We start from the raw sequence: 56790 nt of genomic DNA, 5'->3' as shown, positions 1-56790 counted from the left end.
CCAGTCTGTCCCGTAAGACCGCGAATTGTCAGGCCTGAACCGTTCCCAACTGGCGAAGATGCCTCTCCGCCGAAGCGATAAGCCTGCACGCCAGGTACGCGAGTGAGGGTTTCTGCCACGTTCGGGTCAGGAAGCTTGCCGATGTCCTGGGCAGTGATGGAATCCACGATTTCCATCGTGTTCTTCTTCGTTTGCACGCTGCTTTGGAGGCTGGCGCGAATTCCGGTCACGACAATGTCCGAGGTAGCGCTTTCTGCTGTCGCATCGGCCGCCTGCGGTTGCGGTTCTTGGGCCGCAGAAGTCTGCGCGATTGCAGGCAGAGCTGCACCGCTTGCGAGCAAAACGGACATTAAGCGCAACTTGTTCATTTTTTTTCCCCTCCGTGTCGGGCGCATATCGCGCCTCGATTTGTCGTCCAAACCCACAGGTCTGATATCGATACCTAAACTGATATCGATATCAGACCTGTGGGGCAACAAATTTTTTCTTGCAATTCTGTTCGGATCTTTTGCTTTTTTAAATCAGGTGCATGAACCGATGAAGTACGGTGCCAAGTCGGTACGATGACGATTAGCTAGCTCGACCCGCTATCTTGATCGAGGCGGCACGATTCGGTAGGTGCTCGACGGGAGTTTTGCTTTCCACGAACTGAACGACGCCATCGCCCATGTGCATGACGGGCGACCCAAGGGAATGGTCGTCGTCACCGTTCAGCCGGACACGTCCAAGTGAACGTTCACGAGAGCTGGGCGGCTGTTCCGACACGTCGGGTGGAGGTCGGAGACATCTCTCTTGCGTATTGATTGGGGCCAGCACAGCGCGTTCCGATCGTGCTACTTAATCATTGGGGGTTCAGGAAAAGGCTGACCTTGCCGAGGATGAGCTCGCCCATGGCGCCAAGCTGGACATAGGGTCGGCTGCGGGTGCGATAGGGATTGTCGTCCAGCGACTGGTGCCCAGTGTAATAGGCTTCGATCCCAAAACGCCCGCGCCCATGCTTCTCCCATATCGCGACCAGCCCGGCGGTGTCGCGGGGTGTCAGGGGCACTATGCGGCGACCCGCGGCATCGGGGTCAGGCTCTCTCGCCTCGACGTGAACATAGCTGCCGGTCAGTGTCACCGCGTTCCAGCGGTAGCGGAGCAATACCTCGGCGCCTCGCCTCTTCGTCAGGCCGGTGGCGTTGATGAGGGTCACGTGACTGGCATCGACCATCTGGAGTTGCACGGCATTGTCGATGTTAAACGCGAACAGGCTGACATTGACTTCCAACGGACCATGCGCATAGCCGAAATCAATCGAGGCGCTGTCCGCCACCTCGGCCTTCAACCTGGCATAGGGCACGAGGCGCGAAAGGCCGTTGGCCTTAACCTCTTCAACAAATGGCGTCGGCGCGTAGAATCCGCGTCCAAGCGACGCGCGATCGTCCACGGTCCGGCCTTATAGAGAGCCGACAGGCGTGGACTGATGCGTGAAACATAATCGCTGTGACCGTCCCATCGTGCGCTTCCTGAAAGGGTCAAACTGTCACCCAGCTTATGCTCCCCTTAACGAAGAGCGAGGGCACGGTGACGCTAGTCGAAGTCAGAATAGGCCTTTGAGCGATAATCATCCGCCTGGATGGCCGCGCCCGCCAGCCATGTGGTCGCGCCAGGCTCACCGCCGACGATGCCTCGGCCAGACCGGTCCTGTGCCGGTCATTCTCGATGACGTCGCCGAAGCGATGGCGATGGGACTGGGTCACGCCGGATGCGCGCAGGTGAAACGTGCCGATGCCTTTCAGCGGCGTCTCTGCCGTCAGGCCCAGAACATATCGACGGCTGCGTTGTGCCTGCACGAAGGGCACACCATCTGGTGAAGCAGCGCCTCGCATGGTGCCGCCGTCGCGCTGTTCGGCCATCACGCCGAGGGTCAGCAACGCTTTCGATTCGTCAGCGCCATCCCAGAAAAGCCGGCGTCGAACTGTGAAGCGCTCAAAGCCCGGCATATCCGCCCAACCATCATCGTTGAGGTCCTCGCGGCTCTGCCGATCATATCCCGCTGTCAACGCCGGTATAAAATGGGGCCAGGCACCGGTTTAAAAAGGGGCCAGTTGGTTCAGTCAAACAGCCTCGGATTGAGGCTGGGCACTATCGGCAGCGGGGAAGCGGCTGTAGCGGAGCGGAAGCCGATTTCCCGCTGCCGATAGCCGTTTTTGATTAAGGCATCTTGCTGCTCTCCTTGCCCTTCTGGCGCTTGCGGCTGCTGGCGAGCCGGAAGCTCTCGCCGTTCATCTCGAGGATGTGGACGTGATGGGTCAGGCGGTCGAGCAGGGCGCCGGTGAGGCGCTCGGAGCCGAACACTGATGTCCATTCGTCGAACGGCAGGTTGCTGGTTATGAGCGTGCTGCCGCGTTCGTAGCGCTGGCTGAGCACCTCGAACAGCAACTCGCCGCCAACGGCCGTGAACGGCACGTAGCCCAGCTCATCGAGGATCAGCAGCTTTACCGAAGCCAGATGCTTCTGAAGGGTGCGTAATCGGCGTTCGTCCCTGGCTTCCATGAGGTCATGCACCAGCGCTGCCGCTGTAGTGAATGCTACGCTGAGCCCTTTCTGGCAGGCGGCAAGGCCCAGTGCCAGGGCGGCGTGCGTCTTGCCGGTGCCGCTCGGCCCGAGCGCGATGACATTGCGCCGCCGCTCGATCCATTCCCCGCGTGCCAGTTCCAGCACAAGCGCCTTGTTCAGCGAAGGCTGGGCTGCAAAATCGAAGGTGTCGAAGCTCTTGGTGTGCGGGAATCTGGCCATGCGGATGCGGCGCTCGACCATCCGGCGTTCGCGATCGATCCGCTCGAGTTCGCACAGGCGCAGTAGATAGCGCGCATAATCGGCGCGGTCCTGCGCGGCCTCCAGGGCGACTTTCTCGTGCTCACGCACGAAGGTCGGCAGCTTCAGTGCCTTGAGGTGGTTGGCCAGCAGCACCGCTGGCGGCACGCTGGTCGAAGCCTGCTCAATGGCGGGCAGCGGCATCAGGTTCTCGGTCATGCTGCCGCTCCAGGAGCCGAAGCAGTCGTCCCGGACAGCAGGCCCAGATAACTGCGTGGATTGGTTCGCCCAACATGGGCGCGAGGCAGATGCGGATAGAGCTCCAGATCCAGACGCGGGGGGCGCTGCTCAAGGCGTGCCAGCGCAATCATCTTCACTGCATCAAAGCTGATCGCCCCCATCTCCAGCGCCCGCGCCACTGCCCATTCGACAAGGGTTTGCTCGAATTTCTCACATAGGCGCAGCACCTGAATGAACTCACGTCGACCTTCTTTGCCGCTGCGGGCCTCCATCAAACGACGGATACGGTGCATCGGTTCGGCCAGCACCCAGCCATCCAGCGGCGCAGCCTGATCCAGCGCGCGTGGCTTGCGCTCCAGTAGCGCCAGATAATGCAGCGGATTGGGGATGAAGTCTTCGCGTTCATAGCTGCGCGGGTGCACCGCAATCCGTTCCCCGCCGCAGATCACCTCAACCCTCTCGACATAGCCTTTTATCACCACCTCCTGGTGGGCGTAGGCGGTCGGCACCGAGTAATCATTGGTGCGGTAGCGCACGAGCGACATCGACGAGGCACGGCCCGTCACCATATGGCACGGATCGAACGCAGTCGCCGGCAACGCCATGAATGCCGCCAGGTCTGCCTCCATCCTTGTCGCTATGCTCTGCTCATTCCCGCGCAGCACAGCTTGACGGCGTTCCACGCATTGTTCGAGAAAGCGAGCGTTCATCGCATCAAAGCTCTCGGCCACCGGCATCGGCACCATGAAGTGACGCCGAACATAGCCAACCAATCCCTCGACCTTGCCTTTGTCATTGCCCTTGCCAGGGCGACCAAACTTGTCCTCGAACAGGTAATGGCTCTGCAGAGTGGAAAACATCCGGCTACGTTCACGCTTCCCGTCGCCCAGGATCTGCGCCACGGCCAGCTTGGTGTTATCGTACAGGATGGACTGCGGGATGCCGCCGAAGAAGGCGAACGCCGCCACATGGCCTTCACAAAAAGCCTCGGCTACTTCGGCCGGATACGCTTTGACAAACGGCGCATCGCTGTGCGGTAAATCCATGCAGAAATAGTGAAATCGCAGCAACTTGCCGCCGATGATCCCGTCCGCCTCGCCAAAGTCCACCTGGGCGTGACCCGGCTTGTGGCTTAGCGGAATGAACGCCTCGCGGCTGTGGAGCTTTGCGCTCGCCACATAATCGCGGACAATCGTGATGCCGCCAGCATACCCGTGCTCATCGCGAAGCCGCTCGAATATCCGAAACGCCGTATGGCGCTGCTTGAAATGCACCGTGCGATCCTCAACCAGTATCCGGTCAATGATCTCGGTGAACTCCGCAAGCTTGCGGCTGTAGCTCCTACCCGACCGCCCGTGCTGCGGCGGTTCCGGAAAGGTCAGCATCTTGTCCACCGTCTTGCGGTTGACGCCAAAATAACGCGCAGCACCCCGACGGCTCATCCCGTCGATCATCACCGCACGCCGGACCTTCTGATAAAGCTCCACTCTCTTCATCCTTCTCCTCCGCCCAAAAACGGAGGTTAGCAGGACTGGCCCCTTTTTATCCCGGTGCTCTCAGCCGACGGATGGCCCCTTTTATTACCGGTGTTCTCAGCCGGCAGGGTGAAGACCACGTGGAAGTAGCCGACCGGCAGCAGGTCGGCCTCGCGGTCGGCGAGCCAGGTGCGCGCGGCAGCGCCCTGGCACTTGGGACAGTGCCGGTTGCGACAGCTGTTATAGGCGACACGCCAATGGCCGCAGTCCTCGCAGGCCTCGACGTGGCCGCCCATTGCCGCCGTGCGACACTGTTCGATCGCCGACATGATCTTGAGCTGGTGCAGGCTCAGATGCCCGGCATGGGCCAACCGATACGCCGGCCCTGCCGTTCGGAAGATATCGGCGACCTCGATGGAGGTGCGCACCTCGCCTCAACCGTCGGGCGTTCCCCCGCTCGGGATCATCAGCCGGTCGAGCGGACTGGTCACCGCGCGCATCGTCTTGGTCGCTACCTGGGTGTAAAAGGCGGTGGTGTTGAGCTTGGCGTGACCAAGCAGCGCCTGGATGACGCGGATATCGACACCGTCTTCGAGCAAGTGCGTGGCGAAGCTATGCCGCAGGGTATGCGGGCCGACCCGCTTGGCGATATCGGCTGCCTCGGCCGCCTCGACGACGATGCGATACAGCTGCCGCGTGCTGATCGGCACTGTCGCGTTCTGGCCCGGGAAGAGCCAGCCGTTCGGAAGCATGATCCCCTGCTGCCGACCAGCGCGCCACCACTCGCGTAGCAACACGAGCAAGCCTTCGGGCAGCATGGCGTTACGGTACCGCCCGCCTTTGCCGCGCTCGACCCGTAGCAGCATACGCTTGCTGTCGACGTCGCTGACCTTGAGCGCCGAGACCTCGGAAACGCGCAGTCCGGCACCATAGGCGACCGACAGTGCCGCCTGATGCTTGAGGCAGGTCGTGGCATCGAGCAGCCGCTTCACCTCGGCCAAGGTCAGCACCACCGGGATCTTACGGGCATGCGCGGTGCGGACCAGCTTGCGCGCGAGCTCGGGTCGGTCGAGCGTGTGGGTGAAGAAGAACCGCAGCGCCGCGACGATGCTGTTCATGGTCGGCGCCGGAACGCCGGCGTCCTGCTGCTCGATCTGGAACCGCCGGACATCCTCGGCGGTCGCGGTGTGCGGCGAGCGCCCCAGCCAGGTCGCAAACCGCCCGACGTCGCGCAGGTAGTTGCGCTGCGTCTCGCGTGAGAACCGGCGCATCGTCATGTCGTCGATCAGCCGCTGGCGTAGCGGGCTGATCGGGCCAACCGGAACAAGCTCGTTCATCGTTCGACTCCTCATGTTGAAGGAGCCGAAAGGGTCCGCCCATTACGGGCACTGCTCAATCCAGGCGGGACGTTCTCGTTGTCACGGATAGCTCACCACGGGCACCACTCCCGCGCAGCGGGTTCGTGCGTCGCCCCGTTGCGGACATTTGAGGGATGGGGCGGATTCCCTGAAACCCGCCGTTCACCAGCCCCCGGTTTATGACGGTGGCTGGCCGATTGCGGATTGGCAGGTTATGGACGGCAAAAGTAGGAGGCGGACAGTCCGCTGGGCTGTCGGCAAACACCTGTTTTTCGTCGCCTCGCCACCACCGCCTTAACAAAAGCAGTGTGCTGTGGGTACGAAATACCCAGTAAGACCAGGGGAACACGGCATGAGCAGGAAATGGGCGATTGGGGCTATAGGATGCATGGTTGCGACGGCGGCGACTGCCAATACTCCTGAGACTGTTGAGGTCCGCACGTCCGATGTGACAACTTTCTATCGGCTCTACGACGCCGCCAACGGCAAGCCTTCTGCCAGTGCGCTGCAACAGGACTACATAGACACAGGAACGGACGGCGTGCGCCAGTTCGTTCCTTACCGCATTATCTCAGGTGAAGCGCTCGCCAAGGAGGTCGCCAACGAGGAGACCACCTATAGGCAAGCCCGGTCCTGTATGGAGGTCTTGCCTGCCGTTAAGTCGAAGTTGCAAGGGGCTTTTCAACGTCTCGCTGACCTTGATCCTCAAGCTACATTCCCGCCCGTCACCATTCTGATAGGCAGGAATAATAGTGGAGGAACGACTGGTAAGTCCGGCGTTTTGATCGGTCTGGAAGTGGCCTGTCGTTCGGCCTGGCTGCAACCTGACCTGACTGACAGGCTCTATCACCTGATCGCCCATGAATACGGCCACGTTGAGCAGTCACCCGCGCTTGAGGAAGATAGTGACGACACGACTGTTCTTAAGCAGTCACTCATAGAAGGTGTCGCTGAACTTATCGCGGAATTGACGTCAGGACAGGTGAGCAACATTCACCTGCGAAAATGGACGGCGGGGAAATCTAAGGAAATAGGCCAGCGCTTTCTGTCAGACGCTGACAACGCAGATATTTCATCTTGGCTCTACAACGGAGTTGGCACACCTGAAAACCCCGGCGATTTGGGGTATTGGGTAGGATTTAAGATCGCGAAAGCCTATTACGATAAGGCGTCTGATAAACGTGCCGCGATCAGGGCCTTGCTTGATCTTAAAGACCCTAAAGCGATCTTGAGGGATAGCGGATGGCAACCGAGATCGTAAGCTGATCGGAAATCACATGTTTTCCAGCAGGCCTCAGCCCAATCCAAGTCACGCGACCACATGTCCTCGTGACATGCGCGACAAACCCTGTCGGATTGCCCGATTGTGCGGAAAACCAAATTGTGGGGTTTTCCGTCACCGCCATTGTTAGCGCATATTGGGTTCGGTTCTATGCTAAACCCCTTTGAGGTTTCTGCGACGGAAATGCGGACTTATGACCGCTTCTGAGAAATAAAAATCCGTCGTCGAATGGAGGCAATTGACGCGTTGCTGCCTCGGCGGCGTGCTCCACGGACGGCAGCTATAGCCACGCCTCGTACCAGAATGGGAACGGCAGCTTCCCACCATTGGCGGTCACTCACAGGCGAAAATTGCGAAACCTAAAGCCGTCCGACTGCAAGCGCCCCAAGTCGGCCAGTCAACTAGCGAGAAATGAGCGGCCGCTTTCAAGCCGTCCCAGCTTCGAGCGCTATGGCATCAATATCGGGGTGAGCGGACCTAAGCAAATCCGTTGCATTCGGTACGTTCGATCTGCTTTGAGTGCGGATCGAAGATAATTTCAACCTGCATGCAGCCGCCGTCTAAGATAATCGGCAGCTCGCGATAATCATCAAACCAACGAGCCTCATCGGCGGCACCAAACCTCGCCGCAGTGGCCGCGTCCTGCTGCTTACTTTCGGCTATTTCTTCCTCGGTACAAGGCCGGCTCGTAAGGTCTTCAAGCATTACTTCGCAGCCGAAACCTTCGCTATCATTCCACGTTGGCTCGCGAGGAATGACAAAGACCGCGACAACCTTCCCGTCCGGTCTCAAAGCGTAATTCCGCGAATATTGATCGATGGAATTTGCTCCCACGGGCAATTTCACGCTGCTCTCGATCTGTATCATTAGAGCCTGCTGTTCGGATACCGGCACTGTAGTGGCACCGGTTAATGCGATAAATAGCATTGAAGGGACAATGAGTTTCATCCTGCGAGTTTGCAGCCAATAGTGGCTGTCCGCAATGTCGGCGTACCGGAAAGGATGCTTTTGAACCGAAATCTCGCATTGCAGACCTTCGTTCCCGATTGCGGCAATGACTGCAATCCACCCTTGGCGGTCACTCACACGCGAGAATCGCGAAACCTAAAGCCGTCCGACTGCAAGCGCCCCGTTGCAGACATGCAGGACTTCTGAAATGCTGCACTGATGACGATTGTTGATTGTGACTGGAGCCTTTCTAACCCCGGACCGGATGAACTCCTCGTCTGGCTTGAACCATGGGCTGAAGAGTTTTTCATTCCAGTTCAGTCGACTGTCGCCTTGAAGGCATCTAGTGATGTCGGAGAGTGTGGTCTCGGTGACATCGAGTGGGCATCGGATCACGTTGTCGTATGGGCAAATGCGAAAACCATTGAAGTGTTCATCGACGGCCAGCGTCAGGATTCTGCATCGGCAATCGTGGCAATCCCTGATGGCCTAAGCAAAGATATCCTGAGCATCTTATTTGCAGGTCAACCGTCCGCTCGCCTCGCAGGAGTGGAGAGTCGCCTAGTCAATCGAGCGTCTTGGATGGAGCGGCTTCGGCGTCTATTCCGATCAAACCGACGTCCAACTTCCATCCCTTTCGGCCTATCAGGAGGCCGGAGACTGCGCTCCATAGGGGCCTGTCCGCTCCCCGCCGCTCGGGAAGAAAAGAAGCCTGACCGAACACGCCCCTTTGCGGACATAGGTTCATGGCGTATCCTGGTTCAATCTGTTGGAGGAAGCTTGGTGAGCGAGGACGCACGAAACTCGATTTACCTATGGGTTGGCGGGTCCGCATTCTTTGGTCTTTTTTGGGCTGGTCTGCATTTCGACCTGCTTGGAGGCGTGTCCGACACCTGGCTCTGGCCGGTATTGGGCGGCCTCACACTCATCAACTTAGCGCAGACTGCTTGGGGCTTTTGGAATCGCCGCGCGTCTAATTCCGGGAATCCAGATCATGGATGACGACCGCTAGCCACCCATCTCGGTCATAGGGGACGCGCAGCCGCGCTCCCGAAACCGGAATGGCAAGATTGCACGATTTTAACCCGAAAGCTGCCTGTCCGGACCCGCCCCCTTGCGGACATCAGGCACTGATAGATACCATGTCAGAGAATACGTGATATAAGGCGGAATATGAAAAGGGCAGCGACATTTTCCAGACGTTTGGCGCTGATTATATCGCTTCTCTACATGTTGATGATAATTCCACATATGGCGAGCATCACGACTGATCACTTCAGCCACGCGATATTTCTAGGAGCACTGATAACAGCAGTTATTTGGTTGCCTCTTCTGGCTATTGATCGTTTTCTGGACCCGAGGAAAGTTGCGTTGTCTCTAGCGATATCTTTCGGGATCCTGTCGTTTATTATAACCTACTTCATTGCTCTATTTGCTTTAGCGTAGAAGGGCCAGCGGCAGCTATCCACCCATCTCGGTCATAGGCGGCGCGCAGCCGCGCTCCCAAAACCGGAATGGCAAGATTGCACGATTTTAATCCAAAAGCTGCCCGTCCGGACCCGCCAACATGGCGGTCATCGACAGAAAAGTCTCTATATCGTAACGCTTTGAATCTTGCACTTAAAGGGACTTGGAAATGCGCTCTCGGCATTGGGCTTCGTATTTGCAGACAAAAGAAAAAATCAGAGCGATCTTAGGAATTCCCCCAATGTCTAATAAATATGGATCTGACGCTTTGGGCCTGACCCGCGAACTCTTAAGTTCAGTCATCAGTCGGGCGGATTACACTGTGATTGGTAATGCTCCCCTAGATGATGGCGGGATTGATTTTGTCATATCCCCGAAAGATGGGCCGGCAGTCATTGCACTGATAGCTGTCGAACTCGATCATCTAGGTAACGCGCAACTTCGCGAGCACCCGGCATATGGAATGCAGCTTAGCGATCGCTGGATAGCGGCATGTATTGAAGCTCAGCCGCAACAGTCAGCCGTTCGGGTTGCTCTCCGAGATGCAGTTGACAACTTAAAATTGACCAAAGCGATTGGCGGTGTAGATAAGCAAACCCGCAATTTAAAACTAACACCCATAAAGTTTGAATAGAACTCACTTTGGTGATCTAAAAAAACTTAAGAGACAGCGCCCCTAAATTTTCAAAATGCGCGGCTTTGTGACACCATGAAATAGTCTTTTTTTGGGCTATGCTCGCCGAAAGGCTTTAGCCCGCTTTCCCCAACGTTGCTGCCGAAACGGACCGTTCACAGCAAGCCCAATAGCTGCCGCTTGTTCATGCACAAGGAACGGCAGCTTCCCCCGACTTTTCGGCCAAAAGGAGCCGTTCACAGCAAGCCCAATAGCTGCCGCTTGTTCATAGCCCCGAAACGTCCGCCCACCCGCCCACCTCGGTCATTCAAGAATCTGGGCGGACGGGTACCAAGCGTCAGATCTTGACGAATAGGAATGGCAGCGGGGAAACATTGCTCGCTGTTGGGAAAGAACGCCCCGTGAGAACGCGTCACCTTTGATGTCGCTACCCATTTTCGCAACGGTCCTTGCCGAGGCTTTCGCGATCGTTTGCCGCCGCGCCATGCGCGCGGTAGAGTAGTTCTAGTCGTCGCCGAAATCGCCGGCGAGCCAGCGCGAGATTTCCTGGGCGCGGGCCAGCGACGTTTCAAACCTGACATACCTTTCCAGCACGTCCTCGTCGAGGATGGCATCGAGATTGCTGATCCTGACAGCCGTCCCTTGCATGTTGACGGTCGCTGCGTTGTTGGCGGTGGTGCCGTAGTCGACATCGACCCCGATTATGCAGTTTGCGCCCATGGCAATCGCCTTGGTAACAAGGATCGAGCGGGCTGTAGCTTCGCCGCTATTGACTTTGAAGGCCATGCCGGTGGCGGTATTGGTTGCGCCGAACATGTCGGAAAAGCCCTGGCTGAGCTCGCTAAACAATCCCGTGCCGACCGTGACGTTAGCAGTGACCATCGATTTGACCTTGCAGTCGGCGCCGGGCGGCACCTGCGAGATTGTCATCATCGGATAGTCGACGATGTTTGCCGTCATGTAATCCTGGCATTGCTGTCGCTCGGCCTTCAGATTCACAATTGCAATTTCGTACTCGGTCTTGCCGCACTTCTCGCACAAATCTGCGTAGTGCGTACCGGCAACGAAGTTGAGAATGCTGACCTGTTTAGGACCGTAACGACGGTTGGGCCCCTTGATTATGCCGCCACTGGTGATTTCCGCTTCGCAATTTCCGCACGTGTCGCTCATGTAACCCCCTGGTCTTTCGATTTAGGGTCATGTCGCGGGTTGCGGCTGCATGCAAGAGGGCGCGCCTGGTTCTATATGTGTAACCGCTGCACCCGCCCCACGTATTCGGAAAGCTTGCTGATGATTAGGCTCGCCCGAGACGATGAGGAGATCGGGCAATGTCGGTAGAAATTGATGCAGGGTCAAACGGCGGTTTGACTTGTGCGTCGCACAGTGCGGCGTCGCGTTTGATCGAGAGTTTGAGGCCGGCGCGCCGCCGCTATGAACGATGGCCTGATGAAGAACGTGACCGCATTGTCGCGGAGAGTTTTGCTCCTGACGTGACGGTGTCGCAGGTTGCGCGCGCGAACGGCGTCGGCCTGGGCCTACTGCACTACTGGCGGCGACATGCACGCGCGGCGGGCGCGGTTGAGGAAATGCGGTTTGTGCCGGTAACGGTCGCCCAGGAGGAGCGATGCGAAGGCGCCGGGCTGGAACTGATCGTCCGCGATGTGACGGTTCGGATCCGGGGGGCGGTTGAGATGGACCACCTGCGCGCGGTACTGGCGGCGATCCGGGAATGATCCCGATCGACGGAAGCGTACGGATCTTCGTGGCGACACAGCCGGTCGACTTCAGAGCCGGGATTAACCGATTGATGGGACTGGTGACGCACGTGCTGGGGCATGATGCTTGTGCGGGCGATGTGTTCGTGTTCCGCAACAAGGGCGCGGATAAGGTGAAGTTGCTCCGTCATGACGGGTCAGGCGCGGTCCTGGCGACGAAATGGCTCGACCGAGGAAGGTTTTACTGGCCGGCCGTGCAAGGCGGCACGATGGTCCTGAGCGGACCGCAATGCATAGCATTGCTGTCGGGCCTGGACTGGAAGAAGCTGCCCTCGCCCGAGACGCGCAGGCCGCTGATTTTTGGCTGATATCTGCGGTTTTCTGTGGCGGCGAGGAGCCGGTGTGGTATAGTCAGCCATGCCCGCCCAAGCCAACAATCTCCCTGAAGATATGAAGCAAATGGCGGCTCTGGTACGTGAACTCCAGGCAGAAAACTCCCAGCTGCGCTCGCTGCTCAAAGGCATGACCCATCAGGCCTTCGGCAGCCGTTCAGAACGCGCCAGCGCCGTCCTGGGCGACCAGGGAATCCTTGATCACGGCGACTTGGTCGCCACGCCGGCCGCCGCAGCCAACGACGATGGCAACGCCGAAGAAAAGCCTGCAATCAGTCGCCGCCGCCGCAAGCGAGGCCTGATGGCACTGCCGGCCCATATTGAGCGCGTGGAGCGCGTGATCGATCCCGACACGCTGGATTGCCCCTGCTGCGCCGGCAAGCTCCACAGGATCGGTGAAGATGCCAGCGAAGCACTCGACTGGGTGCCGGCCATTGTCCGCGTCATCCGTACGGTGCGTCCTCGCTATGCCTGCCGGGAATGCCGGGAGGGCGTCGTTCAGGCGCCAGCACCACGCCGGGCGATCCCGGGCTCGATGGTCACTACCTCGACGCTAGCCTGGATGGCGACGGCGCGCTTCGCCTGGTCAATCCCGCTCAATCGGCAGCTGCAGATGCTCGCAGGTCAGGGCGTCATCCTCGACCGGGCGCTACCGAGCCGCTGGATGCGAAAGATCGCATGGTGGGTGAAGGCGCTCTACGATCGCCTGCTTGCCTACATCCACAGCCAATCCCGGATATTCTGCGATGAAACTCGCATGCCGGTCCTCGAGAAGGGGCGAAGACGAACCCGAACGACACAATTCTGGGCACACGCTTGTGATGACGGACCCTGGTCGGGCCCGGCCCATCCGGCTGTGGTATATATCCATGCCCGCGGCCGGCGGCATGCCGAGGCGTTCGCACAACTCGCCCGCTACGAGGGCGTTATCCAGGTCGACGGCTACAGTGCCTACAAGGCCCTCGTGCGCAGTGGTCCGGGCCGGGGCAAGATCACACTTGCCTTCTGTCTTGCCCATGCCCGGCGCAAGTTCGTCGATGCGTACCGCAAATCGCCATCGCCGATGGCAGCGGCGATCATCGCCCTGATCGGTGAGGTCTACGCGGTCGAGGCGCGTGTGCGCAAAGGCAGCGCCGGAGAGCGCCTCCAGGCTCGCATGACCGAAACCGCCGACGTCATGGCGAAGATCAAGACGCAGATCGACACCATGCTTCCAGGCCTGTCGCCGAAGTCCGATCTGGCCAAGGCCATGCGCTACACGCTCAACCACTGGAAGGGGCTGACGCTGTTCCTGGAAGACGGCCGGATCGAGGTCGATACCAACACCGTCGAGCGCGGAATGAGAAATGTGGCCCAAGGCCGCCGGTCCAGTCTCTTCGCTGGTAGCGAGGAAGGAGCCCAGACATGGGCTGTCATGGCATCCCTTCTGCAGACGGCTCGCCTGGGCGGCCTGGATCCCTACACCTGGCTGAATGACGTGCTGGAGCGCATCGTCACGGGCGCTGTGAAGATCAACGAATTGGACATCTTGCTACCGTGGAACTGGCGGCCGGCCGCAGAACCGGTAAAGGCTCTGGCGGCATGAACTTCAAAAGTCGCTCATCGCAGGGCCGGACCCTCTCGCTCGAACAGCTCGAGATATGGCTCGACGAGCTTGATCCCCCCGTAGCTGGCGTCTCATCGATCGACGGCTTCCTGGCCGCAGTCGCCGCAGGCCCCAGCGCCATTGACCCCGACCTCTGGATCAAGAGCATCCTGCGCGAGCACACTCAAAGCGCGCGTTCGGCGCCTGCGCGGCGGACGATCCTCAAGCGTTACAACCGCATCTGCATCGAGCTTGCCGAGAAGCCCGAGGCCTACGCGCCGATCTACATGCGCACCGAGGAAGGCGAGGTGCTGCTCGAGGACTTCGCCAACGGGTTCTTCACGGCCATGCACCTGGACATGGAGGCATGGAAGCCCTTCATCGCCGAACCGGAGTTCGGCTACCCACTCACTGCATTGCTGGCACACAGCACCGTAACCGGCGGCCCGTCATGGATCGAGCAACTTGGCGATCCGCTTGCCAATCTGGCACTTGCCGATACCTGGCGCATGGTCCCGCAAATCATCTCCCTGATCCATGACCAGTGCGCCTTCGCGCGCGTGACCTCAGCGGCCTGACAACACCTACCGATCCCATAAATGCGTGGGGTCGGATCAGCGGTTACCTATATGTGATCCATTATCGGTGGATGGAAGGGATACATCATCAGCAGCTATTGGATGCCATCTTGAGCGCGTCTACCCGGCCGCGTGTCGGCATGACCATGCGTGACGAGCAGATGCGATAAAAAGTCGCAGCGGAGTCTGCCCAATCGATCGTCGAGCGGCTTTCCGACTATTCCGCGATTCGGTATCCTGATCAGTGGACGCTCTTCCCCTGTGCGTCTCCGTTTTCGGTGCGGGCGGCGAATGGAAGATATCTACGATACCCTTTGGGATTGCCGATCAGGCGGCGCGCGCGAAAACGATGCGTGTACGTCCAGACCTTTGCGGCGCGGCTTCCAAATTTTCTCGGAACGTATGGGGTATGGAACGAATGATCGCATGATCGCATTTTCATCATCCGCAAAGTGTCGAGGGATGCCCGCTCATCCCATGCTCCTCCCTACCGCCTGAATGACGATACCTGTGAGGTCCTTCTTGTAACCTCGCGGCGCAAGGGGAAATGGATCCTTCCAAATGGCAAGATCGAGCCTGGTGAAGCAGCCTCGCAGCGTGCCGCAATCGAGACCTTCGAGGAACCCGGCGTCCGTGGGACCGTGTCGAACCAGGCGCTCGCGACTTCTGCCCTGATGGATCCCAGCCGCGCCAAGGTCTATCCCTTGATGGTGGAGGATGAGCTGGACAGCTGGCCGGAAATGAAAGTGCGCGAGCGGGCGTGGTTTTCCCTGTCCGAAGCCCCGGCCGTCCTTCGAGACGAAGGACTACAAAGGGCTTTGAAGGTATTCACGGCGCAGCGCAGCTGGGCCACGCCGAGCTAGACAGCCAGCGCACCGCGCCTGTGGTGCAATGCTATTTATTCGAAAACAGGCATGGCCGAAAAACCAATGATCTTGGCGCCTCACGCCTGCGGCATGACCGCGCTCTATGCCAACGCGCTGAAGGGCTGATCGCCCCCGTTTCCGCGCATAGGGCACCGAGCCCCTTTGCAAGCTTGAGGGTCTCGGTAGGGTCGACGCGGAACGCCTCTTTCAAGGACGTTCCAGCGCCTCCCCCCGAACCGTGCTTGCACCTTTCAATGCACACGGCTCTCCATTCCGCTGGTCAACCGGCCGCCGTGGAGATGGACGTGGCATGAGCGACACAGAACGATAGTTCCGCGCCGCCGAGCCGATTGTTTCCACGCCGTCATCGGTCCGCGCCGCTTGTCCTTCAGCCTGTTGGGATGATGCGCTTCGAACGGACCATCAACATCGCCGCAGCTCTCGCATTCGCGTGCGCTGAGGCGTGTGATGATATCGTTTGTGCTCAGCGCAAGGCGTGAGCCGACCGTGGTGTTATCCACGACCGACCGTTGCCAAGGCCGAACGTTCAGGTGCTTCAACCTCCAGAGCATCTGGACCCGCAGTTCGCCCCGAACCATGGTTTTCACGCCATAGTCCGTCCCCAGTTTCAGATTTGCCATGGCCCGCGCCCGGGTTATGCGCTGCCGCGCCGCGATGGTAGCCAGCAGGCTCCTGAACATGACGAGTTCAAGGCCGTCGAGCGAGCTTTTCACGCCGTCTGCGATCGCATAATAATTGGCGAGGCCACGTAGCTCCGAGTTGTAGGCAATGACCATTTCCGCGACACTGGAGTCGAGGAACTGCGGACGTACCCGGCCATTCCTCAGATCGAGGTTGCCGAGTTTCTTGCGCCTGCAGAACCCATAGACCCGCGACCTCGGCACCCACAGCTTGATATTGCCCCGCGTTGGTCGGCGACGGACACGACGTGATCCGCCACCGACCTTCGACCGCCCTGCCATTGATCCGGCAGACCGCAACGTGAAGGCGCAAACGTGGAAGCCAAGGAACGGCGATCCCTTCGATGCATCACTGACCCGCGTCTTCTCCGGTGACACTTCAAGGTTGAGCCGATCACGAAGGAACGCTTCGATTTCAGCCCTGATCCTTGTTGCATCAGCCTTGCTGCCGATTACACCGACGAGAAAGTCGTCGGCGTAGCGACAATAGCGCAGGCGCCGGAAGTCCGGGTCCGTTGGATCGACAGACGGACATGCCTGCCTTTCTTTCGTGACTGCCTTGATCCGCTTCAACAGGTTACGAACCTCGGCATCGTCCGCGCCACCGGCGCGGAGCGCATCGATCTCGGCACGATAATCAGCGATCTGGCGAGATAGACGCGTGTAGGCAGGATTTGCCCTGCGCGTTTTTCCCTGATCGAAGCCGACCCGCATTTCCTCCATGAACTCATCAAGCTCATGGAGATATATGTTGGCCAGCAAGGGCGAGATTACGCCGCCCTGAGGGGTGCCGCTATAGGTCCGCTCGAACATCCAGTCGTCCATGACGCCCGCCTTCAACATCCGTTCGATCAGACCGATGAACCGAGGGTCATCGATGCGTTTCGAGAGAATCCTGAGCAGGATGTCATGGTCGATGTTGTCGAAGAACCCGCGAACATCCACCTCGATCAGCCATTTCATGCCTGTCCAGGTATTACGGATCTCTTCGAGCGCCGTATGGCACGAGCGCCCCGTGCGGAACCCATGACTATGCTTTGAGAACACAGGATCATAGATTTGCGCGAGGACGATTCGAGCCGCTTCCTGAACAATGCGATCATCGACCGTAGGGATGCCCAATGGGCGCATTTTGCCATTGCCCTTGGGGATATAGACCCGTCTGACCGGTCGGGGGCGGTAAGTGCCATCGGCCACCTGCCGGGCGAGATTGGCTAACCTCTCAAGCGTCATGCCGTCGAAGCTTTGCCCGTCAACGCCCGGTGTCGCTGCACCCCGGTTCCGGGATACTTTGACATAGGCCCGTTCGTAGAGATGCGACGATCTCAACAAGCGGTGAAGACCATTGACCCGCTTTCCCGCCCGCGACAGGGCCGGAAGAGTCTCGAGCCTTCTCAGGATAATAGCGGTCTGCATCAGCAGTTCCTTTCCATCGATTGGTCGAGTTACGCAGAACTGCCGTCCTTCCCCCGCACCGGGCGGATTTCACGGGCGATCACTCGCCGCTTGTACCGCCGGTCCGTCCACCTCGCGGTGGCTGTCCCGGCCATTACACCGGGCATTTGAGTACTATGACGGCTCCGTCGCCATGCAGGTCCGATACGCTGGCCTGTTTAGGCGATCCCGTAGTTGCACGAGGAGGAGTCGCGATGCGTTTAGGTGCCCCGTTCGTTTCCATGATCCCCTGACCGGGGCCGCGCCGTGCAGACTGGCGGCGATTCGCTAGGCCGCGCTCCTCGCCCTGCACGAAATGGCGTGTCATCCGCGTTCGCCATCGCTCACCTATTAACCGCTGGAAACTGGGATTCAGACAATCCAGTCTTCACCATGCGCACCTTGCCCGGAGGTCAGCCGCCCGACTGCGGAGTCAGGCTTCGATCCCTTCACCGACATGCTATGGTCCCGTTTCCCTTTCGGAATCTCAGCCGGCTCATCACCAGCACCGGTAAGTCGGTCAGGCAGAAACTGTGCCAGTAAGTTTCGTTCGGTAGAACACTCCTTTCTTCTCGCGCCACAACGGCGCACGCCTGTCGGTTTCGATCGCTGGCGCGCAAAGGGGGAAGGGGCGGTCGGCGGGGCATACCCCGCCTCGATGTTGACGCGCGCAGGCTGCGCCCGCGCGCGGCATCAGTTGTGAGCCTCTCCCGATCAAAGTCGGGGTGCGGGCTCGACAACCGTCTGGGCCCGCCATCGGCCCCTGCAAGCCGCTCCTTCGTCGCGGCTCCTCCACATCCGTTCCGGCCTTTCAGGTGCAGGCGCCGCTTGATGCGGGCCCTGTCGGTCGTCCGGGCCGCCCACCCCCCGCCTTTTCGGGGGAGGCCCATGATGGGTTTTGCGGGCAGTGCAGGAGGTAAGACATGCGCAGCAATCCCAAGGTCCCGCAATGCGCGAGGCCCCAATCGGATCAGGACGGGAAGGCCAATGCATCAGGCAGGGCCTCGCTCTACGACGAGGTCACGGCCCGGATCATGGCCGAGCTTGAAGCGGGGCGGGTGCCATGGGTGCAGCCGTGGAGCAATGAAGTCGCCGGAGGAAGTCCTCCCGTCGCGGGACTTCCCGTCAATGCGCTGACCCGGCGTGCCTATTCCGGAATTAACGTGCTTATTCTTTGGGGATCGGTGATCGCGGGCGGCTGGGCCTCTCAAAGTTGGCTGACCTTCAAGCAGGCGCTGGCCGCTGGTGGCAATGTCCGCAAAGGCGAGCATGGGACGCAAGTGGTCTATGCCGACCGCTTCACGCCTGAGGCGGAAAAGGTACGGGCGAGGGAAAGCGGCACTGATGCCCGTTCAATTGCATTCCTCAAACGCTTCACGGTTTTCAATGTGGCCCAGTGCGAAGGCCTGCCGGACGATTTTCTTGGTTCGCCGATTGCCTTGCCCGAGCGCGAAATCGTGCCGGTGGCAGAAGCCGTCATTGCCGCAAGCGGAATCGAATTTCGCGTCGGCGGGACGAAAGCGTTCTATTCGCCCGGTCAGGACTTCATCCAAGTTCCGCCGCAGCAGGCGTTCCACGATCAGGTGAACTTCTATCGGACGGCGCTGCACGAACTGACCCACGGAGCCGGCCATAGTTCCCGTCTCAATCGTAATCTGACAGGTGCCTTCGGTTCAAAGGACTACGCCCGTGAGGAAATGGTCGCTGAGATGGGTTCGGCTTTCCTGTGCGCTTCGCTCGGGATCGTACCAACGGTTCGCCATGCAGACTATATCGGGGCATGGCTCGAGGTGCTGCGTGAGGACAACCGCGCCATCTTCCGCGCGGCCAGCATGGCGAGCAAAGCGGCGGAATGGCTCCTTACCCGCTACGAGGCATCGCTTCCCGATAGGGGGCGGATTCCCTTTGGCGAGGAAATGGACAGCGCCGACCTGCCTGCAAAAGAGGGGAGGGCCGAGGCATGACCACCCTCATCCGCGCCGCGACACGCGCCATGCTCAGTGCCAACTTCGAGCATTGCATGGCCAATCCGAAGTTCGATCCGCTCCCGCTGGTGCGCCTGTTCAATCCGATGGGCCGGGCGGTCTGGCTGATTACCGAACTCTATGCCGACAACGATACCCTTTATGGACTGGCCGACCTTGGCTTTGGCAGTCCGGAATTGGGCATCTGCTCGCTTCGCGAAATCGAGGCGATCCGCTTGCCCATGGGGCTCGCCATCGAGCGCGATACCGGCTTCTCCACCCGGCACCGCTTGTCGGTCTGGGCCGAGGCATCGCGCCTTGCGGGATCGATCCGGGATGCCGCTCTGTTGCTGGACCGACTCACGCGTGAGGACCCGGCTGCCATCAGGCTTTCGCCCCGCTGAGGGGGAAGACGCTGGCGGGCGTCTCCCGCCGATCTAAGCCGGTCCGCCCGACCATTCCACCTGAAGGACGGACCGGCACTCACATATGGAGTGCCACCATGAGACTCGAGTTTATTGCACTTGGCAACCTTGCCGTCAGCAAATCCAACATGCGCTACGCGCGCAAGGCCCCAGACGTGTCCGACATCCTGCCGACCGTGAGGGCGCGCGGCGTCCTGCAGCCCGTTCTCGTTCGGCCGGGCTGTGAAGCCGGCCATTACGAGATCGTCGCCGGATGCCGCCGGTTTCATGCCGCGCAGCTAGTCGCAGCCGAAAGGCTCGCGGCCTGCGCTGCGGCCGGGGAGCCGGAGCACGAGGCGAGGCTGCTGCCCTGTGCGATTTTGGACGATGCCGACGATGCGAGCGCGGTCGAGGCCTCGCTGATCGAGAACATCGCCCGGCTAGATCCCGATGAAGTCTCACGCTGGACCTGCTTCACGCGGTTGGTGAGGGAAGGGCGCAGCATTGCGGAGATCGGCCAGACCTTCGGCCTCCCCGATCTGGCGGTGAAGCGCATTCTCGCACTCGGCAATCTCCTCCCGCGTATTCGGGAGATGTACCGCGCCGAGGAAATCGACGCAGCGACCGTGCGTCACCTCACGTTGGCTTCGAAGGCGCAGCAGAAGACATGGCTTGCCATCGCCGACGATCCCGATGCCTATGCTCCTCGCGGCTTCCAGCTGAAAGCATTTCTCTTCGGGGGGCAGTCAGTGCCGACTGGCCATGCTCTTTTTAATGTCGAAGCCAGCGGGCTTTCCACCATCGCTGACCTGTTCGGGGACGATGCCTATTTCGTTGATACGGCAGCATTCTGGGACCTTCAGAACGCCGCCATCGAAGCGAAGCGGCTGGCCTACCTCGAGGCTGGCTGGGCAGATGCTGTCGTGCTTCCTCCCGAAAGCCACTTCCATTCATGGGAGCATGAGAAGACCGCAAAGCGCAGGGGCGGGCGGGTCTACCTCGACGTGCGCGCCAATGGCGAAGTCGTCATTCATGAGGGGTATCTCTCGCGCAAGGAGGCCGTGCGGCTTGCCAAGGCCAGCTCGGAAAATGGAGGCGCCGGGAATGACGAAGGCGCGGCTACCACGGCGGCGCGTCCCGAACTGACTTCGATCACCCAGACTTATATCGACCTGCACCGCCACGACGCCGTGCGCGCCGAACTGCTGGGCCGTCCGGGCCTTGCCCTCCGCCTCATGGTCGCCCATGCCATCGCCGGATCGCCGCTTTGGCGGATCGTCTCTGAGCCACAGGCGGTGAAAAGCGACGCGGTCAGGGAAAGCGTTGAGACCTCGCGGGCAGAAGCGGTGTTCGATACCGCGCGCCGCAGCGTGCTCGCCTTGCTCAACCTGCCCGAAGACGAGCCGACTGTAATTGGCGGGGGTGGGATCGGTGGAACCTGCTGCGGCATGCGCGGATCGCCGCGGGATTTGTGCGGCCTGTTTGCACGGCTCATCGAGCTTCCCGACGAGATGGTCATGGAAATCCTGACCGTGGTGATGGGCGAGAGCCTTGCGGCGGGAAGTGCGGCAGTGGAAACGGTCGGCATGGAGATGACTGTCCCGATGGCGGGTTGGTGGCAGGCGGATGCGGCCTTCCTCGATACACTGCGCGACCGTGAAGTCCTGCTCGCGATGGTGGGAGAAGTTGCGGGCGAGGTAGTTGCGAGCGCGAACGGCAGGGAGAAGGGCAAGACCCTGAAAGGCATCATCCGCGACCACCTTGCAGGCACAGACGGGCGCGTGAAGCGCGAAGGCTGGGTGCCGCGCTGGATGGCGTTTCCGCCCTCTCAATACACCGAGCGGGGCGGTGTCGGCACGGTGGACGCGCATCGCCGGGCGTTCGAGGTGTCCGCCCCGGATCCTGGCGAGGACGAATTTCATTCGGGCGAGCACGGCTGCGGCATCGCCGATGGCGATGAGCGTGACGGGAAGAAGGAGGGCGATGGCTCCCGGCTAGCTGCCTGACGAAATGGGCCGGAGGCGGACCGTTCCGCCTCCGGCCGATCTTGTCGCGGCCATGGAAAGTTTCGGCGGCGAGGCCGCGCCCTGGCAGGCGCGGCCTCGCCGCTGATAGCAAAAGTTCATTGCCGTCGAGCCCCGCCGATGGCACCCATGGAAAGCAATGACCGAAGTTAAAACAAGCGCACTTCAAGCCATCGAAAAACTGGTTTCGCGTCTCGCTCCGGAGCCTGTCTGCGATGATTGCATCGCCCAGACGCTGGATCTGTCGCCGCCAGGTCATGTGGAACAGGTGGCCCGCGAACTGGTCGGAGCCAATCGCTTCGAGCGCAGTAAAGGCGCGTGCAGCCTCTGCGGCGAAACGCGCCTCGTCACCCGCCGGCACTGACGCAAGGCAATAGGCGCTAGGTCTGGGCCGCGATGCGAAAAGCGGAGCGTCCCGTCAGGCCAACAGTTGATCGAAAGCCTGTTTTGCCGGAGCCGCAGCGTGGCTAGCGGCGCGGATGCGATCGGGCGCCTCGCTTTTGCCCGGATCGCAACAACCCTTAAGGGGGACCGCCCCAATGCCCCCCGGGGCGGTCTTTCCCGTGATGCCAGCGCTCGCCGGTCTCGCGCATCAGGCCGTTTGAAAACGCATTGATGGCGGTTTTTCGCCCGGGTTAGATCCATGCTGGATGGTGCAAAGCCTGCGAGTTCCCTGCCACAGTTCGGCGGCACGCCCGGCCCTCACATCGCTCGCCTTCCGGTGGGCGGTTACCAGCGCTTCGGCGGCGTCTTCGGCATCGAAGTCGAGACGCAAGGCGGCTGCATTCCCGTCACCCGGGAACTTCAAGGTATAGATGTCCACTTCAGGCTCCTCCAGCCGCTTGCGTCGTGTTTCCCGACCTGGTCGCGCCCGCGCTGGATAGCATTGTTCTGTGTCAACTTCGCGATACCCAATTCGGGTGAGGCTGGCGGGTTCTGCTTCGCGTCCTGCGTTGCTCCAACCTGGCGCTGTCTTGCCGTCGCTTGTCGCGGTCCACGCTGGGGCGTCATGACGCCCCAGGCCGCGGGCGCCCGCTTCACCTCTCCCGAATGAACCGGCCCGGCGTTGCGGATGGATGCCCGACCGAAACCGCAGGGACTGGCTATCAGTCGGCCGGATCCCGATCTGACGGCTCCGCAGGCCCCGTCGTCCTCGCCCGGTTCGCGTGCCCTGAAGACCGGCTGCACGCGGGGAGCGTAATTCGCGTCCGCCACGAGGCTGAACGAGAGGTAGCTGTGTCCTGGTGCTATCCCGCGGGCGCTATCACCCGCGGCCGACCTCGACTCTGCCCGAACGAATGCAATAGGTCCGTGCCCCGCCAGGCCTTGCGCGAGTTGAAGATAATAGATCGACGCGAAATCGCCGGCCGCGATCCGGCCGAAGCTGACTGGCCGCGTGCAAGAGATTTATCCGATTGCCGGCATCCATTTGTGCTCCCGAGCCCGGGCGCCCGCACCCATTCCCGGATCCGAAAGGCAATGACCTGGAAGCGGTCGCAGTCCCGTCGAAACCATCGCGCGGCAACTTATTTCCCCGACCGCAGGGCGGTCTCCTCGCGGCCGCTTCGCTCGCAAATAAGCTGCCGGCTCCGGTCCTTCGCATGCGCTTCGCCCCAAGGGTTCGCGGGCCCTGGCGAGCCGTTCCTGCCGGTCTGCCATCGTCCGGGAAATCGGTCCGGGACGACCCAGTCAGGAGACGAACAATGCCAGCAATCGGATATGTCACGCGCGATGGCCACAGCTTCAAGGGCCAGCTTCGCACCCTCTCGGTCCGCGCCGAGATCGAGATCACTCCCAACCCGCGCAAGACCAGCGACGCTCAGCCCGACTACCGGGTTTCCTCGGGCGGGGTCGAGGTCGGCGCCGGGTGGCTGCGCCGCAGCGAAAGCTCGGGCAACGACTACGTGTCGCTAAGCCTGGCGGCCCCGGAATTCGGTCCCCGACGGCTCTACGCCAATCTCGGGCGAGCCGCAGGCCGGGACGACGAGGACACCTTCGCGATCATCTGGAATCCGGCCGACTGATAACCAGTCCCCGCGCCGATCCGGCGCGGGGATTTCTTCGCTTCGGGCCCAATACAAGTGTTGTTCTCGCCCAGAACTCGTCTAGAATCAGGTGATTATGAAGACAGATCTTGGCCATCTCCCGGAAGCAAAGCGCGCAGACCTGAAGCGTGTGGTGGAGATCGTCTTCCATGAATTCGAGGACGTGCTCGCACTGGCGACCCAGGGCTGGAAGAAGCAGGGTCGGATCACGAAAGTGATCCTCTACGGTTCGTACGCGCGAGGCGATTGGGTCGCAGATCCAGTCGGCCGGTATTATTCCGATTACGACATTCTCGTCGTGGTCAGCGACGAGCGCCTTGCCGATGAAGCCGAGTATTGGGGCAAGACCAAGGACCACCTCAATCGCGCATACGACATTACCAAAGTGATCTCGGCGCCTGTCGGGCTCACCGTCCATTCGATGGCGGACGCTAACTTCCAGCTCGCGCGCGGACGGCCGTTCTTCGTTGACATCGTGCGCGAGGGCATCGTGCTGTACGAACTGGAAGCCCAGCAGTTCGAAATGCCCAAGCCCCTTGATACAGGTCTTGCCCATATCGAGGCGGAGAATCACTTCAAACAGTGGTTCGACAGTGGAAGTCAGTTTCTCCAAGCAGCTAAATTCTTGATAGCGCAAGGCGGAGATAATATTCCTGCGTTTCAGCTACATCAGGCGACGGAAAACTTCTACCACACGGTGCTGCTGGTGCTGAAACTCTACAGCCCGAAATCGCACAATTTGAAGTTTCTGCGCGGTCGCGCCGAGGACATTGCTCGGGATCTGATTCCTATCTGGCCGCGCGATACTAAGTTCGGCACGCGTTGCTGGGAACTGCTCTACCAGGCCTACGTCAAGGGCCGGTATTCTCCACACTATGTCATTCGTGATGTCGAGCTCGAGTGGTTGGTCGAGCGCATCGAACTGCTCGAAGCCGAGGTCAGGTCGATCTGTGAGAAGCACCTAGGCAAAGCGCTGGACTGAAAAGTGTGGTCTCCTGCGTAGGGTGTTCGTCGGTGACTGGGGTCTCCCGCCGAACGTTCTGACGCGAGGTGATTATGAAGACTGATCTTGGCCACTTACCCGGACAGAAGCGAAGCGACCTCGACCGGATAGTCCAGATCATCTTCTCGGAATTCGAGGACCTCATCGCCCGCGCGACACAGCCCTGGAAGAGGCGGGGCCGGATCCTGAGTGTCATTCTCTATGGTGCTTATGCGGGTGCCGACTGGGATGCCCGCCCGATGGCCGGTCATGCATGGGATTATGATATCCTGGTCATTGTCAATCACGAGCGGCTAGCCGACGAAGTCGATCAATGGAGCAAGGCGAAGGACGCACTCGCGCGTGAGTATTCGATTGCCAAGCGCCTATCGGCCCACCCAAACCTGATCGTTCACTCGCTGGAAGAATTCAACCGGCAACTCGGACACGGACGCCCGTTTTTTGTCGACGTATTGCGCAGGGGAATTGCCCTCTACCAATGCGGCCCGATGCAGTTCCCAACGCCCCGAAAGATCGGTCGCGATGAACTTCGCCTGCAAACCCAGCAGCTTTATCGTCAGTGGTTCGACAGTGCCAAGATCTTCCTCGATATGGCGGATTTTGCCCTGTCGCGGAGAGCGAACAACCATGCGGCGTTCCTGCTTCATCAGGCTGCCGAGCAATCCTATCAGGCTATCCTGGCGCTCAGGACGCTTCACTGCCCGCTGTCGCACCATCTCAAATTCCTGCGCGGTCGTGCCGAGAACGTTGCGCGCGATCTGATCCCGATCTGGCCGCGCGAGGACAAGTTTGGCCGTCGCTGTTTCGAACTTCTGCACCTGGCCTACATCAAAGGCCGTTACTCGCCCCACTACGCGATCAACGATGCCGAACTGGATTGGACTTTCGATCGGGTGCAGGCGCTTCAAGCAGCAGTTCAAGCCATCGCGGAAAAGCGATTTTCTGAACTCTGATTTGGTTCCTAGCATCTTTTCTGCGATTGGCCGGTGTGCCGGATTGTTACACGACCCCGCGTCGCGCGCGCCACCGGGTTGACGCAAAAGACCATCTGGAAAACCATGCTCCCGTAATAGGGGGCATGCATGCCAAAAGGCAGGGTAGCGACATTCAATGCTCGAAACGGCTATGGTTTCATCACGCCTGACGATGGCGGCGCCGATTGCTTCGTCCATTTGTCAGCGGTCGAGACGTCGGGATTGACGAAACTGACGGCCGGCCAGCGCATTTTCTATGAAGTCCTTGTCGCGCGAAACGGAAAGGTGTCCGCGATCAATCTGGCGCAGGACTGAGAGCGGTTGAGCACTCGGGAGTCGAATTTCCCTATAGCCGTTTTCGACTCTGCCTGACCGGCGAATTGTCCTTCATTTGAGTGTCCCTGACGGGCGGCCCGGCGTCGCCCGATGCATGGAAGGGACACCATGAAAAATTCTGACGAGATCGATCGCGCGCAGCGCGCAAAGCGCGGCTCCCCGTTCCTCAACACGCCCCAAGCTGCCAACTATCTCGGAATATCCATCCGCCTTCTGCTCCGGATCAGGCGGTGCGGCGGCGGCCCGATCTACCGCCGACATTGCCGGTTCATCCAGTACCACATCGACGATCTCGATGCCTGGAGCGAAGCCAACTCCGGCCGGGCATTCCACCGGTGAGCGGGCTGGTGACCCCTCGTAGCGAGGCAGCGCTGAAGCCGCTGGGAACGCAGGAACGCGCCGAGAAGCGCCGCTTCCGGAGGCGCCTGATCTTAGCCGTGCTGGCCGGTTTCTGGGTAGGAGCTCTCGGCGGATCGGCGTCGTTGCCACCGGCACCGCTATTGGTCTGGAATGCCAGCCCAAGTGCCCCAATGGGGCTCTATTGGGTCAATCGCAAAAGGGATGTCCAGCTTGGGGAGACGGTCATTGCGCGCATGCCTTTTGCCTGGCGGGAATTTGCCGCAGCCCGTCGCTATCTGCCCAGCAACGTTCCCTTGGTAAAGCGTGTCGCCGCTTCGAAGGGCCACGAAGTCTGCGCGGTGGGGCGCCTGATTTTCATCGATGGGGTGCCGACTGTCGAGCGCCGGCTGCGCGACGGACAGGGACGTCCGATGCCTTGGTGGGAAGGATGTTGGCGGCTGCGTCACGGCCAGTATTTCCTGCTGATGAAGGATAGTCCGGACTCCTTCGACGGTCGGTATTTCGGGATCACGGGCAGCGCGGACATCATCGGACCGGCGAGGCGCATATGGGCGCGCTGAAAGATCTGATCGCCCTCGCAGCGATCGTTGCGGCAAGTGCCGCCTGCCCCGCAAGCGCCGCGGGCGCCGAGGGAATCGCGCGCTGGGCTCCCCACATCGCCGAGGCGTCCACGCGGTTCGGCGTGCCATCCAGCTGGATCGCGCAGGTCATGCGTGCCGAAAGCCGGGGGCGCACTCAGCTGGGAGGCCGTCCGATCCGCAGCGTCAAAGGCGCCATGGGACTGATGCAACTCATGCCCAGGACCTGGGCGGAGATGCGCGCCCGTCTCGGGCTCGGAAACGATCCCGACGACCCACGCGACAATATTCTGGCAGGGACGTTCTACCTACGCCTGCTATACGATCGCTTCGGCTATCCTGGCCTGTTTGCAGCCTACGATGCCGGGCCTTCACGTTACGAAAAGTACCTCGCAGGCGTGCAATCGCTTCCCGCAGAGACGCGCAGCTATCTTGCGCAAGTAGCGGCGGGCGTGAACGTCCCCGCGATCGATCCGGGCCGCCACATCGACGCTTCCGCCCGGCATACGATGTTCATCGCCATCGGCAAAGGTGGTTCGGACGGTAGGGTGGCAGCGGATGAAACCAGGTCCGACGTCGATCCGATGTTTGCGGTCCGCGCAGTGCCCTGATCGCTACGTCCTGGAAGGCCGCCGATCTTTTCGGACTGAGCTTGTCTGCAAATCGTGCGCGAGGCCGAGAGGTCAACACCTCTCTCGGACTTACCAGCGTGACGGTCTGTGCGACGGCTGTAAAGGCCGGCGGCCCCTCCAATTTTGCTGCAGAGAATGAGCGCGCTTCGCGCGCGAGTTTGTTTGTTTTCCTGCAACAAAATCGGTTCCTCCGCCGCCGCTTCGCGGCGCACCGGCAAGCCGGCGCGGCCCTGACAGCCGCCGCGCCAACCGTCGGTCGGGAAGGGTCCTCGAAAGGCGGGGATGCTTAGGCGAAGGAAACTATCATGGTTGCTTACGTGAACATCTCGGCTGCGGCGGATCAGGTCATGGCGAAGCTGGTGGCAGGGCTCGAAATCGAGTTCGGGCGCGGTGCGGCAGGCGCACTGGCAGCGCGGTTTCTGGAAGCGGAGGAGAGCGATTTTGTGTGGGATGCGCGGGTGTGCGAGCGTTGGTTAGGCGCTTGGGAATACGGCGAGGATGAGGATGGCGAGCTCGATCGGGTGGCCGTGCTGGGGCGGCTCGATGGGGGCTGGTTCGCAGCGGTGAGCATTGTGGATGGCGAGGGGCAAGCGCAGGGGCTCGTTGCGCGGTGCAATTGCGCAAGCGAGGGTGAAGCGCGCGCGGCCTACGCATCCTTGCGATGAGGGCAGCGCGAGAAGTTGCGGCCGGGACGTAGGTGATCCGGTACCTGCGTCCCGGCCATTGTCTGCGTTCAGGGCGGCGTTCCCTGTACCAGGGTCAGATAGTGGCCGAAGCGCGTGATATGGGCTGGATAGTGGGTAAGTGGCGGAGGTCGGCGGTACAACAAGATAGAAGGCGTGTCTCGCGACACGCTTAAGTTTCTGTCTGCACATCGTTTTTCCGAGAGACTGAAGCAGTTGCGAAGAGACTTTCGCGAGACATGGCTATTCGGGAGGCTTTGCATGGATTTCGACGATGATTTCGAGCCGCGCCTCGGCCGGCAACGCGATGTGCGCGCGAGGAAGGTGGTGAGATATGCAAGCCGCGTTGCCGTCGCAGCGGGGCTGATTGGCAGTGGGAAGAAAGGCGGCAAGTTCGTCGGCAGCCGTGTCGGTCGCGGAGCTGCGCTCGGCCGCGCGCTTTCGGGGCGGGATCGGCTGGCGGGATATCGGGCCCGCCGTGTCGTCGCGAAGACGAGGCTGGTGAAGGTGCGCGGGCGTAGCGCCAGCGCCCTCAAGGCGCACCTCCATTACATCCAGCGCGACGGCGTGACGAAGGAGGGTGAAAGGGGGGTGCTGTATGGCCCTGACAACGACCGCATGGACGGCGCGGAATTTCTCGAACGGTCGAAGGACGACCGGCACCAGTTCCGCTTCATCGTCTCGGCCGAGGACGGCGACCAGTATGGAAATCTGAAACCTTACATCCGCCGGCTCATGAATCAGGTCGAAGAGGATCTGGGAACCAAGCTCGAGTGGGTGGCTGTTGATCACCACAACACCGGTCATCCCCACACCCATATCGTGCTTCGCGGGATAGATGATCGAGGCAAGGATCTGGTCATTGCCCGCGATTACATTTCCCATGGCTTCCGCGAACGCGCGGTGGAGCTCATGTCTCTCGATCTCGGACCACGCGCGGACCATGAAATTGAAGCGCGTCTGCGTCACGAAATGGAGCAGGAGCGGCTCACGGGTCTCGACCGCCGGCTCTTGGGGCGGATGGATGCCGATCGGTGCGTCTCTCCGCACGACCGTGATCCATTTTTCCAAGCACTGGAGGCGGGGCGCCTGCAGGCTCTGAAGCGGATGGATCTTGCCAGCGAATTGGGGGACGGGCGCTGGCAGCTTGCCGATAGGCTCGACGAAACCCTGAGGGTCATGGGAGAGCGCGGCGACATCATCCGCCTGATGCAGCGCGAAGTCACGCGGGCCAGGCTGGAGCGACAGGACCAGCGCATCTACTCGCCGGAAACGGGACCAATCGTCGGCCGGGTCATTTGCCGCGGGCTCGCGGACGAACATCGCGACCGGCATTTCCTGCTGGTCGATGGCATCGATGGTCGCTCCCACTATGTCGATATCGGGCCGGCAACCGCCGTCGAACAGTTGCCCCGAGATGCCATTGTCCGGGTCAGCCCCAGGATACCCGAGGTGCGTGAAATCGATCGCAATGTGCTGGCGGTGTCGCAGGCCAATGAGGGGCGGTATTCAGTGGCGCTACACCAATGCCACGACCGCTCCGTCACCCATGCCTATGCGCAAACGCATGTGCGCAGGCTCGAGACCATGCGGCGGGCACGGTTCGAAGTTACCAGAGAAATCGACGGCTCTTGGCGGATTTCTGAAGGGCATCTGGCAATCGCCGAACGCTTCGAGCAGCGGGATGTGCAGGCCCGGCCGGTCAATGTGGAAATGCTGGGCGCGGGAGCAGTGGGCCGGATGGCCGGGATGGAAGGTGCGACCTGGCTCGATCGCGAACTTGCCTCCCCTTCCGGACTGGTCATGCGTGATGCGGGTTTCGGCCGGGAAGTTCGCGCGGGTCTGGATCAGCGGCGTCAGTGGCTGGTCGAGCAGGACCTGGCCGATTTTGCGCCGAGCGGCGTGAGGCTGCGGCAGAATGTCCTCGCGTTGCTGCAGAGGCGTGAATTGCTGCGGATTGCTGCGGGCCTTTGCAGCGAGCTTGGAAAGGAATTCACCGAGGCGAAGTCGGGCGATTGGATCGAAGGAAAGATAAGCCGGCGGATCGACGGGATTTCCGATCAATTTGCTCTTATCGAGCGCAGCCACGAATTCACGCTCGTTCCATGGCGGCCGGTGCTCGAGAAACAGCTTGGGCAGCAGGCTGGCGGGATCATGCGCGAAGCCGGTATCAACTGGCAGTTCGGGCGCGGCCGATCGGGGCCGGAGATTTCGTGATCGTTAGGCGCCGACGGTCTTTTGGCGAAGCGGAAAACAGCGGGGCGACCATCCGGTCGTGGATGGCCGCCCCTTCGAAGTTAATCAGACCGGCAATTAGATGCCGAATGGGTTGGCCCTCAGGCCTTCGTGTCTGCGGTGCTCTGGGCCGTTGTTGCCTTGGCAAGTGCCGACGGAGCGGACGCCGCCGTTGCCGGCGTATCTGCAGCAGGGACCTTGATACCAAGCTTCGTGCGGGTCTTATTCAGAGCAGGGGCCTTGGCCTTCGTGGCGGCTGCGGCCTTCGGCTTCACGGCTGCAGGCGTTGCTGCCTTGGCGGCCTTCGTTGCCGCAGGCTTCTTTGCTGCCGGCGCCTTAACAGCCGGTTCGCCAGCTGCGGGGGCTGAAGCGGGCGCTGCCGATGCGGCGCTCGCAGCCTTCGCCGTGCTTGCAGGCTCGCTCTTCGTTGCGGCCGCCTTCTTTGCTTCCGGTTTGGCTTCTTGAGCGACGGCGATGTTGGCGGCGGACTTGGGCGTCGGCTGGGTCGCAACCTTAGCAGGTTTTGTCACCTTCGAAGCCGAAGCCTTGGCAGCCGGGGCCGCTACGGCAGGGGCGGTCTGCGGCGCTGGCGCTGCCTTTCCGGAAGGCTTGCTCGATGCCTTGGTTACAGCCTTGGCAACGGGCGCCGGCTTGGAAGCGGCCGGCTTTGGTGCTGCCTTGGTTGCCTTACCGGTCTTCGCCGGCGCGGGCGCCGAGGTTTCCGGAGACTTGGGTGTGGCCGGCGCCGCGCGTGCTACTGCATTACCGCTGCCGCCAAGACCGGATGCCTTGGCAAAAGCGCGACGCTGCTCGGAATAGCTCGGCGAAACCATGGGGTAGCTGGCAGGAAGATTGTAGCGCGTGCGGTACTCGTCCGGGGTAAGGCCGTTGTTGGCCAGATGCCGCTTCAGTGCCCTGTACGGCTTCCCGTCGATAAGGCTGAGAATGTGGTCGCGAGAGGCAAGGCTTTCTTCAACCGAAACAGCCGGCTTGTATTCTGGCTCTTCGACCTGCGGCTTCCCGGCGTCTCCGGCGAGTGCGTTGCGCGTCGCCTCGATCAGGGCGGGGAGCGCATCGCTCGAGATGGTGTTGTTGGAGACAAAGGCGCTGAGCAGTTCAACTGTCAGGCGGGCGAGCTCTGGCTGCTCGGTGTCGGACATGGAAAGTCCCTCTTCTGAGGTTTATCGGAGGGCGCCTTTGTCTTCCCATCCCCGCCCCAAGTAAAGCCGATTTTTCACGGGTACCCGGCCGTCGCTAGTGGGGCATGAGCCGTTCTTTACAGTATACCCCTCTACTTGGCCCGGGATGGATCAGATGATCGCCCGCTTCCGCAAACTGTCTTTCATGGTTTCGATCTCAGGCGAGACGCTTTTCCCACGATACGCGAGCGAGGTCTCGTGGCGAACGAAGGCGCCTTCACGCGCCGCGCTGAGCCAGTTGAATGATCCGACACAATAGACGTTGTTGTCGGCCATCACGATTTTGCTGTGCACGTCCTTCACTTCAACGACGATGGCACCGGCACCTTCGAGGTTCTTTTTTGCTGCCGCAAAGCTCTCGATGGCGCCCTTGTCCTGCTTACTGCGCCAATCATTCAGAGCGCGGTCGGTATAGACCGTGACTGAGACGCCGGAGTTCGCAGCGGCTTCGATGAGTGGAACAATCCTGGCACCCTGCAGACCGCGATCCGTCAGCCACGGTGTGACGATGTGAATATCGCTGCGGCATTCCTCCAGGACATCGCGCAAAAATCCGTCATGGGCATCGAGATCGGTAAGGTGGACTAGGCCTGCCTCGCGCGTGAGATCCGGCCGCTCAGGCGCGTCAAACAACAGTCGATTGCCTTCGTGCGCCAGAAGCCGCTGTCTCAACTGGCCGCGCGGGCTGCCCGGCGCCGCTGAAGAGAAGCAGTCCATGTCGCCGAACACCAGGAAGCTGTTCATCGCGCGTGATACCGCCACGTTGAGCATACTGGCCTTGGCGTCGATGAAACTGCCGTCTGAGTGCTTCGAGTAGGTTGGCGAGAACAGGATTACCGGTCTTTGGCCGCCCTGGAACGTATTGATCGTACCGATCGTCACGTTGGCACCGGCAAGGCTTTCCTGGCGGCCGAGCGCCGATGTGATGGCCCGGGCCTGACCTGCGAACGGTGTGACGATGCCGACGATGTCAGCGAGGGTCTTGCCGGGGTAGGAGGCCAGCAATTCCTCCTGACGATCGGCCAGCCAGCGGGCGATCGTCTCGGCCTCGAGAGCACTCCGGCGGCTGCCGCCAGCGATAGCATCGCACCGACCGTCGATATGAAGGTAGCCGAGGGCAGGAAGGCCGTCGCTTTTGCGGGCTTCCGATTTGAGCCCGCGTTTTGGCTGGAGTTTCCCGCGATAGCAAAGGTCGTTGCAGTACCAGACGATCTCGTCGAAGCAACGCCGATGCTCGTAGAGCATCAGGCCGCGTTCGAGATCGGCATCCTGGTGATAGCGGGACGCGTGTTGCGCAACCCTCATCACGCTGCCGGAAGACGCGGCGCGGCCTGTCTCGAGGAAGGCGGCGAGATCCGGACCATTGTCGTCACCGTCAATGAGGCCGGCCTGCCGCAGATTGCCGACATCGATCCGGCTGGGCACGCTCCAGATTGGCTCGATCTGGGCGGTGTCTCCAATGATCAGCGCGCGCTTGGCAAGGGCAAACGACGCCCCGGCAATTTCCGGGGTGACCTGTCCGGCTTCGTCGACGATCAGGAGATCGATCTGGCCATAGAGGTAATCCGGCAGAAAATCCCCGTCCTGGAACCGGCTTGCGCACAGCAGACGCGGCAGCATGTAGAATGTCGATACGGCACAGGGCGTCAGCTTCATGCGGCGTGCCCACCGCGCCGTCATTGGAATTCGCCCGGTTTTCTTCTGCTTGGCCGGAATGTCCGGGTCAGCCGCCATGTCGAGGAGCCAGCGTCCTTCCCAATAGTGCGTCGTCGTCAGGAAGATCGGGAAGCGAAGCAGGCGATCCGCAGCCTCGTCGGCATCGGCAAGCGTCATGGAAGACGCTGCTTCCGGCGTAATCGAAAGCACCGAGAGGGCATTAGCCCAGGTGCCGAGCGCGGAGGCTTCGCCAGCGATCGCTGCGTCAGCGCGGCCGAGCGCGGCAATACATTCGCCCACCGCTGCCTGCGCCTGAGCAACTTCAGTCCTCACCGATGACGAGATGTCGCCCAAGCTTGTCCATTCCGGGAGAGGGCCGGACCAATCTGCAGCAAGGACCGCCCTGGCTGCGGCAAGCCGGCGTCTTGCGATCGCAGGGAGCCAGCCAAACAGGGCGTGAACAACCGGCTCGGAGGCCTGGTGCCGGTCCCAGAGGCTCGAGATCGCTTGTGTCCGGTGCAGCTCTGCCTCGGCCGCTTCGAGAGTTTCAGCCCGATCGGCGCGCGCCTGGCGCGGATCTGCGCCTAGGTCGGCATGAACGGCCACCCGTGCTTGGAGCAGTGCCTCCCACGCAAGCTCGATCGCTGACAGCATCTGCGCCTGATCGGTCAACCGCTGGTGCAGCGCCGCGACGACGGTTGCGACGGTCAGTGGTTGAAGATGGGGGAACGCTTTTGCTGCCGCGTCGAGATAGGCAAGACGGCATTGCTCGACCTGATCGGCTTCCTCGAGGCGATCGAAGAAGGCGGCAATCTGATAGGTCTTGGCAGCTTCGCTCTCGCGCCGCTTCGATGGAAAATAGGACCCGAAGCTGCGCAGGGCCGGAAGCCATCGCCCGGCGAAAGGCCCGGTGCCTTTGGCATAGTCGGCGCCGAACGCATCGAGAATGTTGGTTACGGCCTGGTTGTTCGTCGATGTCGCGACGATCAATGGCGCTTCACCCTGTTCGAGCGCGGCCTTGGCCCAGAGCGTCGCGATGGCCGAGAGGAGCATGGTCGTCTTGCCGGTGCCGGGCGGGCCGTTGACCGCAAGGACTTCTCCGTCCTTGGAGGCCGACAGGTGGGCAAGCGCTTCGCGCTGCGCGGCGGCCAGCGCATAGGTATCGCTCGAGTGGCCGAGGCGCTCCGAAAAACACGAGTTTTCGGGGAGGCATGGCTCGGTGCGCTGCTCTTTCTGGCCGGCGAATGTGGCCAGAAGCGGGCCGTAAGCGTTGTCCAGCTCGAGCTGGTCGTAGAGCGCCAGAACATTGGCCGACATGCTGCCATGCCCGCCCGAGCGCTGGACATATCCATGCGGCACGAGCTCGAAGCGTCGGTCTTCCTCAATCGCGGATGCGACCCCTTCCATGAGGCCTTCGGCGTGCTCGACGTAGTCCTGCCATTGGCAGTCTTCGGACAGCGGGTGCGTGGTGACAAACGTGTCGAGCGCATCAATCGTGCCCACCGTAAACGCCATTCGGTGCAAGGGCTCAAGAATGTCGCGCGGGACAACGCTGCTGACCGGACGGATGAGGCGCCCGTCGCGGGTTACCGTCATCCGTGTCGCAACCGGTGTCACCACTTCCGGAAGGCTGCCGCGCTTCTGGCCGCGCTCGGTCCGGGAGGCAAAGACGAAGGGGCGCAGGATGATTGCACAGGTTTCATCCGGCGAGGCGTTAGCGCCGAACAGGGCGGCAACGAGATTTGAAGGGAGGCGGCCGGCGTTGAGGCTGGCGTGGTCGACGATTAGAAAATCGTCCGCGTCCTTTTGAGTGAACGTGCCGCGGCCCAGTTCTGCATCGGCCAGCGAATTGCGCCAGTACTTGGTAACCTTCTGAGTATCGCTCGTCATGATATGCCGCATGCCTTCGTGAGGCGGCATTGTCATGATTAATATCGCGTAATCAACCGGCAGATCATCCGCTCATCCAATACGGTGCGGAATTGGGCGCCTTTATCGACTCGCTCATCGCGGCAGCAACGGCAAAATAGCTTCTCCAGGTTTTGAAGTGCATCCGAAAGACACCTGGGTGCACCAGACAGGGACTGTGATCTCTCGCGGATTTCCGGGAGTCTTGCCCCGACGCCGCCGGATGCGATCCGCGGCGTGCGGAGGCTATCATGACACCGACAAAACTCCTCATCGGACAGATGATGGTCGTTTTCGCGATCGTCCTTGTTGGTGTCTGGCTGGCAACCCAGTGGGCGGCGGCTGAACTCGCCTACCAGCCCGAGCTGGGCAGCCCCTGGTTCGTTTTGCTGGGGCGCAGGATCTACGCGCCTTGGGCGATCTTCATCTGGTGGTTCGAGTTCGATGCCTACGCTCCGGTCGTGTTCGACAAGGCGGGCGGCATTGCGGCTTCCAGTGGACTGGTCGGCTGCGCGGCGGCGATCGCCGGTTCGGTCTGGCGCGCGCGGCAGCGCAGCAATGTCACCACGTACGGATCTGCGCGCTGGGCGAGCAAAAAGGATATCCGCAAGGCCGGGCTCCTTGCCCAGAAGGGCGTGTTTCTCGGGCGGGTCGGTGCCGATTATCTGCGCCACGACGGTCCTGAACATGTGATGGCCTTTGCGCCGACGCGTTCGGGCAAGGGCATTGGTCTTGTCATTCCGACGCTGCTGGGCTGGTCGGGTTCTGCTGTCATCCACGACATCAAGGGCGAGAACTGGCAGCTGACCGCCGGCTGGCGGGCGCGCTTCTCGCATTGCCTGCTGTTCAATCCCACCGATGCCCGCTCGGCGCGCTACAATCCGCTGCTTGAAGTGCGCCGCGGCATTCACGAAGTCCGCGATGTCCAGAACATCGCCGACATCCTTGTCGATCCTGAAGGCGCTTTGGAACGCCGCAGCCACTGGGAGAAGACCAGTCACTCGCTTCTGGTCGGCGCGATCCTCCACGTTCTATACGCTGAGGAGGAAAAGACCCTCGCCCGCGTCGCCACTTTCCTTTCTGATCCGGCGCGCAGCTTCGCCAACACGCTCCATGCGATGATGTCGACCAATCACCTCGGCACGCTGGAAGCGCCGCTGGTCCATCCGGTCGTGGCCTCGGCCGCACGCGAAGTGCTCAATAAGTCCGTCAACGAGCGGTCAGGCGTGCTTTCGACGGCCATGTCGTTCCTGGGACTTTACCGCGATCCGACGGTTTCGGCGGTGACGGCGGCATCCGACTGGCGGATTGCCGACCTTGTCGACGGGAAGTACCCGGCCTCGCTCTATCTGGTGGTGCCGCCCTCGGACATCAGCCGCACCAAGCCGCTGATCCGCCTGATCCTCAATCAGATCGGCCGCCGCCTTACCGAGGAACTGCGCTTCGAGCATGGTTCGGTTCACTCAGAGGCGGGCCGGCATCGGTTGCTCATGATGCTCGACGAGTTTCCCGCTCTCGGCCGCCTGGATTTCTTCGAAACCAGTCTCGCGTTCCTCGCCGGGTACGGTGTCCGGGTCTTCCTGATCGCGCAGAGCCTCAACCAGATTGAGAAGGCGTACGGCGAGCACAACTCCATCCTCGACAATTGTCACGTGCGCGTCGCCTTCGCGACTAACGACGAACGCACTGCCAAGCGCCTGTCCGATGCCCTCGGAACCGCGACCGAGCAGCGCGCGATGCGCAACTATGCCGGGCACCGGCTCGCGCCCTGGCTCTCGCATGTCATGGTCAGCCGCCAGGAGACGGCCCGCGCGCTGCTGACGCCGGGCGAAGTCATGCAGCTTGATCCGCGCGAGGAACTTGTGCTTGCCTCCGGCTCGCCGCCGATCCGGGCCACCAAGCTGCGCTACTTTGAGGAGCCTGCTTTCGTAGAGCGCGTGATCGCGCCGCCGCAGCTGAGCACCAAAGGCTACGCTGATGCGCCGCCTGCGCGGAAGGATGACTGGTCCGGGCAGGTTCGCGGCACCGACGACCGATTGGCACCGCCTGCCAGCGAATTCGTGGAAGAGGAGCCGCAAGGCAAGAAGGTCGTCACCGGCGGCGTGGAACAGGCGCGTACGGTCGAACCCGAAGCCGAAATCGATGCGCCTCCCCAGGAACCGCAAGTCGCCAGCGATCCGCTGGGCCTCACGGCGGATGACGATGATCCCGCATCGGACAAGCGCGTGCTCGACCAGGCGGCGCAGCAACGGCTTGTGCGCGTCACCTATGCGCTGGGCGCCGCCGAGCGCGGCGACCAGTTCGACCTGGAGCTTTGAACATGACGAACAAGGTCCGCTATCAACTGTTCCTGCCCGAGCCGCTCAGTGCCCGCTTGCTCGAGGAAGCCAATCGGCCGGGCGTCACCAAGTCGGATATCCTGGTCCAGGCCCTGACGGTCTGGCTCGACCGGCGGGGCAAGAATGAACTCGACGATCGGTTCGGTCGGCGTCTCGACCGGATCGCCGAACTTCTCGAACGTCTCCTTCGCGACAGTCACATCGAGCTCGAAACGCTGGCGCTTTTCATCCGCTATGAACTGGCAATCAATCCGCCGCTCGCGGAAAACGATGCTGCTGGCCGCGCGGCGGCTTCGCTGCGCTTTGAAGCATTTCTTTCCCAGGTTGCCCGGCAGGTGGGGCAGGGCAAGCGCACGCTCGATCAGGAGTGCGGGCGATGAGCGGCGAAGAAACCGCAGCGCGTCGCCGCGCGATGCTGCGCACGGCGATGGGGCCGGCGGTCGAGGCCGCGCTTGGCGATCCGCGCGTCATTGAGATCATGGTCAATCCCGACGGTGCGCTGAGGGTCGATGTGCTTGGCGAGGGCCGGGTCGATACCGGAGTGCGTCTCGCGCCCGAACAGGTCGAGCGCATCATCTGTCTGGTTGCAAGTCACGCCCGCGCCGAAGTCCATGCCGACAGCCCAATTGTATCGGCGGAACTTCCCCCGCACGGTGAGGGCGCCGGTGAGCGTTTCGAAGGCGTGCTGCCTCCGGTCTCGCTGGCGCCGTGCTTCTCCATCCGCAAACCGGCCGCGCGCATCCATACGCTCGCCGACTATGTCGCGGATGGCATCATGACGCCGGAGGCGGCGGAGATCCTGCGCGCGGCCGTGATTGACCGTCGCAATGTGCTGGTGGTTGGCGGCACCAGCTCCGGCAAGACCACGCTTGCCAATGCGCTGCTGGCCGAGATGGCCGCGCTCGATGAGCGCGTCGTGCTGATCGAGGACACGCGAGAACTTCAGTGCCCGGCGCCCGATACAGTTGCGCTGCGCACCCGCCAGGGCGTCGCCACGATTGCCGACCTCGTTCGCTCGACCCTGCGGCTGCGCCCCGATCGCATCATCGTCGGCGAAGTGCGCGGACCCGAAGCGCTCGACATGCTCAAGGCGTGGAATACCGGTCATCCGGGCGGCATCGCGACAATCCATGCCAATGGCGCGTCCGCCGCGCTGCACCGGCTTGAGGGCTTGGTGCAGGAAGCGGTCGTCACTGTGCCGCGCCATCTCATAGCCGAAGCTATCGACCTCATTGTCGTCATCTTGGGGCGCGGCCTCGCCCGCCGGATATCCGCCATTGCCACGCTCAACGGCTTCGATCCGGCAAGCGGCGAGTACCGCCTGCACGAGCTTTGCTTTCCGTCCGTCCGCTTCCCTTCCAGCAAGCAAGGAGAATGACCCCATGAAAACATCTCGACTTCGTCGCTTTGGCCTGCGCCCCGAACCACGGGCAGCAATGCTCGCGGCAAGCGCGATGGCCGCATCTCTCACGGTCTCGGTGCAAACCTGGGCTGCCGGCTCCGGCATGCCCTGGGAAGAGCCACTCGAGCAGATCCTGGAATCCGTGCAGGGTCCCGTCGCCAAGATCGTTGCGGTCATCATCATCATCGTCACCGGCCTGACGCTGGCGTTCGGTGAAACCTCGGGCGGCTTCCGCCGACTGATCCAGATCGTCTTCGGCCTCTCGATCGCATTTGCCGCCTCGAGCTTCTTTCTCTCGTTCTTCAGCTTCGGCGGCGGAGCGCTGATCGCATGATGGCGGCCGGCCAGCACATCGAGGGCTTCGAGGTCCCGATCCATGTGAGCCTCGGCGCGCCGATCCTTCTGGGCGGGGCGCCGCGCGGGATCGCCATCGTCAATGGCACGCTCGCCATGGCCGTCGGCCTCGGGCTCCAGCAATGGCTGGCCGGCCTCTTCATCTGGGCGGCAGGGCATAGCATCGCCGTCCTCGCGGCCCGGCGCGATCCCAACTTCGCGCCTGTCCTGCTCCGCCACTTGCGCCAGAAAGGATATCTCGCGTGCTGAACCTCGCCGAATATCGCAGCAAGGCCGGCCGCCTTGCCGACCATTTGCCCTGGGCCGCGCTGGTCGCGCCGGGGGTAGTGCTTAACAAGGACGGCAGCTTCCTGCGGGTACTCGCCTTCCGCGGGCCGGATCTGGAATCGGCGACCGAAGCCGAACTCGTCTCGATCGCCGCGCGCGCCAACAATGTGCTGCGCCGGTTCGGCTCGGGCTGGGCGCTGTTCTTTGAGGCCGAGCGCCGCGAAGCGGCTGTTTATCCCGACGATCCCTTTCCCGACGCGGCAAGCTGGCTGGTTGACCGCGAACGGCGCGCGGCCTTCCTTGCCGAGGGCAAGCATTACGAGAGCGCCTATTTCCTGACGCTGACCTGGCTGCCGCCGGCCGACAGCGAGGATGCCGCAGGGCGCCGGCTTGTCGAGCGGGCGGACGATGAGAAGGGGCGCGACTGGCGCGCTTCGCTCACCGGCTTCATCGCCGAGACCGACCGAGCGCTCGATCTCTTCGACGGCTTCATGCCCGAGATCCGCGCGCTCGATAGCGCTGAACTGCTGACCTATCTGCACACGACGATCTCGGATCGCCGGCATCCGCTGCGCGTGCCGGAAACTCCGATGTATCTCGATGGCCTCCTGGTTGACACGCCTCTGGTCGGCGGGCTCGAGCCGAAGCTGGGAGACCGGCACATCCGAACGATCTCGGTGCTCGGATTTCCCAATGTCAGTCGGCCCGGTATCCTCGATGCGCTCAACCATCAGGACTTCGCCTACCGCTGGGTCACCCGCTTCATCGCGCTCGACAAGTCGGAAGCCACCAAGGTCCTGACCAGCCTGCGACGGCAATGGTTCAACAAGCGCAAGTCGCTCACCGCCATGCTGCGTGAAGTGATGTACAACACGCCGGCGCAGCTCCTCGACAGCGACGCTGACAACAAGGTCGCCGATGCCGATCTCGCGCTTCAGGCACTGGGGGGCGACCATGTCGCCTTCGGCTATCTGACCACGACGATCACGGTGAGCGATACCGGCCACACCGCGGTCGAGGCCAAGATGCGGCAGGTCGAGCGTGTGCTGGGCGGTCTCGGCTTCACGACGATCCGCGAACGCGTCAACGCGGTCGAAGCCTGGCTTTCCTCGCTTCCGGGGCACGTCTACGCCAATGTCCGCCAGCCACTGGTCCACACCTTGAACCTCGCCCACTTGATGCCGCTGTCTGCGGTCTGGGCGGGACCTGCGGGGAACGATCATCTGCGTGGCTCGGCTTTGCTGCATGCCAAGACCTCGGGCTCGACGCCGTTCCGGCTTTCGAACCACGTCGGCGATGTCGGGCACTTGTTCGTGGCCGGGCCAACCGGTGCCGGCAAATCCGTCTTGCTGGCCCTGATGATCCTGCAGTTCCGCCGCTATCCCGGCGCGCAGGTTTACGTGTTCGACAAGGGACTGTCCGCGCGGGCGGCGGTACTCGCCTGCGGCGGCGCGCATCATGCGCTTGGGCTCGGCAGTGAATCACGGACACTGGCCTTCCAGCCCCTGCGCCAGATCGATGACCCGGCGCAGCGCGCATGGGCAGCCGATTGGATCGGTGCGATCCTGGCGCAGGAGAATGTGGTCGTCACCCCGGAGGTCAAGGATCAGGTCTGGCTGGCGCTGGGCAGCCTCGCGAGTGCGCCGCCTGCGGAGCGTACGGTCACGGGCCTCACCCTTCTACTGCAATCGAAGGCGCTGCGCACCGCGCTTGGGCCTTACACGATCGACGGGCCCTACGGCGGGCTGCTCGATGCCTCGGAGAGCTTGCTCCATCTCGCGGACCTGCAATGTTTTGAGACCGAGGCGCTGATGGGGCATGCCTCGGTCGTAGGTCCGGTGCTGACCTACCTGTTCCACCGGCTCGAGGAGCGTTTCGACGGTCGGCCGACCTTGCTGGTGGTCGACGAGGCGTGGATCTTCCTCGACCATCCGCTGTTCGCGGCGCGCATCCGGGAATGGCTCAAGGTCCTGCGCAAGCGCAATGTCTCAGTGCTGTTCGCCACGCAGAGCCTCGCCGACATCGCCGGCTCTCCGATCGCGCCCGCGGTGATCGAAAGCTGTCCGCAGCGCATCCTTCTGCCCAACGACCGCGCAGTCGAGCCGCAAAGCCGCGAGATCTATGAGCGCTTCGGCCTCAGCGAGCGGCAGATCGAGCTGATCGCCCGCTCGACGCCAAAGCGCCATTACTACCTGCAATCGGCCCGAGGAAACCGGCTGTTCGAGCTGGGGCTGGGGGATGTGGCGCTGGCGCTGTGCGGCAGTTCCGATCCGATGACGCAGGCGCGGATCGATGCCGTGCTCGCCGAACATGGCCGCGATGAATTCTTCGCCCGCTTCCTCGAGGGAACGCACGCTGCCTGGGCGGCCGATCTGATCGGCACCTACCCCGGGCCGCGCGCCCGGAGTCTGTGACACCAACCTGAAGGAGAATGATGATGCAGATATCGTCTCGCCCATTTCCGGCCAAGCCGATCCGCAGGTTCGGCACCGGCGTCGCCGTCGTGGCACTCGTGGCTACCGGTGGCCTCGTGCTCGATGGGATGATTGCCAGTCCGCCTGCCCATGCATTGGTCGTCTACGACCCGACCAACTACGCGCAGAATATGTTGACGGCGGCGCGGGCACTCAAGCAGGTCAATAACCAGATCCAGTCGTTGCAGAATGAGGCCCAGAGCCTCGCCAATCAGGCGAAGAACCTCTCGACGGTGGGCTTCCCCGAGTTGCAGGCGCTGACGCAGACGCTCCAGAAGATCGATACCCTGATGGGGCAGGCGCAGAACATCCAGTTCAAGGTCGCCAGCGTCGATCAGGAGTTCAGTAAACTCTATCCGGGCGCCTTCAACCAGTCGCTCAAGCTCGACGACCAGGTGACGGCGGCGCGGTCGCGGCTCGACACCGAAGTCACCGCCTATCGCCACACGGCGGTGATGCAGGCGCAGATCGCCGAGAATGTCGAGGCCGATGCGACGACGATGAATGCGCTGGTCCAGCGCAGCCAGGGCGCAGAGGGGACGCTGCAGGCACTGCAGGTGACCAACCAGCTGCTCGCACTGACCGCCAAGCAGCAGTTCCAGATCCAGCAGATGCTGGCCGCCCAGTTCCGCGCGCAATCGGTCGGCGATGCCAACCGGGCGCAAGCGGAGAGCGAATCCCAGGCCGCGATGACAAAGTTCCTTGGCTCAGGCTCTGCGTACACTCCGCAATAGCTCGCAGCCGGCTCGCCACACCCGATAGCGGCGGCGGATTGCCTCTCCCGTCGCCGCGTCGCGGGGCACGTGCTCCTATGCCCGGCCGTGCCCCGCGACATCCTCCAACTCAGTGCTGGGCTGAGCGCGATGCCTCGCGCCTAGCTCCGCAGCCAAACAGGATGAACGCACGTGGACGACCTCAACATCATCGATCAGTTCATGACTGCCTTCATCCGCTACATCGATAGCGGCTTCGGGCTGCTGGGCGGCGATGTCCGGTTCCTGACTGCGACGCTGATCGCGATCGATGTGACGCTGGCGGGCCTGTTCTGGGCACTGGCCGGCGAGGACAATGTGCTGGGCCGGTTCATTCGCAAGGTCCTTTACGTTGGCGCTTTCGCGTTCATCATCAACAGCTTCTCGGCGCTCGCCGACATCATCTTTCGCTCGTTTGCGCAGGCCGGGATCACCGCCGGCGGCGGCGCGCTCACCACCGATGATCTGCTGCGGCCCGGGCGCCTGGCCGGGACTGGCTTTTCCGCGGCATGGCCGCTTCTCGAGCAGGCAGGCAAGCTGCTCACCGTCACCAGCTTCTTCCAGAACGCCCTGCAGATCGTGGTGCTGCTGCTCGCCTGGCTGCTGGTGATCCTCGCCTTCTTCATCCTTGCCGTGCAGATGTTCGTCTGCATCATCGAGTTCAAGCTGGTGGGGCTTGCCGGTTTTATCCTGGTGCCTTTTGCGCTGTGGAACCGGACCAGCTTTCTGGCCGAGCGCGTGCTGGGCCATGTTGTGAGCTCGGGCATCAAGGTGATGGTGCTCGCGGTCATTGTCGGCATCGGATCGAACTTCTTCGATCAGTTCACGCAGGCGCTGCAAGGGCAGGAGCCCGATGTCGGACAGGCCATGAGCCTCGTGCTGGCGAGCCTTGCCCTTTTCGGCCTCGGTATCTTCGCGCCGTCGGTCGCCAGCGGCCTCGCGTCGGGTGCACCGCAGCTCGGAGCCGGCGCGGCCGCCGGTACGGCGCTTGGCGCCGGCGGCGTTGCCATGCTGGCAGGCGGCGGCGTGGTGGCGGGTGCTCGTCTTGCTGGCACTGCTCTGACAGGTATCCGCGCCGGCACGTCAATGGGTGCGAGCGCATCGGTTGCAGGCTCGGGCAGTCACGGCGGCCCGGGCCATGCGGAGCCGGGCGGCGGTCATTCGGCTCCGTCAGGAGGGGCTGGGCCGTCGAAGTCAGGGCCTTCAGCGCCGCAGCGCTCTGCGGGCACTTCCTCCCCGAATTCGCCACCCGACAATTCGAACGCTTCCCCATCGGCATCGGCCCCGGCCGCCGAAGGCGGCGAGGGAACGCCGCAGTGGGCCAAGACCCTGCGCGCCGAACAGACCGCCCGTCACCGCCGCGATGTCGCGATCCATGCCGTACAGCAGGGCGATCGCGGCGGCGGCTCGGCAACACCTGACATCAGCGAAAGGAACGATTGACCATGCGCTTCAAACGCAGCGTCCAGCTCTATGGGGGCACTCCGCTTCCTGAGACACCTTTCCAACGCGCCGCGCAGCTCTGGGACGAGCGGATCGGCTCGGCCCGGGTTCAGGCCCGGAACTGGCGGATCATGGCCTTCGGCTGCCTCGGGCTTTCCTGCAGCATGGCGGGCGGCCTCATATGGCAATCACTGCAAAGCCGGGTGGTGCCCTATGTCGTTGCCGTCGACAGGCTCGGCGAGCCGCGCGCGGTCAGCGAGGCGGAGGCCCGCTACGAGCCGACCGATCCGCAGATCGCCTGGGCTTTGTCAAAGTTCATCGGCCACGTCCGCGGCGTGTCGCTCGACCCGGTCGTGATGCGCGAAGGCTGGCTCGAAGCCTACGATTTCTCGACCCAGCGTGGCAGCCGCTTCCTGAGCGAATATGCGCGGGGGTCGGGAGCGTTGACGGGGCTCGGGGAACGCAGCGTTTCGGTCCAGGTCACCAGCGTCGTCCGGGCTTCCGACACCAGCTTCCAGGTCAAGTGGATCGAAAACGCGTTCGAGCGTGGCAGCGCCTCCGGGACCAGCCATTGGACTGCGATCCTGACCATCGTCCAGCAGCCTCCCCGGGACAGCGAAACGCTGCGCAAGAACCCGCTCGGGATCTACGTCGATGCCATCGACTGGAGCCGGGAGCTTGAGGTGCCTGCGCCAGCGGCAGCTGCTTCGCCGCCGCCATCGCCGTCCAATCAGGATGCTGGCCCTGTCCGCGGAGAGCATGCGCCGGCCATGCCGACGCCTTCCAATTCCAATCCCGATGAAGCCAAGGAGGTTCTGCCATGAAGACTTCGCTGCTAGCCGCGGCAGCCTTTGCCGTGGGTGTCCATCCGGTGGATTTGCCGGCGAGTGCAAAAGTGCCTGTCAGTGCCGTGCGCCGCGGCAGCGCGGAGCCGTCGCCAAATGCCTGGGTCAATGCCCGGCAGGTCTATCTCTGGTCGGATGGCACCGTGTATCATGCCTATACGCAGCCCGGCATGATCACAGATATCGCGTTGCAGACGGGCGAGGGGCTGATCGCGGTTGCGGCCGGCGACACGGCGCGCTGGGTGATCGGCGATACCTCTAGTGGAACTGGCGACGATAAGCGCACGCATGTCCTGGTGAAGCCGTTCAGTGCCGGGCTCGCGACCAACCTCGTCATCACCACGGATCGACGCACGTATCATCTTTTGCTGACCAGCCAGACCAGCGCGGGAATGTCGGCGCTTTCGTGGAACTACCCGCTTGATGAGCTGGTAGCCGTCAAGGCGGCACAGGCTTTGGCCGAAGCGGCGAAGCCGGTTGCCGCCGGGCTCGGTGTAGACCAGCTCTACTTCGGGTACGGGATTACCGGCGACACGCCGACCTGGCGCCCGCTGCGCGCCTTTGATGACGGCCGGCAAACCTTCATCGAGTTTCCAGCCTCGATTGGTGTGGACGAAGCGCCGCCGCTGTTCCTGATCGGCGCGGACGGCGCAGCCGAGCTGGTTAATTACCGCATGAAGGGGCGCTTCTATGTGGTGGACCGCATCTTTGCGGTCGCGGAGCTTCGGCTTGGCACTAGGAAGCAGCAGGTCGTGCGGATCACCCGAGGCGGTGAGGGGAGGGCGCGGCGATGAGCGAAGGACCCGATTCAGACGTGGCCCCGCCCACTTCGGCATCGTCCGAGAACTCCGCAAATCGGACTGAGGCGCGGGTTCAATCTCCGGCGAAACTCGATCCCGAGACGCTGGCGATCCGGGTGAGGACGCCGCGGGTCACGCGCTTCAGGAAGGAAGTCATCATCGGTGGCAGCATTCTGGCGGCGCTCGCGCTGATCGGCATCGCCTGGATCGCGCTCCAACCCCGAGTGGCTGGCCGGATGATCGCCGGGAGCACCATGTCGCAGCCTGACCGGAAGCCTTCGGACGAGGCACTGGCAGGGCTACCCAAGAGCTATGGCGACGTCCCGAAACTTGGCCCACCGCTTCCCGGCGACCTGGGGCGGCCGATCCTGAGGGCACAACAGCGTCAGTTGGCCCGTGATGGCATGGCGCCTGTTGTCGCGCCGGGCGCCGGCGAGGCGGAGCAACAGCACGCGGCCGAGCTCAAGGCGGCGATGCAGTCTTCGCTGTTGGTTCAAGGCGCGCATCTAGCGGCGGGAGCGAACGCGGCCAACCCCTCATCGGTGTCGGCAGCGGCTATTGATGCGGGACCAGCGGAAACTGGCGAAACCGCTGCGTCTGGGGCCGCTGATCGCAAAAGCCAGTTCGCCGAGAAGCTCGACGAGCGCGGCGATGTGAACCCGCATGGCCTGGCAGTGCCTGTCTCGCCCTACATGTTGATGGCCGGGAGTGTGATTGCCGCGAGCCTCGTAACCGGCGTGAATTCCGATGTGCCGGGGATGGTTGTGGCCCAGGTCACGCAGAGCGTGTTCGACAGCGCTACGGGGCAAGTCATGCTCATCCCGCAAGGCGCCCGGCTCGTCGGCAAGTACGACAGCGTCGTTGCTTATGGGCAGAGCAGGGCGCTGGTTATCTGGCAACGACTAATGATGCCCGATGGGAAATCGCTGCGGCTCGACAATATGCCGGCAACGGATACGTCCGGCTACGCGGGGCTATCTGACAAGGTGAACTTTCATACCGGCCGACTGCTGAAGGGTGTCGCGATCGCCACGCTCCTCGGCGTTGGCACGGAGCTTTCGATCACCGGTGAGAGCGATCTGGTGCAGGCGGTCCGCGAGTCCGCACAGACAAGCGTGTCGCGGGCGGGCGATCAGATCACCCAGCGTAATCTCGATGTTCAGCCGACTATCGACATCCGGCCTGGCGCTCCGGTGCGCCTCATCGTCCGACAGGATTTGGTTTTGACGCCATGGAAGGGGGAGGGATCACGATGAGCACGATCAAGCTGGCGAAGCTGCCGGACAAGACGCCGATCAAACTTGCCATCATGGTAACGCCGGATCTTCATCAGGGACTTCAAGAATACGCTGCCTTCTACGCGTCGGTCTATGGGGCGAAGGAGGCGCTACCGGAGTTGATCCCGGCCATGTTGGCCGCATTCCTCGATGGCGATCGTGGGTTTCAGCAGCAACGGAAGGGCAAGTGACTATGAATCGTGACCTCGATGCGCGTGCGCCCTCATCCGGTATGGAGCAGATCAGCGTTCGAATTCCTGACGCGGTGCGGTTGACCGGCCTTAGCCGTAGCAAAATCTACCAGCTGATCGCGTACGGCGATCTGGAGGTTGCGAAGGTAGGACGATCCACCGTCATCATCGCATCGAGCCTTCGCGAATTTATCGCGGCAAGACGGACGCGGCGCAGCTTACCATCGCAACGGACGTGTAACTCTCACCCGGCGAGCCTTTGACGCGCGTAGGACACGACACGATTACGGCCGGATTGCTTGGCGGCGTAGAGCGCACTGTCGGCTTGCGCGATGAGCGCCGCAAGGAAGCTTTCGGGGGAAGCATTTTGCCTCAAGCCGGAGGCAACGCCTACGCTGACGGTCAGGGGAATGGACATCGCCTCGCTGGAAAATGCAGGTTCGGCAATGCTCTTGCGGACGCGCTCCGCGATTGCGGTGAGTTCGGTCGCCTGCGGCGCGGCAATAACGGCAACGAACTCTTCGCCGCCGAACCTCGCAAACAGATCGTTTTCTCGTAGCGCGGTTCGGCAGCGGGCTGCCACCTCCCGCAGTACATCGTCACCGACCGAATGACCGTAAGTATCGTTGATCTGCTTGAAGTGGTCGACATCGATCATGAGCACTGCGACGGCGCGGTCCTTCGCGCTTGGTGTCTTCATGATCTGAGCGAACTCGCTCTCCAGACTTCTTCGGTTCGCAGCCCCAGTCAGAGGATCGGTCTCGGCCATCCTTTTGAGGTTTGCGGCCATGCGCAGTTCCGCCGTCACATCGCTGAACAGCCAGATGCGTCCGCGCTCGCCGTCGCCCCGCACCGGATGAGTATCGACTTCATAGGTCCGTTCGCCGAGGATCCAGTGGGTCGTGACCGAGTAATGAACATCCGCGACATGTCCTGCGTAGAGTGCATCGAGTTCCTCCCGATTGTCACAGCGCTCCCTCAGCATGCGCATGGGCTCTGACACGTCGCAGGCCTGATGCCGACCGGTGCCGGTGCCAAGCAGCTGCGCTGCGCGTTCGTTGACCATTACGCCGATGCCGTCGCCATCGAAAACGACGATGCCGGCGGGTACGCTCTCCAAGAGGTCGTTGAACTGGTCGCGCATGACAGCCTGGCGAACAGCCTCCCGCCGCCGGCCGAGCGCTGAGGCTACACTTCCCGATAGTAGCGGCACATGGTGGACGAGGGGTGGCGGGGCGGCAGGCGTGGTCCAGAGGAGAAGCAGGCCGCTATAAGGTGCATGTTCAAGGCCCGCGGGCACGAACAAAATAAAGGCGGGAAGGTCGGGAAGGGCATTGATCACGGCGGTCGGGAGCCGGAACTCCGACGCATCGACGGGCGCCGATTGCCAAGCCCGTTCTAGCAGGGTGCGGAAAAACCCTCCATGAGGCGCGGTGATCGCCGGGCTCAAAGGGTTTGTCGGGCACCGGTTTGGGGAATTCGGCATCAGGTGGCAGTCGTTTGCTGCCAGAACCCGCCGTGTGGCGGATTCCTCGCATAGCTACGCCTTCGCCATTAGTTTTGGCAGACGAACCAGATTGTACGCTGCAGCGGTCAGCGTGAAGTTCCATCCGACGCGGTCCTGCCCTCGATGCCGGGTCTTGCGCAGGTTTCCGCTGGTCTTGGCCCAGCCAAAGACCTCTTCGATCCGTTTCCTGATCCGCATCGAAACGGCGTAGCCAGGGTGCCGGGTAGTGCGTCCATCGATAGCGGATCGCCTGTTGGCATTGTTCTGGGCGACGTGCGGGGTAACGCCAACGTCGCGCAGGGCGGCGACGAATCCGGCTGTATCGTAGGCTTTGTCCGCCGCCAGCGTAATGCGATGGCGCCCCTTCATGCGGGAAAGCATGGTCAGCGCGGCCTCCCGTTCGGCCGTGCCCGTGGCGTGAGTGAGCGTCGCATCGACGACCAGCCCATGCCGGTTCTCCATCAGGACGTGGCCCATATGACACAGCCTCGCAGCTTGGCCGCGTGCCTTCTTGAACAGGCGGGCATCAGGATCGGTGGTGGAGGCGTGGGTGGCGTTGGATCGCTTCTCGCCATGGAAATCGCGTTCGGCGTTACGCCCCTTGGCCTTTGCCTGTGCGCTCTGACCGGTGCCCGAAACGCTGTCGTCGTCGTCACCGCCCGAAGCCTCGCCGTCCCTGGGCTTGAAGCTCTTCATGCTGGCCCACGCTTCGATCAGTGTGCCATCCACCGAGAAGTGGTCGTCTGACAGGAGCGCCTGCACACGAGACTGCCCTACGATCGCGGACAGGAGCCTGGCGGCGATGTCCCCGGCCAGCAGCCTCTCCCGGTTCTTGGTGAAGACCGTCACATCCCAGATCGGCGCATCCATTGCCAGGCCGACGAACCAGCGGAAAAGCAGGTTATAATCCATCTGCTCCATGAGTTGGCGTTCCGAGCGGATCGTATAGAAAGCCTGCAGGAGCAATGCGCGCAGCAACTTCTCCGGCGGGATCGATGGCCGGCCAATGCGCGAATACATCGCATCGAAATCAGCGGACATCACCTCGAGAGCTTCGTCGACGATCGCGCGGATCGCCCGAAGTGGGTGGTCTGCTGGAACCCGGGCTTCGCAGCTCACGTAGGAAAACAGCCCTTCACTCCGGTAATCGCCGCCGCGCATCTCAAATCCTTCAACCTCAGCCGAAGGCATATGAATCACCTCAAGGGGCTCAAGGAAAGCGCCTTTTTCCGCACCCTGCTCTCATGTTCGCTGTCAAGCCTTTGTTGCACAGTAAAGGCACCGGCGACGCCGGAGATTGAATTGTATAGATGCGCAAGGATGGAGACGGAACTGAGACGACGGTTGAGCAAGCTCTCATGCGCGGGTTGGTTACCGCATGACCGTGGTTTCGTTCTGGGGCTGCCTCTCTCTAAATAACGAGCGTCGATTATTTCTGCTCATAACAGCGCACGAGGATTCCCCACCGCGTTCCGCCTCCAACTTTGCGCATCGGAATGATAATTAGCCCTTCTAAGCCGGAGTACCCGCAGTCGCTCGCGCGATGGCCCAGATGAAGCCGGCCATCTCACGGGCAATCGCTGTCGTCACAACGACCTTGGCCTTACCGGCAGCTGTAAGTTGCCTATACCGCTGGCACATTCGAAGCTGCCCTTTCCAAGCAATGTCGCGCACCGCTTGGGGGACATTTTCAATGCGGTCGTGCAACTTGCGACTGACGCGTGCCTGCATCCGATAGGTCCATGCTCCTTCAATCAGTGCCCGCCGGGCCAGCCCACTGCCAGCCTTGGTAATGCCGCCCTTGCGCACGGAGGAGCCGCTGGAATGCTCCGACGGAGTCAGCCCGAGATAGGCCATCAATTTGCGCGGGTTATCAAACCGCTGGAAGTCCCCAACCTCGGCCACCACCGTGACTGCCACAATGAATGCCACACCCCTCATCGCCTGCACGGCTTCAACTACCGGCCACAGACTCCAGCTTGGAGCAAGGTCCTTGATCTGTTTGGTCAGCCGCTCGATGCGCGCCTCCGCGTCGGCTATGGCGTGCACATAATCCTGGAAGACAATTTGCTGCGCGGGATGTTGGAAACGCAGCGTTGTCAGCCAGCGCCGATAGGCTTGTGTCCAGCCCCTTTTGCCGGAATAGATACGACCGTGGCGGAGCAAAAATCCCTGAAGGTGCTGCCGCGCTTTGCCTACGACCCGCACAGCGGTTGCTCTTGCACGAATGAGATCCCGCATGGCTTCGTGCGCTTCGTCAGGTACCCAGACCGCCGTCAGTTCGCCCGCACGGTGCAGCCTCGCCAGCATCAGCGCATCGCGACGGTCCGTTTTTACCCGATCCCCTGTTTTCACCGGTATGAGAGACGGAGCAACGACGATGCAATCGTGGCCATGCTCTACTAGCTGTCGGTGTAGACCGTAGCCGCAAGGCCCTGCTTCATAACAGAAATGAAGCTCCCTCGCCCTACCTGCCAGCTTCTCGACCACCTTCTTAACCTCGTCGGCGCGGTTGGGTATCACGCCCCAGCTGCGCACTTCTCCTCCTCGCTTCCCGTCGGCTACCGCCACGGAGATCGTTGCTTTATGGACATCAAGCCCGATAAACATGCTATCCTGCATGCGGTCTCTCCTCCATTCTTGAGGCTCGGCACCAGCCAGCCTGGTGCAACCCTCGAACGCAGAATGCAGCAGGAGAGGCCACTTACCCAGTCAGCTCAGGCGAACATGGGGTCTAAAACCCGGCTGTTGCGAAGATTGAAAGAGGGAAGCGAAAGAGCCGGCGATACCGCCACTGCCGCCGCTCGATACCCGCCGTCGACTTCCAGCGCAACGACCAGGTCAGCTTCGCAAGAGACACGGGCAAAACCGCAAAGCTCGTAGAGCGCTTCACTGATGCTCGCGGTCATGGAGCATCGTCCCTGAGATGCTTTTCCAGGATTTTCAGGACCAGGTCGGGTGCTGTCATGTGCGGCAGATGTCCGGATGCATCGATGATATCCAGCGTCGCATTCTTCATCTCGCGGACGAGCCACTCTCCGACCTCGCGCGGCACGGCAACATCGTTGGCGGTCTGGATGAGATTGACCGGCACCGGAACCCGGCGCGCCGCAGAACGCACGTCCGAGGTGAAGATGGTGCGCGAGGTATGGAGCGCGATGTCCGGGCGCATCTGAAAGAGAGTGCGCGAAAACTCGGAAACGGCATGCGCGTCCTCTACGCCTACGACTATCGGCGCGAACCCAGCGGCCCAGGCCTGGTAATTAGCCGCCATGCTGTCGAAAAGCGCATCGAGATCTGCCTGATCGAAGCCGCCGACATAGCCCGGTTCGTTGAGGTAGCGCGGGGAGGCGCCGATCATGACGATCCGGGCGAACAGGTCGGGCCTTCCAACCGAAGCAACGGCGCCTATCATCGCGCTCATGGAGTGGCCGACGTAAATGCAGTCGTCGATGCCGGTTTCATCCAGCATGTCGATCAGGCCATCAGCGTAGCCGTACAGGCTATCGTACCGCTCGAACTCGTAGGTCGTTTCGCCGTGAGGCCCGCAACCAGGAAGATCGAACGAGTAGACGTCATATCGCTCGTCGAACCAAGGTCGCAGCGAAGACCAGGCATCCTGGTCCGTGCCGAACCCGTGTGACAGAACCACTTTGCACGTCCCACCGCCACTGCGGCGGCCGTGCAACCCTTTGAAAATCAATGCTCAATCTACCTGATAGGGAGGACGTATCATAACCTATGTAGATAAACTGTGTGAAACAACACACAACATCCTGGGAACCCCGAATGCTTGAGCACAAGGTGGGTTGCACGAGGTAGGCGACAAGACGAAGCATCGCTTGGCAGGCCGAATGTCTCATAGGCAAGTTTTTCGAAGAGCCCAGCAAGAGCCGAAAATCGGTCGGTTATTTCTTTGCGCCGCCAACGCAGCTCCTCGTTGCACAGGTCTGTCCACAGCCTTGTCCCGGGGAGCGTGGCGCGCGCCCGTCTCAAACATCTTGACCGTCCTCCCCTAGGAGTGGGAACATATAGCGAACATAGCGAGTCTGAAAACACACACCATGCAGCCGGTATCACCATCAACCCTGCCGACGATCGAGCACCTGCGGACCCTGGCGTCGCCGCTTGCGGAATTTCGCACGATGCCGTTTGCAGCCGAGGCTCTGGATGGTCGTCTGGGCGGCGGGGGACTGCGTGCCGGCGCTTTGCACGAGGCGGCCGCGCGCACCTGCTCGCTGGTCGATGATGCCGCCGCGACCCTGTTCCTTGCAGGGATCGCAGCGCGTGAAGCCCGCGCTCTCGAGGCGCCGGTGCTGTGGGTGAGCTGCCGTAACGACCTCTACGCGCCGGGGCTGGAACAGGCCGGACTTGCATCGTCCTATGTCATTCACGCGCAGCCGCGCGAAGAAGCAGCGCTCCTTGCCGTCGTCGAGGACGCTATCCGCGATGGCACACCGGCCGCTGTCGTTGCCGAGGCCGGCAGGGTCTCGATGGTGGCTACCCGCCGCCTTCAGCTCGCGGCGGCCGAGGCCGATATTCCTGTCCTGCTGCTCAGGCGTCACCGCGGACGCGACCGGGATCCGCTCGGCGAACCTTCGGCGGCCTGGACCCGCTGGCGCATTGCCAGTGCCCCCTCCGACCGTCTCGGCGTTGCCGGCGTCGGTCGGCCCCGCTGGCTCGTCGAACTTGCCCGCCAGCGCGGCGGTGAAGGTTTTTCCCTGATCGTGGAGGGATGTGATGAGACGGGTCGTCTCGCTGTTCCTGCCCTATCTGCCGATCGAACGGCTGAGACGGCAGGACCGGTTCGCCGCTCCGCGGTCTGAACCCCGCGCGCTCGAGCTGCCTGTCGATGACGATCCCGGTGCCTGCTCGGTCCCTCGCGGCGGCGGGTGGCGGCCCGGTGCGCGCTGGGCACGGGCAGGGACGCAAGGTGAAGGTCGCGGGCGGGCACGCTCGCGTGTCGATGTCGAGCGTGAGATTGCCGCGCTGCCGCTCCACGCGCAGCCGCCGATGCGCGAACTTGGCCGGCGCTCGGAAGCGGCGGAGCATCCCTTCAAGCGTCCGGTATCGACGCCGCCGCGCGCCCTGCGCGTCGCCTCCGCGGTTGCCGCGCCCCCGCTGGCGCTCATTGGCAAAGTCGGGCGCCGCGACGAGATCGTCTCGGCATGCCCGGCTGCACGGGCGCTTGGCATCCATATCGGCATGGCGGCAACCCATGCGAGGGCCCTGGTCTCGGACCTCGATTTTCGCGCCGCTGAGCCGGAAGCGGACGCAGAGCTGCTGGACCGCATGGCGCTCTTTGGAATTCGGCGCTGGTCCCCGATCGTCGCGGTCTGTCCGCCTGACGGTATCTGGCTTGATCTGACCGGCTCTGCGCATCTCCATGGCGGAGAGGAGCGCTTCTGCCACAGGCTCCAGGCATTTTGCCGCCGCGCCGGGTTCACTGCGCGTATCGCGGTCGCCGATACCCCCGGCGCAGCACATGCACTCGCCCGCTACGGCGGCGAGGATATTGCCATCACCCCGCCGGGCGGCGTGCTGCGCGCTCTGTCGCCGCTGCCGGTAGCCGCGCTGCGGCTGGACGGGGCTGCGCTCGGCGCGGCGCGCAAGTTCGGGTTCGAGACGATCGCCGACCTGCTTCCGGTGGCGCGCGGTCCCCTGGCGCGCCGTCTCGGCATGGCTGCGATCGATCGCCTCGACCAGGCGCTCGGCGGCAAGGCGGAACCGATCACGCCGCGCGAAGACATCGTGATCCCCATGGTGGAGCGGCGCCTGCTCGAACCGATCGGGACGGCCGAGGCCATCGCCCAGGTCATGCAGGATCTCCTCAAAGACATGGCCGAGGTCCTGCAGAGGAAGGGCCTTGGCGCGCGTTCGCTGCGCCTCATCGGGCTGCGGATCGACGGCGGCGAGCAGGTCGTGGCCATAGGCACCTCGCGCCCGACCCGGGAGCCCGCGCACTTGCTGCGCCTGCTCAAGCTCAGGATCGACCGGATCGATCCTGGCCTGGGTCTCGAGCAGTTCAGGCTGCTGGCGCCGCACACCGAAGCGCTCGATGCCGACAACCTCGGGGCCATTCTTGCCGGCGAGACCACCGTGCGCGATCCTGCCCGGCTTGTCGATGTGGTGGCAGGCCGGATCGGACCGGCCTGCGTGTTCCGGGTTGCCCCTGCCGAGAGCCATGTGCCCGAGCGGGCCGTGAAGCCGGAAAGCCCCATCGAGGCGCCGGGATCGTGGCCGTCCTGGCAGCGTCCCGTGCGCCTGTTCGCGCGGCCGGAACCGCTGCACCGCGTTATGGCGCTGATGCCCGATCAGCCGCCGCGCCGCTTCGAATGGCGAGGGCGCGCCTACAAGGTCGTCGCAGGCGACGGACCGGAACGGATCCATGGCGAGTGGTGGCGCCGCGACGCGGAAGTCTGGGCCGTGCGCGACTACTACCGCCTCGAGGACGAGCACGGCGGCCGTTACTGGGTGTTCCGGCGCGGGGACGGGGTGGCAAGCAATACCGGCGATCTCACCTGGTGGATGCACGGGGTCTTCGCATGACCGCCTATGTCGAGCTCCAGGTGCTCACGCACTTTTCCTTCCTGCGCGGCGCCTCCAGCCCCGACGAGCTGTTCGGCGCCGCCGCGATGCTCGGCTATCCCGCGCTCGGCATCGCCGATCTGGGCAGTGTGGCCGGGGTCGTGCGCGCCTGGAAAGCGGAAAAGGTCACCGGGGTCCGGCTGATACCCGGCACCCGGATAGATCTCGCCTGCGGGCGCCGCCTGCTGCTCTATCCGACCGACAGGCAGGCCTGGTCGCGCATCACCCGCCTTCTGACGATCGGCAAGCGCCGGGCCGGGAAGGGGGGCTGCCTGCTGCACTGGCACGAGCTTGCGGCGTGGTCGGCAGGGGTGATCGCGATCCTTCTCCCCCACGAAGCAGACAGCGAGAATGCCGCGGCGCTTGCTGCCTTGCGCGAAATCTATGGCAGGCGCGGCTACATGGCCCTGTTCCAGCGCCGCCGCCCCGATGACGCGGTGCGCATCGATGCGCTCGCGCGGCAGGCGGCGGATGCCGGCGTCCGCAGTGTCGTCACCGGCGATGTTCTCTACCACGCCCCGGACGCCCGGCTCCTGCAGGATGTGGTGACCGCGATCCGCCATGGCTGCACGGTCGATACGCTTGGCTACCGGCGCGAAATCAACGCGGACCGCGCGCTCAAGTCGCCCGCGGAAATGGTCCGCCGCTTTGCGGCCTATCCCGCGGCCTTGCGGGCCAGCGTCGAGATTGCCGAGGCCTGCACTTTCGCGCTCAGCGACCTCACCTATCATTACCCGCAAGAACGGGTGATCGACGGCCTCACCGCGCAGCAGGCGCTGGAGAAGATGGCGCAGGAAGCGCTGGACACCATGTTCGCGGGCGAACCGCCCCAGACTTACCGGGACCAGATCGCCCATGAGCTGAGGCTCATCGCCGATCTGAACTACGCGCCCTATTTCCTGACCGTCCATTCGATCGTCAGCGAGGCGCGGCGGCGGGGCATCCTGTGTCAGGGGCGGGGTTCTGCCGCCAATTCCTGCGTCTGCTTCGTGCTCGGCGTCACCTCGATCGACCCGATCAAGCACGAACTCCTGTTCGAACGCTTCGTGTCGGGCGAGCGGCGCGAGCCGCCGGAC

The 56790-nt window shown here is 62.3% G+C and carries 53 protein-coding genes and 1 pseudogene (2 of these 54 only partly in view); 36 read left to right on the top strand and 18 right to left on the bottom strand.

The genetic code is table 11. The annotated features are described in order from the left end of the window. The 7 genes and pseudogenes from ACZ1J6_RS06515 to ACZ1J6_RS06485 form a co-directional block, all read right to left on the bottom strand. Positions 1-368: the 5' end (the start) of a TonB-dependent receptor gene (locus ACZ1J6_RS06515; RefSeq protein ID WP_465127150.1), read on the bottom strand. The gene continues 2542 nt to the left of window position 1, outside the view; 368 of the gene's 2910 nt are visible here — the first part of the coding sequence; the start codon lies at positions 366-368; its stop codon lies off the left edge, out of view. A gap of 473 nt (positions 369-841) precedes the next feature. Continuing rightward, positions 842-1429, bottom strand: a complete 588-nt coding sequence (locus tag ACZ1J6_RS06510; protein WP_465127149.1) for a TonB-dependent receptor domain-containing protein — start codon at positions 1427-1429, stop codon at positions 842-844. Between the two features lie 88 nt (positions 1430-1517). Further along, positions 1518-2045, bottom strand: coding sequence for a hypothetical protein (locus tag ACZ1J6_RS06505; protein ID WP_465127148.1), 528 nt, complete (start codon positions 2043-2045; stop codon positions 1518-1520). A gap of 151 nt (positions 2046-2196) precedes the next feature. After that, positions 2197-3003, bottom strand: coding sequence for an IS21-like element helper ATPase IstB (gene istB / locus ACZ1J6_RS06500; protein ID WP_132269683.1), 807 nt, complete (start codon positions 3001-3003; stop codon positions 2197-2199). 11 nt (positions 3004-3014) lie between these two features. Beyond that, a complete protein-coding gene (istA, locus tag ACZ1J6_RS06495; protein ID WP_442047891.1) occupies positions 3015-4535 on the bottom strand; it encodes an IS21 family transposase in 1521 nt (506 codons plus the stop codon). A gap of 95 nt (positions 4536-4630) precedes the next feature. Beyond that, positions 4631-4942, bottom strand: a pseudogene (locus ACZ1J6_RS06490) (IS91 family transposase); the annotation flags it as partial. Positions 4943-4948: 6 nt separating this feature from the next. Further along, on the bottom strand, positions 4949-5851 hold the full coding sequence (locus ACZ1J6_RS06485; RefSeq protein WP_465127147.1) for a tyrosine-type recombinase/integrase: 903 nt from the start codon (positions 5849-5851) through the stop codon (positions 4949-4951). A gap of 409 nt (positions 5852-6260) precedes the next feature. Here ACZ1J6_RS06485 and ACZ1J6_RS06480 point away from each other — a divergent pair, with 409 nt between their 5' ends. After that, on the top strand, positions 6261-7133 hold the full coding sequence (locus tag ACZ1J6_RS06480) for a DUF2268 domain-containing putative Zn-dependent protease (RefSeq protein ID WP_465127146.1): 873 nt from the start codon (positions 6261-6263) through the stop codon (positions 7131-7133). A 498-nt stretch (positions 7134-7631) separates the two neighbouring features. Here ACZ1J6_RS06480 and ACZ1J6_RS06475 read toward each other — a convergent pair whose 3' ends face one another. Further along, a complete protein-coding gene (locus ACZ1J6_RS06475; protein ID WP_465127145.1) occupies positions 7632-8240 on the bottom strand; it encodes a hypothetical protein in 609 nt (202 codons plus the stop codon). Positions 8241-9810: 1570 nt separating this feature from the next. Here ACZ1J6_RS06475 and ACZ1J6_RS06470 point away from each other — a divergent pair. Further along, positions 9811-10203 (top strand): hypothetical protein, encoded by a 393-nt coding sequence (locus ACZ1J6_RS06470; protein ID WP_465127144.1) that lies wholly within the window; start codon positions 9811-9813, stop codon positions 10201-10203. 504 nt (positions 10204-10707) lie between these two features. Here the strand turns inward: ACZ1J6_RS06470 and ACZ1J6_RS06465 are convergent. After that, entirely contained in the window at positions 10708-11373 is a 666-nt protein-coding gene (locus ACZ1J6_RS06465) for a heavy metal-binding domain-containing protein (protein ID WP_465127143.1), read from the bottom strand. A 158-nt stretch (positions 11374-11531) separates the two neighbouring features. Here ACZ1J6_RS06465 and ACZ1J6_RS06460 point away from each other — a divergent pair, with 158 nt between their 5' ends. From ACZ1J6_RS06460 to ACZ1J6_RS06440, 5 genes are all read left to right on the top strand, one after another. Further along, positions 11532-11936 (top strand): transposase, encoded by a 405-nt coding sequence (locus ACZ1J6_RS06460; protein ID WP_132270132.1) that lies wholly within the window; start codon positions 11532-11534, stop codon positions 11934-11936. Beyond that, a complete protein-coding gene (gene tnpB / locus ACZ1J6_RS06455) occupies positions 11933-12286 on the top strand; it encodes an IS66 family insertion sequence element accessory protein TnpB (protein WP_132270134.1) in 354 nt (117 codons plus the stop codon). The genes ACZ1J6_RS06460 and tnpB overlap by 4 nt, the downstream gene beginning before the upstream one ends. Positions 12287-12335: 49 nt before the next feature. Next, complete coding sequence (tnpC, locus tag ACZ1J6_RS06450) at positions 12336-13895, top strand: IS66 family transposase (RefSeq protein ID WP_465127142.1); 1560 nt, start codon at positions 12336-12338, stop codon at positions 13893-13895. Further along, entirely contained in the window at positions 13892-14473 is a 582-nt protein-coding gene (locus ACZ1J6_RS06445; RefSeq protein ID WP_465127141.1) for a UPF0149 family protein, read from the top strand. The genes tnpC and ACZ1J6_RS06445 overlap by 4 nt, the downstream gene beginning before the upstream one ends. A 452-nt stretch (positions 14474-14925) precedes the next feature. After that, positions 14926-15336, top strand: a complete 411-nt coding sequence (locus ACZ1J6_RS06440) for an NUDIX hydrolase (protein WP_465127140.1) — start codon at positions 14926-14928, stop codon at positions 15334-15336. Between the two features lie 254 nt (positions 15337-15590). Here ACZ1J6_RS06440 and ltrA read toward each other — a convergent pair whose 3' ends face one another. Further along, on the bottom strand, positions 15591-17456 hold the full coding sequence (ltrA, locus tag ACZ1J6_RS06435) for a group II intron reverse transcriptase/maturase (protein ID WP_465127139.1): 1866 nt from the start codon (positions 17454-17456) through the stop codon (positions 15591-15593). Between the two features lie 941 nt (positions 17457-18397). Between ltrA and ACZ1J6_RS06430 the strand changes: the two genes are divergently transcribed. The 4 genes from ACZ1J6_RS06430 to ACZ1J6_RS06415 all read left to right on the top strand — a co-directional run bounded on the left by ACZ1J6_RS06430 (position 18398) and on the right by ACZ1J6_RS06415 (position 22230). Next, a complete protein-coding gene (locus ACZ1J6_RS06430) occupies positions 18398-19438 on the top strand; it encodes an ArdC family protein (RefSeq protein ID WP_465127138.1) in 1041 nt (346 codons plus the stop codon). Next, positions 19435-19842, top strand: a complete 408-nt coding sequence (locus tag ACZ1J6_RS06425; protein ID WP_465127137.1) for a DUF2958 domain-containing protein — start codon at positions 19435-19437, stop codon at positions 19840-19842. Before ACZ1J6_RS06430 ends, ACZ1J6_RS06425 begins: the two co-directional genes overlap by 4 nt. Positions 19843-19940: 98 nt before the next feature. Then, positions 19941-21848 (top strand): ParB/RepB/Spo0J family partition protein, encoded by a 1908-nt coding sequence (locus ACZ1J6_RS06420; RefSeq protein WP_465127136.1) that lies wholly within the window; start codon positions 19941-19943, stop codon positions 21846-21848. A gap of 157 nt (positions 21849-22005) precedes the next feature. Then, positions 22006-22230 carry a hypothetical protein gene (locus tag ACZ1J6_RS06415; RefSeq protein WP_465127135.1) on the top strand — a complete coding sequence of 75 codons (225 nt, stop codon included), beginning with the start codon at positions 22006-22008 and terminating at the stop codon, positions 22228-22230. Positions 22231-22458: 228 nt separating this feature from the next. On the opposite strand, the gene ACZ1J6_RS06410 is transcribed toward ACZ1J6_RS06415, so the two are convergent. Continuing rightward, positions 22459-22689, bottom strand: a complete 231-nt coding sequence (locus tag ACZ1J6_RS06410; RefSeq protein WP_465127134.1) for a hypothetical protein — start codon at positions 22687-22689, stop codon at positions 22459-22461. A gap of 880 nt (positions 22690-23569) precedes the next feature. Between ACZ1J6_RS06410 and ACZ1J6_RS06405 the strand changes: the two genes are divergently transcribed. From ACZ1J6_RS06405 to rlxS, 9 genes are all read left to right on the top strand, one after another. Beyond that, entirely contained in the window at positions 23570-23890 is a 321-nt protein-coding gene (locus ACZ1J6_RS06405) for a DUF736 domain-containing protein (RefSeq protein ID WP_465127133.1), read from the top strand. Between the two features lie 97 nt (positions 23891-23987). Then, positions 23988-24893 carry a HEPN domain-containing protein gene (locus tag ACZ1J6_RS06400; RefSeq protein ID WP_465127132.1) on the top strand — a complete coding sequence of 302 codons (906 nt, stop codon included), beginning with the start codon at positions 23988-23990 and terminating at the stop codon, positions 24891-24893. Positions 24894-24967: 74 nt separating this feature from the next. After that, on the top strand, positions 24968-25867 hold the full coding sequence (locus ACZ1J6_RS06395; protein WP_465127131.1) for a HEPN domain-containing protein: 900 nt from the start codon (positions 24968-24970) through the stop codon (positions 25865-25867). Between the two features lie 129 nt (positions 25868-25996). Further along, positions 25997-26203, top strand: coding sequence for a cold shock domain-containing protein (locus tag ACZ1J6_RS06390; RefSeq protein ID WP_465127130.1), 207 nt, complete (start codon positions 25997-25999; stop codon positions 26201-26203). Between the two features lie 129 nt (positions 26204-26332). Then, on the top strand, positions 26333-26563 hold the full coding sequence (locus tag ACZ1J6_RS06385; protein ID WP_465127129.1) for a DNA-binding protein: 231 nt from the start codon (positions 26333-26335) through the stop codon (positions 26561-26563). Then, complete coding sequence (locus ACZ1J6_RS06380) at positions 26560-27144, top strand: S26 family signal peptidase (RefSeq protein WP_465127128.1); 585 nt, start codon at positions 26560-26562, stop codon at positions 27142-27144. The genes ACZ1J6_RS06385 and ACZ1J6_RS06380 overlap by 4 nt, the downstream gene beginning before the upstream one ends. Next, positions 27132-27773, top strand: a complete 642-nt coding sequence (locus tag ACZ1J6_RS06375; RefSeq protein ID WP_465127127.1) for a lytic transglycosylase domain-containing protein — start codon at positions 27132-27134, stop codon at positions 27771-27773. The genes ACZ1J6_RS06380 and ACZ1J6_RS06375 overlap by 13 nt, the downstream gene beginning before the upstream one ends. 326 nt (positions 27774-28099) lie before the next feature. After that, positions 28100-28459, top strand: coding sequence for a hypothetical protein (locus tag ACZ1J6_RS06370; protein WP_465127126.1), 360 nt, complete (start codon positions 28100-28102; stop codon positions 28457-28459). Between the two features lie 279 nt (positions 28460-28738). After that, positions 28739-30694, top strand: coding sequence for a relaxase/mobilization nuclease RlxS (gene rlxS, locus ACZ1J6_RS06365; protein ID WP_465127125.1), 1956 nt, complete (start codon positions 28739-28741; stop codon positions 30692-30694). 119 nt (positions 30695-30813) lie between these two features. Here the strand turns inward: rlxS and ACZ1J6_RS06360 are convergent, their stop codons facing one another. Then, entirely contained in the window at positions 30814-31872 is a 1059-nt protein-coding gene (locus ACZ1J6_RS06360; protein WP_465127124.1) for a Ros/MucR family transcriptional regulator, read from the bottom strand. Positions 31873-32022: 150 nt separating this feature from the next. Beyond that, positions 32023-35493 (bottom strand): AAA domain-containing protein, encoded by a 3471-nt coding sequence (locus ACZ1J6_RS06355; protein ID WP_465127123.1) that lies wholly within the window; start codon positions 35491-35493, stop codon positions 32023-32025. 233 nt (positions 35494-35726) lie between these two features. Between ACZ1J6_RS06355 and ACZ1J6_RS06350 the strand changes: the two genes are divergently transcribed. The 13 genes from ACZ1J6_RS06350 to ACZ1J6_RS06290 all read left to right on the top strand — a co-directional run bounded on the left by ACZ1J6_RS06350 (position 35727) and on the right by ACZ1J6_RS06290 (position 47882). Then, the gene (locus tag ACZ1J6_RS06350) at positions 35727-37793 is read left to right on the top strand and encodes a conjugal transfer protein TraG (protein WP_465127122.1); all 2067 of its coding nucleotides are present in this window, start codon (positions 35727-35729) and stop codon (positions 37791-37793) included. 2 nt (positions 37794-37795) lie between these two features. Beyond that, positions 37796-38194, top strand: coding sequence for a CopG family transcriptional regulator (locus tag ACZ1J6_RS06345; protein ID WP_465127121.1), 399 nt, complete (start codon positions 37796-37798; stop codon positions 38192-38194). A 32-nt stretch (positions 38195-38226) separates the two neighbouring features. Beyond that, on the top strand, positions 38227-39192 hold the full coding sequence (gene trbB / locus ACZ1J6_RS06340; RefSeq protein ID WP_465127120.1) for a P-type conjugative transfer ATPase TrbB: 966 nt from the start codon (positions 38227-38229) through the stop codon (positions 39190-39192). Positions 39193-39250: 58 nt separating this feature from the next. Beyond that, positions 39251-39550 (top strand): TrbC/VirB2 family type IV secretion system protein, encoded by a 300-nt coding sequence (locus ACZ1J6_RS06335; RefSeq protein ID WP_465127435.1) that lies wholly within the window; start codon positions 39251-39253, stop codon positions 39548-39550. Continuing rightward, the gene (locus ACZ1J6_RS06330; protein ID WP_465127119.1) at positions 39547-39819 is read left to right on the top strand and encodes a VirB3 family type IV secretion system protein; all 273 of its coding nucleotides are present in this window, start codon (positions 39547-39549) and stop codon (positions 39817-39819) included. The genes ACZ1J6_RS06335 and ACZ1J6_RS06330 overlap by 4 nt, the downstream gene beginning before the upstream one ends. Further along, positions 39813-42251 carry a conjugal transfer protein TrbE gene (gene trbE, locus ACZ1J6_RS06325; protein WP_465127118.1) on the top strand — a complete coding sequence of 813 codons (2439 nt, stop codon included), beginning with the start codon at positions 39813-39815 and terminating at the stop codon, positions 42249-42251. Before ACZ1J6_RS06330 ends, trbE begins: the two co-directional genes overlap by 7 nt. Before the next feature lie 23 nt (positions 42252-42274). Then, the gene (gene trbJ, locus ACZ1J6_RS06320; protein WP_465127117.1) at positions 42275-43045 is read left to right on the top strand and encodes a P-type conjugative transfer protein TrbJ; all 771 of its coding nucleotides are present in this window, start codon (positions 42275-42277) and stop codon (positions 43043-43045) included. A 171-nt stretch (positions 43046-43216) separates the two neighbouring features. Next, the gene (gene trbL, locus ACZ1J6_RS06315) at positions 43217-44506 is read left to right on the top strand and encodes a P-type conjugative transfer protein TrbL (protein WP_465127116.1); all 1290 of its coding nucleotides are present in this window, start codon (positions 43217-43219) and stop codon (positions 44504-44506) included. Positions 44507-44508: 2 nt separating this feature from the next. Further along, a complete protein-coding gene (gene trbF, locus ACZ1J6_RS06310; protein WP_465127115.1) occupies positions 44509-45330 on the top strand; it encodes a conjugal transfer protein TrbF in 822 nt (273 codons plus the stop codon). Then, positions 45327-46145, top strand: a complete 819-nt coding sequence (gene trbG / locus ACZ1J6_RS06305; protein WP_465127114.1) for a P-type conjugative transfer protein TrbG — start codon at positions 45327-45329, stop codon at positions 46143-46145. Before trbF ends, trbG begins: the two co-directional genes overlap by 4 nt. After that, positions 46142-47407 (top strand): TraB/TrbI/VirB10 family type IV secretion system protein, encoded by a 1266-nt coding sequence (locus ACZ1J6_RS06300; protein WP_465127113.1) that lies wholly within the window; start codon positions 46142-46144, stop codon positions 47405-47407. The genes trbG and ACZ1J6_RS06300 overlap by 4 nt, the downstream gene beginning before the upstream one ends. Continuing rightward, entirely contained in the window at positions 47404-47619 is a 216-nt protein-coding gene (locus ACZ1J6_RS06295) for a DUF2274 domain-containing protein (protein ID WP_465127112.1), read from the top strand. The genes ACZ1J6_RS06300 and ACZ1J6_RS06295 overlap by 4 nt, the downstream gene beginning before the upstream one ends. Positions 47620-47621: 2 nt before the next feature. Further along, positions 47622-47882 carry a helix-turn-helix transcriptional regulator gene (locus ACZ1J6_RS06290; protein WP_465127111.1) on the top strand — a complete coding sequence of 87 codons (261 nt, stop codon included), beginning with the start codon at positions 47622-47624 and terminating at the stop codon, positions 47880-47882. On the opposite strand, the gene ACZ1J6_RS06285 is transcribed toward ACZ1J6_RS06290, so the two are convergent. The 5 genes from ACZ1J6_RS06285 to ACZ1J6_RS06265 form a co-directional block, all read right to left on the bottom strand. Then, entirely contained in the window at positions 47864-49069 is a 1206-nt protein-coding gene (locus ACZ1J6_RS06285; RefSeq protein ID WP_465127110.1) for a GGDEF domain-containing protein, read from the bottom strand. The genes ACZ1J6_RS06290 and ACZ1J6_RS06285 overlap by 19 nt on opposite strands. A gap of 90 nt (positions 49070-49159) precedes the next feature. Next, the gene (locus tag ACZ1J6_RS06280; protein WP_465127109.1) at positions 49160-50287 is read right to left on the bottom strand and encodes an IS5 family transposase; all 1128 of its coding nucleotides are present in this window, start codon (positions 50285-50287) and stop codon (positions 49160-49162) included. 351 nt (positions 50288-50638) lie between these two features. Further along, a complete protein-coding gene (locus tag ACZ1J6_RS06275) occupies positions 50639-51748 on the bottom strand; it encodes an IS110 family RNA-guided transposase (RefSeq protein ID WP_465127108.1) in 1110 nt (369 codons plus the stop codon). Positions 51749-51843: 95 nt separating this feature from the next. Continuing rightward, the gene (locus ACZ1J6_RS06270; protein WP_465127107.1) at positions 51844-52035 is read right to left on the bottom strand and encodes a hypothetical protein; all 192 of its coding nucleotides are present in this window, start codon (positions 52033-52035) and stop codon (positions 51844-51846) included. Continuing rightward, positions 52032-52778 (bottom strand): alpha/beta fold hydrolase, encoded by a 747-nt coding sequence (locus ACZ1J6_RS06265; protein WP_465127106.1) that lies wholly within the window; start codon positions 52776-52778, stop codon positions 52032-52034. The genes ACZ1J6_RS06270 and ACZ1J6_RS06265 overlap by 4 nt, the downstream gene beginning before the upstream one ends. 493 nt (positions 52779-53271) lie before the next feature. Between ACZ1J6_RS06265 and ACZ1J6_RS06260 the strand changes: the two genes are divergently transcribed. The 3 genes in view from ACZ1J6_RS06260 to ACZ1J6_RS06250 are tightly spaced (each overlapping or abutting the next) and all read left to right on the top strand, a layout consistent with a single transcriptional unit that may run on beyond the window. After that, entirely contained in the window at positions 53272-53952 is a 681-nt protein-coding gene (locus ACZ1J6_RS06260) for an ImuA family protein (protein ID WP_465127105.1), read from the top strand. Next, positions 53867-55675 (top strand): Y-family DNA polymerase, encoded by a 1809-nt coding sequence (locus tag ACZ1J6_RS06255; RefSeq protein ID WP_465127104.1) that lies wholly within the window; start codon positions 53867-53869, stop codon positions 55673-55675. The genes ACZ1J6_RS06260 and ACZ1J6_RS06255 overlap by 86 nt, the downstream gene beginning before the upstream one ends. After that, positions 55672-56790 carry the 5' end (the start) of an error-prone DNA polymerase gene (locus ACZ1J6_RS06250; RefSeq protein WP_465127103.1) on the top strand. 2145 nt of this gene lie beyond the right edge of the window, so only the first 1119 of its 3264 coding nucleotides appear in the window; it begins with the start codon at positions 55672-55674; the stop codon falls past the right edge of the window. The genes ACZ1J6_RS06255 and ACZ1J6_RS06250 overlap by 4 nt, the downstream gene beginning before the upstream one ends.

It is taken from the genome of Novosphingobium sp. BL-S-21 (genome assembly GCF_055521655.1).
The sequence above is the reverse complement of the archived record's forward strand: the minus strand, read 5'-3'. Positions and strand labels throughout refer to the sequence as shown.

What these genes read in the sequence shown, in the direction of transcription:
- ACZ1J6_RS06470 (WP_465127144.1), top strand. Translation starts at nt 9,811, where the DNA reads ATGTCTAATAAATATGGATCTGACGCTTTGGGCCTGACCCGCGAACTC.
- trbF (WP_465127115.1), top strand. Translation starts at nt 44,509, where the DNA reads ATGCGCTTCAAACGCAGCGTCCAGCTCTATGGGGGCACTCCGCTTCCT.
- rlxS (WP_465127125.1), top strand. Translation starts at nt 28,739, where the DNA reads ATGGATTTCGACGATGATTTCGAGCCGCGCCTCGGCCGGCAACGCGAT.
- ACZ1J6_RS06385 (WP_465127129.1), top strand. Translation starts at nt 26,333, where the DNA reads ATGAAAAATTCTGACGAGATCGATCGCGCGCAGCGCGCAAAGCGCGGC.
- ACZ1J6_RS06445 (WP_465127141.1), top strand. Translation starts at nt 13,892, where the DNA reads ATGAACTTCAAAAGTCGCTCATCGCAGGGCCGGACCCTCTCGCTCGAA.
- ACZ1J6_RS06355 (WP_465127123.1), bottom strand. Translation starts at nt 35,493, where the DNA reads ATGACAATGCCGCCTCACGAAGGCATGCGGCATATCATGACGAGCGAT.
- ACZ1J6_RS06375 (WP_465127127.1), top strand. Translation starts at nt 27,132, where the DNA reads ATGGGCGCGCTGAAAGATCTGATCGCCCTCGCAGCGATCGTTGCGGCA.
- ACZ1J6_RS06300 (WP_465127113.1), top strand. Translation starts at nt 46,142, where the DNA reads ATGAGCGAAGGACCCGATTCAGACGTGGCCCCGCCCACTTCGGCATCG.
- ACZ1J6_RS06405 (WP_465127133.1), top strand. Translation starts at nt 23,570, where the DNA reads ATGCCAGCAATCGGATATGTCACGCGCGATGGCCACAGCTTCAAGGGC.
- trbJ (WP_465127117.1), top strand. Translation starts at nt 42,275, where the DNA reads ATGCAGATATCGTCTCGCCCATTTCCGGCCAAGCCGATCCGCAGGTTC.
- ACZ1J6_RS06255 (WP_465127104.1), top strand. Translation starts at nt 53,867, where the DNA reads ATGAGACGGGTCGTCTCGCTGTTCCTGCCCTATCTGCCGATCGAACGG.
- ACZ1J6_RS06415 (WP_465127135.1), top strand. Translation starts at nt 22,006, where the DNA reads ATGACCGAAGTTAAAACAAGCGCACTTCAAGCCATCGAAAAACTGGTT.
- ACZ1J6_RS06395 (WP_465127131.1), top strand. Translation starts at nt 24,968, where the DNA reads ATGAAGACTGATCTTGGCCACTTACCCGGACAGAAGCGAAGCGACCTC.
- ACZ1J6_RS06460 (WP_132270132.1), top strand. Translation starts at nt 11,532, where the DNA reads ATGTCGGTAGAAATTGATGCAGGGTCAAACGGCGGTTTGACTTGTGCG.
- ACZ1J6_RS06400 (WP_465127132.1), top strand. Translation starts at nt 23,988, where the DNA reads ATGAAGACAGATCTTGGCCATCTCCCGGAAGCAAAGCGCGCAGACCTG.
- ACZ1J6_RS06260 (WP_465127105.1), top strand. Translation starts at nt 53,272, where the DNA reads ATGCCGTTTGCAGCCGAGGCTCTGGATGGTCGTCTGGGCGGCGGGGGA.
- ACZ1J6_RS06480 (WP_465127146.1), top strand. Translation starts at nt 6,261, where the DNA reads ATGGTTGCGACGGCGGCGACTGCCAATACTCCTGAGACTGTTGAGGTC.
- ACZ1J6_RS06330 (WP_465127119.1), top strand. Translation starts at nt 39,547, where the DNA reads ATGATGGCGGCCGGCCAGCACATCGAGGGCTTCGAGGTCCCGATCCAT.
- ACZ1J6_RS06290 (WP_465127111.1), top strand. Translation starts at nt 47,622, where the DNA reads ATGAATCGTGACCTCGATGCGCGTGCGCCCTCATCCGGTATGGAGCAG.
- ACZ1J6_RS06360 (WP_465127124.1), bottom strand. Translation starts at nt 31,872, where the DNA reads ATGTCCGACACCGAGCAGCCAGAGCTCGCCCGCCTGACAGTTGAACTG.
- ACZ1J6_RS06485 (WP_465127147.1), bottom strand. Translation starts at nt 5,851, where the DNA reads ATGAACGAGCTTGTTCCGGTTGGCCCGATCAGCCCGCTACGCCAGCGG.
- ACZ1J6_RS06280 (WP_465127109.1), bottom strand. Translation starts at nt 50,287, where the DNA reads ATGCGCGGCGGCGATTACCGGAGTGAAGGGCTGTTTTCCTACGTGAGC.
- ACZ1J6_RS06275 (WP_465127108.1), bottom strand. Translation starts at nt 51,748, where the DNA reads ATGCAGGATAGCATGTTTATCGGGCTTGATGTCCATAAAGCAACGATC.
- tnpC (WP_465127142.1), top strand. Translation starts at nt 12,336, where the DNA reads ATGCCCGCCCAAGCCAACAATCTCCCTGAAGATATGAAGCAAATGGCG.
- ACZ1J6_RS06430 (WP_465127138.1), top strand. Translation starts at nt 18,398, where the DNA reads ATGCGCAGCAATCCCAAGGTCCCGCAATGCGCGAGGCCCCAATCGGAT.
- ACZ1J6_RS06425 (WP_465127137.1), top strand. Translation starts at nt 19,435, where the DNA reads ATGACCACCCTCATCCGCGCCGCGACACGCGCCATGCTCAGTGCCAAC.
- istA (WP_442047891.1), bottom strand. Translation starts at nt 4,535, where the DNA reads ATGAAGAGAGTGGAGCTTTATCAGAAGGTCCGGCGTGCGGTGATGATC.
- ACZ1J6_RS06345 (WP_465127121.1), top strand. Translation starts at nt 37,796, where the DNA reads ATGACGAACAAGGTCCGCTATCAACTGTTCCTGCCCGAGCCGCTCAGT.
- ACZ1J6_RS06370 (WP_465127126.1), top strand. Translation starts at nt 28,100, where the DNA reads ATGGTTGCTTACGTGAACATCTCGGCTGCGGCGGATCAGGTCATGGCG.
- trbB (WP_465127120.1), top strand. Translation starts at nt 38,227, where the DNA reads ATGCTGCGCACGGCGATGGGGCCGGCGGTCGAGGCCGCGCTTGGCGAT.
- tnpB (WP_132270134.1), top strand. Translation starts at nt 11,933, where the DNA reads ATGATCCCGATCGACGGAAGCGTACGGATCTTCGTGGCGACACAGCCG.
- ACZ1J6_RS06465 (WP_465127143.1), bottom strand. Translation starts at nt 11,373, where the DNA reads ATGAGCGACACGTGCGGAAATTGCGAAGCGGAAATCACCAGTGGCGGC.
- ACZ1J6_RS06270 (WP_465127107.1), bottom strand. Translation starts at nt 52,035, where the DNA reads ATGACCGCGAGCATCAGTGAAGCGCTCTACGAGCTTTGCGGTTTTGCC.
- ACZ1J6_RS06295 (WP_465127112.1), top strand. Translation starts at nt 47,404, where the DNA reads ATGAGCACGATCAAGCTGGCGAAGCTGCCGGACAAGACGCCGATCAAA.
- ACZ1J6_RS06420 (WP_465127136.1), top strand. Translation starts at nt 19,941, where the DNA reads ATGAGACTCGAGTTTATTGCACTTGGCAACCTTGCCGTCAGCAAATCC.
- ACZ1J6_RS06390 (WP_465127130.1), top strand. Translation starts at nt 25,997, where the DNA reads ATGCCAAAAGGCAGGGTAGCGACATTCAATGCTCGAAACGGCTATGGT.
- ACZ1J6_RS06350 (WP_465127122.1), top strand. Translation starts at nt 35,727, where the DNA reads ATGACACCGACAAAACTCCTCATCGGACAGATGATGGTCGTTTTCGCG.
- trbG (WP_465127114.1), top strand. Translation starts at nt 45,327, where the DNA reads ATGAAGACTTCGCTGCTAGCCGCGGCAGCCTTTGCCGTGGGTGTCCAT.
- istB (WP_132269683.1), bottom strand. Translation starts at nt 3,003, where the DNA reads ATGCCGCTGCCCGCCATTGAGCAGGCTTCGACCAGCGTGCCGCCAGCG.
- ltrA (WP_465127139.1), bottom strand. Translation starts at nt 17,456, where the DNA reads ATGCAGACCGCTATTATCCTGAGAAGGCTCGAGACTCTTCCGGCCCTG.
- ACZ1J6_RS06335 (WP_465127435.1), top strand. Translation starts at nt 39,251, where the DNA reads ATGCTCGCGGCAAGCGCGATGGCCGCATCTCTCACGGTCTCGGTGCAA.